General features: G+C 64.4%; 55 protein-coding genes and 1 pseudogene (1 of these 56 running past the window's edge). 32 read left to right on the top strand and 24 right to left on the bottom strand.

Translation table 11 applies throughout. The features are described 5' to 3' along the window. Together NTD88_RS23380 and pilM are read right to left on the bottom strand one after the other, a co-directional pair. Positions 1 to 469, bottom strand: partial view of a PilN domain-containing protein gene (locus NTD88_RS23380; protein WP_262156346.1) — the 5' portion only. Its footprint begins 80 nt before the window's first position; 469 of the gene's 549 nt are visible here — the first part of the coding sequence; it begins with the start codon at positions 467 to 469; the stop codon falls past the left edge of the window. After that, the gene (gene pilM, locus NTD88_RS23375; RefSeq protein WP_262156347.1) at positions 469 to 1,377 is read right to left on the bottom strand and encodes a type IV pilus biogenesis protein PilM; all 909 of its coding nucleotides are present in this window, start codon (positions 1,375 to 1,377) and stop codon (positions 469 to 471) included. The genes NTD88_RS23380 and pilM overlap by 1 nt, the downstream gene beginning before the upstream one ends. Before the next feature lie 185 nt (positions 1,378 to 1,562). Here pilM and NTD88_RS23370 point away from each other — a divergent pair, with 185 nt between their 5' ends. After that, entirely contained in the window at positions 1,563 to 3,992 is a 2,430-nt protein-coding gene (locus NTD88_RS23370) for a penicillin-binding protein 1A (RefSeq protein ID WP_371864293.1), read from the top strand. A gap of 156 nt (positions 3,993 to 4,148) precedes the next feature. On the opposite strand, the gene NTD88_RS23365 is transcribed toward NTD88_RS23370, so the two are convergent. The 3 genes and pseudogenes from NTD88_RS23365 to rpmE form a co-directional block, all read right to left on the bottom strand. Further along, on the bottom strand, positions 4,149 to 5,417 hold the full coding sequence (locus tag NTD88_RS23365; RefSeq protein WP_095156327.1) for a malic enzyme-like NAD(P)-binding protein: 1,269 nt from the start codon (positions 5,415 to 5,417) through the stop codon (positions 4,149 to 4,151). A gap of 179 nt (positions 5,418 to 5,596) precedes the next feature. Continuing rightward, positions 5,597 to 5,749, bottom strand: a pseudogene (locus NTD88_RS29340) (thermonuclease family protein); the annotation flags it as partial. 76 nt (positions 5,750 to 5,825) lie between these two features. Continuing rightward, the gene (gene rpmE, locus NTD88_RS23355; RefSeq protein ID WP_095156328.1) at positions 5,826 to 6,038 is read right to left on the bottom strand and encodes a 50S ribosomal protein L31; all 213 of its coding nucleotides are present in this window, start codon (positions 6,036 to 6,038) and stop codon (positions 5,826 to 5,828) included. Between the two features lie 169 nt (positions 6,039 to 6,207). Between rpmE and NTD88_RS23350 the strand changes: the two genes are divergently transcribed. The 3 genes from NTD88_RS23350 (at position 6,208) to NTD88_RS23340 (ending at position 10,958) form a co-directional block, all read left to right on the top strand. Continuing rightward, positions 6,208 to 8,427 (top strand): primosomal protein N', encoded by a 2,220-nt coding sequence (locus tag NTD88_RS23350; RefSeq protein WP_262156348.1) that lies wholly within the window; start codon positions 6,208 to 6,210, stop codon positions 8,425 to 8,427. Between the two features lie 103 nt (positions 8,428 to 8,530). After that, complete coding sequence (gene argS / locus NTD88_RS23345) at positions 8,531 to 10,267, top strand: arginine--tRNA ligase (RefSeq protein ID WP_095156330.1); 1,737 nt, start codon at positions 8,531 to 8,533, stop codon at positions 10,265 to 10,267. A gap of 1 nt (position 10,268) precedes the next feature. Beyond that, complete coding sequence (locus NTD88_RS23340) at positions 10,269 to 10,958, top strand: SPOR domain-containing protein (protein WP_095156331.1); 690 nt, start codon at positions 10,269 to 10,271, stop codon at positions 10,956 to 10,958. Positions 10,959 to 11,006: 48 nt separating this feature from the next. Here NTD88_RS23340 and NTD88_RS23335 read toward each other — a convergent pair whose 3' ends face one another. Beyond that, positions 11,007 to 11,426 (bottom strand): NINE protein, encoded by a 420-nt coding sequence (locus NTD88_RS23335; protein WP_262128862.1) that lies wholly within the window; start codon positions 11,424 to 11,426, stop codon positions 11,007 to 11,009. Between the two features lie 157 nt (positions 11,427 to 11,583). Between NTD88_RS23335 and NTD88_RS23330 the strand changes: the two genes are divergently transcribed. Next, complete coding sequence (locus tag NTD88_RS23330) at positions 11,584 to 12,210, top strand: C40 family peptidase (RefSeq protein ID WP_262156349.1); 627 nt, start codon at positions 11,584 to 11,586, stop codon at positions 12,208 to 12,210. Here NTD88_RS23330 and NTD88_RS23325 read toward each other — a convergent pair. Further along, positions 12,207 to 13,241 (bottom strand): type IV pilus twitching motility protein PilT, encoded by a 1,035-nt coding sequence (locus NTD88_RS23325; RefSeq protein ID WP_262128860.1) that lies wholly within the window; start codon positions 13,239 to 13,241, stop codon positions 12,207 to 12,209. The two genes, NTD88_RS23330 and NTD88_RS23325, sit on opposite strands and share 4 nt — an antisense overlap. 67 nt (positions 13,242 to 13,308) lie before the next feature. Between NTD88_RS23325 and NTD88_RS23320 the strand changes: the two genes are divergently transcribed. The 9 genes from NTD88_RS23320 to NTD88_RS23280 all read left to right on the top strand — a co-directional run bounded on the left by NTD88_RS23320 (position 13,309) and on the right by NTD88_RS23280 (position 19,968). After that, positions 13,309 to 13,995 carry a YggS family pyridoxal phosphate-dependent enzyme gene (locus tag NTD88_RS23320; RefSeq protein WP_262156350.1) on the top strand — a complete coding sequence of 229 codons (687 nt, stop codon included), beginning with the start codon at positions 13,309 to 13,311 and terminating at the stop codon, positions 13,993 to 13,995. 38 nt (positions 13,996 to 14,033) lie between these two features. Continuing rightward, positions 14,034 to 14,852, top strand: a complete 819-nt coding sequence (proC, locus tag NTD88_RS23315) for a pyrroline-5-carboxylate reductase (RefSeq protein ID WP_095156336.1) — start codon at positions 14,034 to 14,036, stop codon at positions 14,850 to 14,852. A gap of 10 nt (positions 14,853 to 14,862) precedes the next feature. Continuing rightward, complete coding sequence (locus NTD88_RS23310) at positions 14,863 to 15,453, top strand: YggT family protein (protein WP_095156337.1); 591 nt, start codon at positions 14,863 to 14,865, stop codon at positions 15,451 to 15,453. A 148-nt stretch (positions 15,454 to 15,601) separates the two neighbouring features. After that, the gene (locus tag NTD88_RS23305; protein WP_262156351.1) at positions 15,602 to 16,741 is read left to right on the top strand and encodes a homoserine O-acetyltransferase; all 1,140 of its coding nucleotides are present in this window, start codon (positions 15,602 to 15,604) and stop codon (positions 16,739 to 16,741) included. Positions 16,742 to 16,748: 7 nt separating this feature from the next. Continuing rightward, positions 16,749 to 17,369 carry a methionine biosynthesis protein MetW gene (metW, locus tag NTD88_RS23300; protein ID WP_095156339.1) on the top strand — a complete coding sequence of 207 codons (621 nt, stop codon included), beginning with the start codon at positions 16,749 to 16,751 and terminating at the stop codon, positions 17,367 to 17,369. A 24-nt stretch (positions 17,370 to 17,393) separates the two neighbouring features. Continuing rightward, a complete protein-coding gene (locus NTD88_RS23295; protein WP_262156352.1) occupies positions 17,394 to 17,828 on the top strand; it encodes a DUF4426 domain-containing protein in 435 nt (144 codons plus the stop codon). Next, entirely contained in the window at positions 17,825 to 18,421 is a 597-nt protein-coding gene (gene rdgB, locus NTD88_RS23290; protein ID WP_110970329.1) for an RdgB/HAM1 family non-canonical purine NTP pyrophosphatase, read from the top strand. The genes NTD88_RS23295 and rdgB overlap by 4 nt, the downstream gene beginning before the upstream one ends. Then, positions 18,418 to 19,632, top strand: coding sequence for a radical SAM family heme chaperone HemW (gene hemW, locus NTD88_RS23285; protein ID WP_262156353.1), 1,215 nt, complete (start codon positions 18,418 to 18,420; stop codon positions 19,630 to 19,632). The genes rdgB and hemW overlap by 4 nt, the downstream gene beginning before the upstream one ends. Before the next feature lie 9 nt (positions 19,633 to 19,641). Beyond that, entirely contained in the window at positions 19,642 to 19,968 is a 327-nt protein-coding gene (locus tag NTD88_RS23280) for a DUF3392 family protein (protein ID WP_095156343.1), read from the top strand. Positions 19,969 to 20,079: 111 nt separating this feature from the next. On the opposite strand, the gene trmB is transcribed toward NTD88_RS23280, so the two are convergent. The 4 genes from trmB to NTD88_RS23260 all read right to left on the bottom strand — a co-directional run bounded on the left by trmB (position 20,080) and on the right by NTD88_RS23260 (position 22,332). Next, positions 20,080 to 20,805, bottom strand: coding sequence for a tRNA (guanosine(46)-N7)-methyltransferase TrmB (gene trmB, locus NTD88_RS23275; RefSeq protein ID WP_262128855.1), 726 nt, complete (start codon positions 20,803 to 20,805; stop codon positions 20,080 to 20,082). 9 nt (positions 20,806 to 20,814) lie between these two features. Then, positions 20,815 to 21,609: a thiazole synthase gene (locus NTD88_RS23270; RefSeq protein WP_065758185.1), complete on the bottom strand. Its 795-nt coding sequence runs from the start codon at positions 21,607 to 21,609 to the stop codon at positions 20,815 to 20,817. Positions 21,610 to 21,657: 48 nt separating this feature from the next. Further along, complete coding sequence (thiS, locus tag NTD88_RS23265) at positions 21,658 to 21,858, bottom strand: sulfur carrier protein ThiS (RefSeq protein ID WP_095156493.1); 201 nt, start codon at positions 21,856 to 21,858, stop codon at positions 21,658 to 21,660. Between the two features lie 102 nt (positions 21,859 to 21,960). Then, a complete protein-coding gene (locus NTD88_RS23260; RefSeq protein WP_095156345.1) occupies positions 21,961 to 22,332 on the bottom strand; it encodes a DUF423 domain-containing protein in 372 nt (123 codons plus the stop codon). Between the two features lie 69 nt (positions 22,333 to 22,401). Here NTD88_RS23260 and mtgA point away from each other — a divergent pair, with 69 nt between their 5' ends. Further along, positions 22,402 to 23,103 (top strand): monofunctional biosynthetic peptidoglycan transglycosylase, encoded by a 702-nt coding sequence (mtgA, locus tag NTD88_RS23255; RefSeq protein WP_262156354.1) that lies wholly within the window; start codon positions 22,402 to 22,404, stop codon positions 23,101 to 23,103. 70 nt (positions 23,104 to 23,173) lie between these two features. Here mtgA and rpoH read toward each other — a convergent pair whose 3' ends face one another. The 4 genes from rpoH to ftsY form a co-directional block, all read right to left on the bottom strand. Beyond that, the gene (rpoH, locus tag NTD88_RS23250; RefSeq protein ID WP_095156347.1) at positions 23,174 to 24,028 is read right to left on the bottom strand and encodes an RNA polymerase sigma factor RpoH; all 855 of its coding nucleotides are present in this window, start codon (positions 24,026 to 24,028) and stop codon (positions 23,174 to 23,176) included. A 113-nt stretch (positions 24,029 to 24,141) separates the two neighbouring features. Next, a complete protein-coding gene (gene ftsX, locus NTD88_RS23245) occupies positions 24,142 to 25,170 on the bottom strand; it encodes a permease-like cell division protein FtsX (protein ID WP_262128852.1) in 1,029 nt (342 codons plus the stop codon). Next, a complete protein-coding gene (gene ftsE, locus NTD88_RS23240; protein ID WP_095156349.1) occupies positions 25,167 to 25,838 on the bottom strand; it encodes a cell division ATP-binding protein FtsE in 672 nt (223 codons plus the stop codon). The genes ftsX and ftsE overlap by 4 nt, the downstream gene beginning before the upstream one ends. Beyond that, positions 25,835 to 27,295, bottom strand: a complete 1,461-nt coding sequence (ftsY, locus tag NTD88_RS23235; RefSeq protein WP_262156355.1) for a signal recognition particle-docking protein FtsY — start codon at positions 27,293 to 27,295, stop codon at positions 25,835 to 25,837. The genes ftsE and ftsY overlap by 4 nt, the downstream gene beginning before the upstream one ends. A 234-nt stretch (positions 27,296 to 27,529) precedes the next feature. Here ftsY and NTD88_RS23230 point away from each other — a divergent pair, with 234 nt between their 5' ends. From NTD88_RS23230 to NTD88_RS23205, 6 genes are all read left to right on the top strand, one after another. Continuing rightward, positions 27,530 to 28,882 (top strand): M16 family metallopeptidase, encoded by a 1,353-nt coding sequence (locus NTD88_RS23230; RefSeq protein ID WP_262156356.1) that lies wholly within the window; start codon positions 27,530 to 27,532, stop codon positions 28,880 to 28,882. Next, positions 28,879 to 30,354 carry a M16 family metallopeptidase gene (locus NTD88_RS23225; RefSeq protein WP_262156357.1) on the top strand — a complete coding sequence of 492 codons (1,476 nt, stop codon included), beginning with the start codon at positions 28,879 to 28,881 and terminating at the stop codon, positions 30,352 to 30,354. The genes NTD88_RS23230 and NTD88_RS23225 overlap by 4 nt, the downstream gene beginning before the upstream one ends. Continuing rightward, positions 30,354 to 30,935 (top strand): 16S rRNA (guanine(966)-N(2))-methyltransferase RsmD, encoded by a 582-nt coding sequence (gene rsmD, locus NTD88_RS23220; RefSeq protein WP_110970319.1) that lies wholly within the window; start codon positions 30,354 to 30,356, stop codon positions 30,933 to 30,935. Before NTD88_RS23225 ends, rsmD begins: the two co-directional genes overlap by 1 nt. A gap of 93 nt (positions 30,936 to 31,028) precedes the next feature. After that, positions 31,029 to 32,387 (top strand): M16 family metallopeptidase, encoded by a 1,359-nt coding sequence (locus NTD88_RS23215; RefSeq protein ID WP_262156358.1) that lies wholly within the window; start codon positions 31,029 to 31,031, stop codon positions 32,385 to 32,387. Next, positions 32,380 to 33,828 carry a M16 family metallopeptidase gene (locus NTD88_RS23210; RefSeq protein ID WP_262156359.1) on the top strand — a complete coding sequence of 483 codons (1,449 nt, stop codon included), beginning with the start codon at positions 32,380 to 32,382 and terminating at the stop codon, positions 33,826 to 33,828. The genes NTD88_RS23215 and NTD88_RS23210 overlap by 8 nt, the downstream gene beginning before the upstream one ends. Before the next feature lie 39 nt (positions 33,829 to 33,867). Next, a complete protein-coding gene (locus NTD88_RS23205; protein ID WP_262156360.1) occupies positions 33,868 to 34,866 on the top strand; it encodes a hydrolase in 999 nt (332 codons plus the stop codon). On the opposite strand, the gene NTD88_RS23200 is transcribed toward NTD88_RS23205, so the two are convergent. Together NTD88_RS23200 and NTD88_RS23195 are read right to left on the bottom strand one after the other, a co-directional pair. Further along, positions 34,863 to 35,717 carry a sulfurtransferase gene (locus tag NTD88_RS23200; RefSeq protein ID WP_095156355.1) on the bottom strand — a complete coding sequence of 285 codons (855 nt, stop codon included), beginning with the start codon at positions 35,715 to 35,717 and terminating at the stop codon, positions 34,863 to 34,865. The two genes, NTD88_RS23205 and NTD88_RS23200, sit on opposite strands and share 4 nt — an antisense overlap. A gap of 29 nt (positions 35,718 to 35,746) precedes the next feature. Continuing rightward, positions 35,747 to 36,412 (bottom strand): TetR/AcrR family transcriptional regulator, encoded by a 666-nt coding sequence (locus tag NTD88_RS23195; protein WP_095156356.1) that lies wholly within the window; start codon positions 36,410 to 36,412, stop codon positions 35,747 to 35,749. 165 nt (positions 36,413 to 36,577) lie between these two features. On the opposite strand from NTD88_RS23195, the gene NTD88_RS23190 reads away from it, so the two are divergent. The 6 genes from NTD88_RS23190 to ggt all read left to right on the top strand — a co-directional run bounded on the left by NTD88_RS23190 (position 36,578) and on the right by ggt (position 42,794). After that, complete coding sequence (locus NTD88_RS23190) at positions 36,578 to 37,993, top strand: coniferyl aldehyde dehydrogenase (RefSeq protein ID WP_262156361.1); 1,416 nt, start codon at positions 36,578 to 36,580, stop codon at positions 37,991 to 37,993. A gap of 22 nt (positions 37,994 to 38,015) precedes the next feature. Further along, positions 38,016 to 38,537 (top strand): twin-arginine translocation pathway signal protein, encoded by a 522-nt coding sequence (locus NTD88_RS23185; protein ID WP_262156362.1) that lies wholly within the window; start codon positions 38,016 to 38,018, stop codon positions 38,535 to 38,537. A gap of 17 nt (positions 38,538 to 38,554) precedes the next feature. After that, a complete protein-coding gene (locus tag NTD88_RS23180; RefSeq protein ID WP_262156363.1) occupies positions 38,555 to 40,153 on the top strand; it encodes a GMC family oxidoreductase in 1,599 nt (532 codons plus the stop codon). Positions 40,154 to 40,266: 113 nt separating this feature from the next. After that, on the top strand, positions 40,267 to 40,746 hold the full coding sequence (gene coaD / locus NTD88_RS23175) for a pantetheine-phosphate adenylyltransferase (protein WP_095156360.1): 480 nt from the start codon (positions 40,267 to 40,269) through the stop codon (positions 40,744 to 40,746). A 111-nt stretch (positions 40,747 to 40,857) separates the two neighbouring features. Next, positions 40,858 to 41,109: a YfhL family 4Fe-4S dicluster ferredoxin gene (locus tag NTD88_RS23170; protein WP_095156361.1), complete on the top strand. Its 252-nt coding sequence runs from the start codon at positions 40,858 to 40,860 to the stop codon at positions 41,107 to 41,109. Beyond that, complete coding sequence (gene ggt / locus NTD88_RS23165) at positions 41,109 to 42,794, top strand: gamma-glutamyltransferase (protein WP_262156364.1); 1,686 nt, start codon at positions 41,109 to 41,111, stop codon at positions 42,792 to 42,794. Before NTD88_RS23170 ends, ggt begins: the two co-directional genes overlap by 1 nt. A gap of 51 nt (positions 42,795 to 42,845) precedes the next feature. Here the strand turns inward: ggt and mutM are convergent, their stop codons facing one another. Both mutM and NTD88_RS23155 read right to left on the bottom strand, forming a co-directional pair. Continuing rightward, positions 42,846 to 43,658, bottom strand: a complete 813-nt coding sequence (gene mutM, locus NTD88_RS23160) for a bifunctional DNA-formamidopyrimidine glycosylase/DNA-(apurinic or apyrimidinic site) lyase (protein ID WP_262156365.1) — start codon at positions 43,656 to 43,658, stop codon at positions 42,846 to 42,848. A 3-nt stretch (positions 43,659 to 43,661) separates the two neighbouring features. Further along, on the bottom strand, positions 43,662 to 44,528 hold the full coding sequence (locus NTD88_RS23155) for an HDOD domain-containing protein (protein WP_095156364.1): 867 nt from the start codon (positions 44,526 to 44,528) through the stop codon (positions 43,662 to 43,664). A gap of 155 nt (positions 44,529 to 44,683) precedes the next feature. On the opposite strand from NTD88_RS23155, the gene NTD88_RS23150 reads away from it, so the two are divergent. Then, complete coding sequence (locus tag NTD88_RS23150; RefSeq protein ID WP_262156366.1) at positions 44,684 to 45,880, top strand: class I SAM-dependent rRNA methyltransferase; 1,197 nt, start codon at positions 44,684 to 44,686, stop codon at positions 45,878 to 45,880. A gap of 44 nt (positions 45,881 to 45,924) precedes the next feature. Here the strand turns inward: NTD88_RS23150 and NTD88_RS23145 are convergent, their stop codons facing one another. From NTD88_RS23145 to NTD88_RS23135, 3 genes are all read right to left on the bottom strand, one after another. Then, positions 45,925 to 46,326 carry a type II toxin-antitoxin system HicB family antitoxin gene (locus NTD88_RS23145; protein ID WP_095156366.1) on the bottom strand — a complete coding sequence of 134 codons (402 nt, stop codon included), beginning with the start codon at positions 46,324 to 46,326 and terminating at the stop codon, positions 45,925 to 45,927. Between the two features lie 37 nt (positions 46,327 to 46,363). After that, a complete protein-coding gene (locus NTD88_RS23140) occupies positions 46,364 to 46,546 on the bottom strand; it encodes a type II toxin-antitoxin system HicA family toxin (protein WP_095156494.1) in 183 nt (60 codons plus the stop codon). Between the two features lie 114 nt (positions 46,547 to 46,660). Then, complete coding sequence (locus NTD88_RS23135; protein ID WP_262156367.1) at positions 46,661 to 47,143, bottom strand: DUF2867 domain-containing protein; 483 nt, start codon at positions 47,141 to 47,143, stop codon at positions 46,661 to 46,663. A gap of 338 nt (positions 47,144 to 47,481) precedes the next feature. Between NTD88_RS23135 and ilvD the strand changes: the two genes are divergently transcribed. Beyond that, complete coding sequence (gene ilvD, locus NTD88_RS23130) at positions 47,482 to 49,323, top strand: dihydroxy-acid dehydratase (protein WP_262128840.1); 1,842 nt, start codon at positions 47,482 to 47,484, stop codon at positions 49,321 to 49,323. A gap of 128 nt (positions 49,324 to 49,451) precedes the next feature. Here ilvD and NTD88_RS23125 read toward each other — a convergent pair whose 3' ends face one another. Continuing rightward, positions 49,452 to 50,507, bottom strand: coding sequence for a haloacid dehalogenase-like hydrolase (locus tag NTD88_RS23125; RefSeq protein ID WP_262156368.1), 1,056 nt, complete (start codon positions 50,505 to 50,507; stop codon positions 49,452 to 49,454). Positions 50,508 to 50,750: 243 nt separating this feature from the next. Between NTD88_RS23125 and NTD88_RS23120 the strand changes: the two genes are divergently transcribed. Next, positions 50,751 to 52,142 (top strand): L-cystine transporter, encoded by a 1,392-nt coding sequence (locus NTD88_RS23120; protein WP_262156369.1) that lies wholly within the window; start codon positions 50,751 to 50,753, stop codon positions 52,140 to 52,142. 66 nt (positions 52,143 to 52,208) lie between these two features. Here the strand turns inward: NTD88_RS23120 and NTD88_RS23115 are convergent, their stop codons facing one another. Continuing rightward, entirely contained in the window at positions 52,209 to 52,727 is a 519-nt protein-coding gene (locus NTD88_RS23115) for a dihydrofolate reductase (RefSeq protein ID WP_262128837.1), read from the bottom strand. Between the two features lie 77 nt (positions 52,728 to 52,804). Between NTD88_RS23115 and NTD88_RS23110 the strand changes: the two genes are divergently transcribed. Next, positions 52,805 to 54,184, top strand: a complete 1,380-nt coding sequence (locus NTD88_RS23110; RefSeq protein ID WP_262156370.1) for a DUF2868 domain-containing protein — start codon at positions 52,805 to 52,807, stop codon at positions 54,182 to 54,184. Further along, positions 54,177 to 55,121: GTPase/DUF3482 domain-containing protein (locus NTD88_RS23105; RefSeq protein ID WP_262191765.1), on the top strand; the 945-nt coding region annotated here is incomplete at its 3' end. The genes NTD88_RS23110 and NTD88_RS23105, both read left to right, overlap by 8 nt.

Raw genomic sequence — 55,121 nt, 5'->3', positions numbered from 1 at the left:
CCTGGAGGTCCGGAGCACTCAAGCCAGGTGATTGCCCCAGGTTGCGCAGCAGGTGCGCGACGTCAGTGCCCGAGTGGGCCAGCCCGGACAGCCTCAGTTCATCACCGGCCAGTTGCAGCCCATCGAGCCGGACCTGTGCCGGCACGATCCGCGTCAGGTGGTTCAGCAGTTCGGCCCCGGATTGGCCTTGGCGCCGCAACGCCTGTAGTTCGTTGCGCTGCTCAACAAGGGCGTCACGCCGGACTACCAAGCCTTCGACCTCAGCCACGGGGCCATCAAGCGCGGCAGTCCGTTCATCCAGGCGGCTGTTTTCCTTCAATTGCGCGCTCAGTCGCTGATCGAGCAGTCCGAAGACGACCACCATCAGCAGTCCGCCCAGCAGCGCCGCCGCCAGCAACCCGTATTGAAAGGTGCGGATCGCCCGCTGACGCCGCCATTCCCGCCAGGGCAACAAATTGACCGCGTGCATCAGGCGTATCCTCGCAGCGCCAGCCCGCAGGCCACACCCAGCATCGGCGCTGCCTGACGCAGATCGGCGGCCCCCTGCTGTGGCTCAAGCAACGTCGCCAGTGGGTCAAACGGTTGCGTCACCACACCGAGGCGCTGCCGCAATTGCCCGGCCAGCCCATCCCAGTCAGCACGCGCACCCGCGAGCCAGAGCTGGTCCGGCATCGCACCCGGCTCACGCAGCAGGCACAAGTCGACAAACTCGACCAACCTCTCCAGTTGCGGCTCAAGCGGCACATGGCGCTCGCTGAACGACGGCGTGCCTTCCTTGGTGAATGCCTGGAACACCCAGCCATCCGCCTCCAGTTGCAGCACCGCCGCCAGTCCCGTCGGCTGGCGGTTCAACACCCGCTGCCAGGCATGGCTGTCGATGTCGACGATCCGCGCCCGCAAGCCGGCCAGGTCCATGACCGCTTCCATGCCGTCCAGCCACTCCTGGCGACAAGCCGTGAAGGCCACGCTCAGGAAGCCCGGGGCACCGGCAGATACCTGGTAATCGAGCGCGGCCTCTTCCACCGCGAAGGGAATGAATTGCTCGGCCTCGTCACGCAGCCGTTCGTCGATTTCATCGTCATCGAGCTCCGACGGCATTGCCACAGCATGCTGGATCACCACCGAGGCCGGCACCGCCAGCGCAACTTCGCGACGACTCGCGCCGCTGCGCGCAAAGGCGCGCATCAAGGCCGCGGCGACCGCCTCATGATCAATCACCCGGCCGTCCACCACGGCACCGCGCGAAAGTGGCTCGACCGCCCAGCCTCGTACGCGAAGCCCCTCCTCCCGGCGTTCCAGTTGCAGCACCCTGACAGCGCAAGAGGCGATTTCCACCCCCAGCAGTGAACCGGCATCCCAGCCTGAGCGTCCAAACATCCTGTTTCCTCATTTCCATCGAAAAAGCGAGAGCGTCCAGGATCAGGAAGACGCCACTGGCACCCTCCTGACTCCCGGTGCAAATCACGCGGGGAAGTGAAAATTGCTTATAATGCCCAGCGTTTTTCTGGCCCGCCGGGCCCTGCGCTCAACCCAAAACTCCAACTGGACATCCCAAAGCCTTGATACGCCTGCTGAAGTTCTTCTGGTGGTCTTTCGTCGCAGTCATTTGCGCAGCCGTACTCGGTCTGAGTGGCGCGTTTCTGTATCTTAGTCCCAGCCTCCCTTCGGTCGAGGCGCTGCGAAGCATCCAGTTGCAGATACCCCTGAGGGTGTACAGCAGTGACGGAAAGCTGATCGCCGAGTTTGGCGAAATGCGCCGCTCTCCAATCCGTTTCGCGGATATTCCCCCACACTTCATTCAGGCGTTGCTGTCAGCCGAGGACGACAATTTCCTCAATCACTATGGTGTTGACCCCAGCAGCCTGATGCGTGCCGCCTCTCAGTTGGTCAAGTCCGGGCACATCCAGACCGGCGGCAGCACCATCACCATGCAGGTGGCGAAGAACTTCTTCCTGTCCAGCGAGCGCAGTTTCTCGCGCAAGACCAACGAAATTCTCCTGGCCCTGCAGATCGAGCGGGAGCTGACCAAGGACGAAATCCTCGAGCTGTACGTCAACAAGATTTACCTGGGCAACCGTGCCTACGGCATCGAAGCCGCGGCGCAGGTGTATTACGGCAAGTCGATCCGCGACATCAGCCTGGCGCAGATGGCAATGATCGCCGGCCTGCCCAAGGCGCCGTCGCGCTTCAACCCGCTGGCCAACCCGGCCCGGGCCAAGGAGCGCCGCGACTGGATCCTCGGACGCATGTACAAGCTGGGCAAGATCGACGAGTCCAGCTACCAGGCCGCCCTCGCCGAGCCGCTGAACGCCAGTTATCACGTGCCGACGCCAGAAGTGAACGCACCGTACATCGCCGAAATGGCCCGCGCCGAGATGGTCGGCCGCTACGGCAGCGACGCCTACACCGAAGGTTTCCGGGTCACCACCACGGTGCCGAGCGACCTGCAGGCCATCGCCAACAACGCCGTACTCGACGGGCTCACCGACTACGACAAGCGCCACGGCTACCGCGGCCCCGAGTCGCGTCTGCCGGGCAAGACCCGCGCCGCGTGGCTGCAGGAACTGGGCAAGCAGCGCAACATGGGCGGCCTGGAGCCGGCCATCGTGATCCAGGTCGACAAGACTGGCCTGCGCGTACTGACCAAGTCCGGCGACGAGGCCACCGTTGCCTGGGACACCATGAAATGGGCGCGCCCGTTCCTCAACACCAATAGCCAGGGCCGCAGCCCGCAGCAGGCGAGCGATGTTTCGCAGGTCGGCGACCTGATCCGGGTCCGCCGGATGGACGACGGCAGTCTGGCCTTCAGCCAGGTGCCCGGCGCACAGAGCGCGCTGGTCACCCTCGACCCGAACAACGGAGCAATCCGCGCACTGGTCGGCGGCTTCTCGTTCGAGCAGAGCAACTACAACCGCGCCATGCAGGCCAAGCGCCAGCCGGGCTCCAGCTTCAAGCCATTCGTCTATAGCGCGGCACTGGATAACGGCTACACCGCCGCCAGCCTGGTGAACGACGCACCGATCGTGTTCGTCGACGAGTACCTGGACAAAGTCTGGCGTCCGAAGAACGACACCAACACCTTCCTCGGCCCTATCCGCATGCGCGAGGCGCTGTACAAGTCGCGCAACCTGGTGTCGATCCGCCTGCTGCAAAGCATGGGCGTCGACAAGACCATCGACTACATCGCCAAATTCGGCTTCAACAAGCAGGACCTGCCGCGCAACCTGTCCCTGGCACTGGGCACCGCGACCTTGACGCCGATGGAAATCGCCACCGGTTGGAGTGCTTTCGCCAACGGCGGCTTCAAGATCAGTCCGTACCTGATCGATCGTATCGACAGCCGTAATGGCGAAACCCTGTTTACCGCCAATCCGGCGCGGGTTCCGTCGGGGCAGGAAGACCAGGCCGGTATTGCCGCGCCGCAAGTGCAGGCGATCACTACCGATGCCACGGCAGCGCCTTCCACGCAGCCACAGGTGCCGCTGACCGCAGAGCGGATCATCGACGGGCGTACCAGCTACATCCTCACCAGCATGCTGGAGGACGTCATCAAGCGCGGCACCGGGCGTCGCGCCATGGCACTGGGCCGTAACGACCTGGCGGGCAAGACCGGGACCACCAACGAGTCCAAGGACGCCTGGTTCTCCGGGTACAACGCCGACTACGTCACGACGGTCTGGACCGGCTTCGACCAGCCTGAAACCCTGGGCCGTCGCGAGTATGGCGGCACAGTGTCGCTGCCGATCTGGATGAGCTTCATGGGCCCCGCGCTCAAGGGCAAGCCCGAGCACCGGCTGCCAGAGCCGGAAGGCATCCTCAGCCTGCGGGTCGATCCGGTCAGTGGCCGCGCGGCAACGCCGGGGACGCCGAATGCCTACTTCGAACTGTTCAAGGCCGAGGACACTCCGCCTTCGGTCAACGAACTGGGCAATGGCAGCGCACCGGGCAGCCCGCTGCCAGCGGATGAAGCGGCGCCGATGGATCTGTTCTGATCCCTGCATCCTGAAACCGGCCGCTCACGATTCTGCGGGAGCGGCCCTTCGCGGCTAACGGTTGGTCCCACAGGTTCCGCGCCAAACCACCCTGTTTGCCCAACAAAAAAGCCCCGACTCTCACGAGCCGGGGCTTTCTTTTGTTACGTCAGCGGATCAACCGTTGAACACTTCATCCACGCTGGTCAGCGGGTAGTGTTTCGGGTACGGCAGGGTCGCTACGCCAGTCTCGATGGCGGCTTTGGCCACAGCATCGGAAACGACGGTCAGCAGACGCGAGTCCATCGGCTTCGGAATGATGTACTCACGGCCGAATTCCAGACCCGCAACACCGTACGCGTCGCAGACTTCTTTCGGAACTGGCAGCTTGGCCAGGTCTTTCAGGGCGTTGGCGGCGGCGATCTTCATTTCTTCGTTGATGCGCTTGGCGCGAACGTCCAGGGCACCGCGGAAGATGAACGGGAAGCCCAGAACGTTGTTGACCTGGTTCGGGTAGTCGGAACGACCGGTAGCCATGATCACGTCGTTACGAGTGGCGTGGGCCAGCTCTGGCGAGATTTCCGGATCCGGGTTGGAGCAGGCGAAGACGATCGGGTTTGGCGCCATCGACTTCAGGCCTTCAGCGCTCAGCAGGTTCGGACCGGACAGACCGACGAACACGTCGGCGCCGTCCAGAGCGTCGGCCAGGCTGCGCTTGTCGGTAGCGTGGGCGAATACTGCCTTGTACTGATTCAGGTCGTCGCGGCCAGCGTGGATCACGCCAGTACGGTCAACCATGAAGATGTTCTCGATGTTCGCGCCCATGCTCACCAGCAGTTTCATGCAGGAGATGGCCGCAGCACCGGCGCCCAGGCAGACGATCTTGGCGTCGGCCAGGGTTTTGCCAGCGATTTCCAGGGCGTTGATCATGCCGGCGGCGGTCACGATGGCGGTGCCGTGCTGGTCATCGTGGAAAACCGGGATGTCGCACTGTTCGATCAGGGCGCGCTCGATCTCGAAGCACTCAGGTGCCTTGATGTCTTCGAGGTTGATGCCACCGAAGGTGATGGAGATGCGCTTGACGGTGTCGATGAAGGCTTGCGGGCTTTCGGAGTCGACTTCGATGTCGAACACGTCGATACCGGCGAAACGCTTGAACAGAACACCCTTGCCTTCCATCACTGGCTTGGAAGCCAGTGGGCCGAGGTTACCCAGGCCAAGAATGGCGGTACCGTCGGAGATCACTGCTACCAGATTGCCCTTGCCGGTGTACTTGTAGGCCAGCTCGGGATCGCGACCGATTTCACGCACCGGCTCCGCGACGCCCGGGCTGTAGGCCAGCGCCAGGTCACGAGCGGTTGCGGTTGGTTTGGTAAGCTCTACGCTCAGTTTCCCCGGACGAGGCTGAGCATGATATTCAAGAGCGGCAGTTTTCAGGTCTGACATGGTGGGCATTCCGCTTGTTTACTGTTCTGACGGACCGCCGAGGATACGCAAAGAGCCAAGGGCCGACAAGACTGCCCGGTCACTTGTGTCAAGGCCTTTAAGCTACGACTTTCCGCCAAGAGCCGCGTAGTACGCGGCTTTCGATGTGTACAATCGAGCAAAAAAATGTCCACAATTTTTTATCTTCTGGCCCTTTCCAGCATGCTCGGGTCGGTCAATTGCAGCCACCAACGCTGCTGACCCGGTTTCAGCGCCCCTTTGCGGGAACGATCCAGCACCGCTTCGAAATGGTCGCCAGAGAGAACGCCAAAGCCGGCAACTGCCAAATCGCGCCCACAAAAAAAGCGCCCACAAGGGGCGCCTTTTTTTGCAACCAAGCCAGACCTATAGGGCCAGCCAAGCGCATTCTTACTTCTTGCCGAACGTACCGAAACGATCTGCGAAGCGCTGTACGCGGCCGCCGGTATCCAGAGTCTTCTGCTTACCGGTGTAGAACGGGTGGCACTCGTTGCACACGTCGATCGGCAGTGGTTTGCCGAAGGTCGAACGGGTTTCGAACTTGTTGCCGCAGCTGCAGGTGACCGCAACCGCTTCGTAAACTGGATGAATATCTGCTTTCATGGCCATTTCCTCGACTGCGTGCCGCCACCCAACACCATTGTTGAATACCGCACGTAATTAGGCGGCGAATAATACCAGAGCGAAGCCTCAGCGCAAGTTGTCGCTTGCACCGACTGTCGTCTGCTAGGCTCGCGGGCATCTGGAATTACCCTTACAGAGAAGCCTCCGCGTGTCCGACGTCATTCTTCGCCTTGCCCTGCCCTCGCCACTACGGCGGCTGTTCGACTACAGGGCCACGGCGAGCATGGCGCGCCAGACGCTCACACCGGGCATGCGCGTGCGGGTGCCGTTTGGCCGCCGGGAGATGATCGGCGTCCTGGTGGAGGTCGCGGAACACAGCGAAGTGCCCGCAGACAAGCTCAAGCCGGCGATCGCCCTGCTCGACCCGGTCTCGCCACTGCCGCCGGCGCTGTTCAAACTCTGCCTGTGGACCGCCCAGTATTATCAGCACAGCCTCGGCGATACCCTGAGCTGGGCGCTGCCGGTGCTGTTGCGCCAGGGCGAACCCGCCGAAGCGCGCCAGGAACGCTTCTGGCAAGTCGCACTCAACGCTCGCCAGGATGATCCGCGCATCGCCCGCGCGCCGCGCCAGCGTGAAGCCCTCGCCACCCTCGCCCAGCACCCTCACGGCGTTGCCCATGGCCTGCTGGGCAAGTTGGGGCTGAGCAAGGACAGCCTCGACCTGTTGCTGGCCAAGGAGATGGTGGAGGTCGAAGTGCGCCGCCATGCCCCGCAAGCCCGCCACGAACATTGGCTGGCGCAGCCAGAACTGCCGCTCAACGATGAACAGCGCGCCGCCTTCCACGCCGTGCGCGCCGGTTTCGACACCTTCCACGCCTTCCTGCTGGCCGGGGTGACCGGCAGCGGCAAGACCGAGGTGTACCTGCAACTGATCCGCGAAACCCTCGAAGCCGGCAAGCAGGCGCTGATCCTGATTCCCGAGATCAACCTCGGGCCGCAGACCCTGGCCCGCTTCGAGCAGCGCTTCAACGCGCGCATCGCCCTGCTGCACTCGGCGGTCAACGACCGCGAGCGCCTGGACGCCTGGCTTGCCGCGCGCGACGGCGAGGCCGATATCATCATCGGCACGCGCTCGGCGCTGTTCACGCCGATGAAGAACCCCGGGCTGATCATCATCGACGAGGAGCACGACGGCTCCTACAAACAGCAGGAAGGCCTGCGCTACCACGCCCGCGACCTGGCGCTGGTGCGCGCGCGGCAAGAAAACATCCCGATCCTGCTGGGTTCGGCGACGCCCTCGCTGGAAAGCCTGCACAACGCCCACTCCGGCCGCTACGGCCTGCTGCGCCTGAACCACCGCGCCGGCGGTGCGCAAGCCCCGCGTTTCCTGCGTCTGGATGTGAAAAGCCGACCACTGGACAGCGGCATCAGCGGCCCGATGCAGCAGGCCATCGCCCAGACCCTCGCCGCCGGCCAACAAGTCCTGGTGTTCCTCAATCGCCGCGGCTTTGCCCCGACCCTGCTCTGCCACGACTGCGGCTGGCTGTCCGAATGCCCGCGCTGCGATGCGCGCATGACCGTGCACCAGCGCTCCGGCGAACTGCGCTGCCACCATTGCGGGCATGAAGAACGCATTCCGCGCCAGTGCCCGCAGTGCAACCACGTCGATCTGCGGCCGGTGGGCGCCGGCACCGAGCGCGCCGAGGAGCGCCTGAGCATTCTGTTCCCCGATTTCCCGGTTCTACGGGTGGACCGCGACAGCACCTCGCGCAAGGACGCGATGAACCAGTTGTTCAACACCATCCAGCGCGGCCAGCCGTGCATTCTGGTCGGCACGCAGATGCTGGCCAAAGGGCACCACTTCCCGCGGGTCACCCTGGTGGCGATCCTCGATGCCGACGGCGGGCTGTTCTCCGGCGACTTCCGCGCCGCCGAGCGCATGGCCCAGTTGATCGTGCAGGTTGCCGGGCGCGCCGGGCGGGCCGAGGAGCCGGGCAAAGTGATCATCCAGACCCACCTCGCCGACCATCCTTTATTGGTGCAACTGACCGAACAGGGCTATTTCGCCTTTGCCGAGCAGGCCCTGAGCGAGCGCCGCGCCGCCGGCCTGCCGCCGTTCGCGCACCTCGCCCTGCTGCGCGCGGAGGCGCACAAGCCGGGCCAGGCCGAAGGTTTTCTCGACGAAGCCTGCTCCGCAGCCGAACGATTGCTGGCCGAGCAAGGTCTGCATGGGATCGAATTGCTGGGGCCGGTCCCCGCGCCGATGGAACGCCGCGCCGGTCGCTACCGCGCGCAACTGCTGCTGCAGGCCAATGCGCGGGCGCCGTTGCATCGACTGATCAGTGCCTGGTTGCTAGTGTTGGAACAGTTACCCGGCGGGCGCCAGGTGCGCTGGTCGCTGGATGTGGACCCGGTAGATCTGTACTAGCGCCGGCCCAAAGGTTGGCAACCTTGCACCAGCAACGGATAATGCCCAGTTTTTCCACCTGCGCATCGAAGCGCCGCCGCGCTTGCGGTCGAAAGAGAATCCCATGAAAGACACCATTCGCCAGCTCATCCAGCAAGCCCTGACCCAACTCACCCTCGACGGTGTGCTGCCTGAAGGGCTGACGCCGGCGATCCAGGTGGAGAACGCCCGGGACAAGACCCACGGCGATTTCGCCAGCAACATCGCCATGATGCTGGCCAAGCCGGCCGGCATGAAGCCCCGCGACCTGGCCGAGAAGCTCATCGCCGCGCTGCCTGCCGATCCGCAGATCAGCAAGGTCGAGATCGCCGGCCCCGGCTTCCTCAATTTCTTCCAGAACACCCAGGCCCTGGCTTCGCGCCTGGACGCCGCCCTGGCCGATGCCAAGCTGGGCGTGCACAAGGCCGGCCCGCAGCAGAAAGTGGTCATCGACCTGTCCGCGCCCAACCTGGCCAAGGAAATGCACGTAGGCCACCTGCGCTCGACCATCATCGGTGACGCCGTGGCCCGGGTTCTGGAGTTCCTCGGCGACGAGGTGATCCGGCAGAACCACGTCGGCGACTGGGGCACCCAGTTCGGCATGCTGCTGGCCTACCTGGAAGAGAACCCGATCACCAGCGACGAGCTGTCGGACCTGGAAAACTTCTACCGCGCCGCCAAGAAGCGTTTCGACGAATCCGAAGCCTTCGCCGACCGTGCCCGTGGCCTGGTGGTCAAGCTGCAGGCCGGCGACGCCGACTGCCTGACGCTATGGACCCGCTTCAAGGACATCTCGCTGTCGCACTGCCAGAAGACCTACGAACTGCTCAACGTCAAACTGACCCCGGCCGACGTGATGGGCGAAAGCGCCTATAACGACGACCTCGCCAACGTGGTCAGCGACCTCAAGGCCAAGGGCCTGCTGGTCGAAAGCAATGGCGCGCAGTGCGTGTTCCTCGAAGAATTCAAGACCGCCGACGGCGACCCGCTGCCCGTGATCGTGCAGAAGGCCGACGGCGGCTATCTCTACGCCACCACCGACCTCGCGGCCGTGCGCTACCGCAGCAATGTCCTACACGCGGACCGCGCGCTGTACTTCGTCGACCAGCGCCAGGCGCTGCACTTCCAGCAAGTGTTCGAAGTGGCCCGCCGCGCCGGCTTCATCAGCCACCCGATGCAGACCGAGCACATGGGCTTCGGCACCATGAACGGCGCGGACGGTCGTCCGTTCAAGACCCGCGACGGCGGCACCGTGAAGCTGATCGACCTGCTGACCGAAGCCAAGGAACGCGCCTACACCCTGGTGAAGGAAAAGAACCCGGAGCTGCCGGAAGACGACCTGCGCGCCATCGCCAAGGTGGTCGGTATCGGCGCCGTGAAATATGCCGACCTGTCCAAGCACCGCACCAGTGACTACAGCTTCAACTTCGACCTGATGCTGAACTTCGAAGGCAACACCGCACCTTACCTGCTGTACGCCTACACCCGCGTGGCCGGCGTATTCCGCAAGCTCGGCAAGGACTTCAGCGAAGTTGAAGGTCAGATCGTTCTGCAGGCCCAGCAGGAACAGGACCTGGCCGCACGTCTGGCGCAGTTCGCCGAGATCCTCAACAACGTCGCCGAGAAAGGCACCCCGCACGTGCTGTGCAGCTACCTGTACGACGTGGCCGGCCTGTTCTCCAGCTTCTACGAGAACTGCCCGATCCTCGGCGCCGAAACCCCGGAACAACAACAGAGCCGCTTGCGCCTGGCGGCCCTGACCGGTCGCACCCTGAAACAGGGCCTGGAGCTGCTGGGCCTGGAAACCCTGGAGCGTATGTAAGTTGGCAGCCAAGAAGAAACCCGCCCCGAAGCGCGGCGCCAGCCGCTACCAGGCACCAGCGAAAAAGCCGATTCCGGGCTGGTTGTGGATGGCGATCGGCCTGACGGTCGGTGCCTTCATCGTGTTCCTGATGAAGCTCGAACCGGGTCGGGATGAGGTCAAGCGGGAGAAACCCGAGCAGCAGAAGGCCGAGAAGGTCGCCGAGGCGAACAAGACACCGCCAAGTCCACAGCAGCCGGTGAAGCCGAAGTACGACTTCTATACCCTGCTGCCGGAGTCGGAAGTGATCGTGCCGCCGGAAGCCGTGCCTGAGAAAACCCCGCCCGTCCCGGCGCAGCCGCCGGTCACGCCCGCGGAAGCGGCGAAGATCGACACCGCCCGGGCCCAGGCCGCGCTCAACGGCGAGGTTCCGCCTCCGGCGCCGCCGGTGATCAAGCCGGCCGCCACCACGCAGTTCTATCTGCAGGCGGGCTCGTTCCGCAAACAGGCGGATGCCGACAAAGTGCGCGCGCAGATCATCCTGCTCGGCCAGTCGGTGCAGGTGGAGTCCGGCACGGTCAAGGAAGAGACCTGGTACCGGGTGCTGGTCGGCCCGTTCAGCAACCGCGAACAACTGACCGTGGCCCAGAAGCAACTGGCCGGCAGCGGCTTCAACAACCTGCTGTTGCAGCAGCGCCAGACCCGCCAGTAATCCCCCGCGCCAAATGAAAAGGCCCTGATGAGAATCAGGGCCTTTTTTTCAGTAGCGCTGTTGCGCGTTCTTCATCGAAACCTGCGTATTCAGTGTCCAGAAGTCATACAGCACACCGAACAGGAACAACCCGCCAGTGAACAGGTAGATCACGCCCGTGATCCATTTGCCCTGATACATGCGGTGTACGCCGAACACCCCGAGAAAGGTCAGCAGCAGCCACGCCACGGTGTAGTCCAACGGACCGGCGTGAAAGCGCAGGTCGGCTTCGCGGTCCATGGCCGGGATCAAGAACAGGTCGATCAGCCAGCCGATACCCAGCAGCCCGATGGTGCAAAACCAGATCGTCCCGGTGACCGGCTTGCCGTAGTAAAAACGGTGCGCGCCCAGAAAACCGAATATCCACAACAGGTAACCAATGACCTTGCTGTGGGTGTCAGGACGCCCTTCCTGTTGATAACCGTTCATTCATAGCCTCGCGCGGTTAGAGAAAAATTTTCTAAGTAAATATGTGACTTTTTCCGATCGAGCCGACGTATGACACTTTTGAGACGACCAGTGGATCAGAAAATGACCAAAAAGCTGTTATAAAGTTGCGCGCCTACACCAACAAGAGCCCTGCCTAATGCGTTCATTTTTCAAGACATGGCTGACCATTTGCCTATTATTGCCACTGGCCGCCCACGCCACCAACCGTGAGCAACGTCTTCCCACCGGCTTTTCCGGATCGACCGCCCATTCCACGGCCACCCGCTCTACCAAGAGCGTAGCCAGCAAGCCCCAGCACTCGCGCCGCAGCCACGGCGCCTCGCAAACCGTGGCGCAAATGCCGCCGAGCCAGAGCAGCGACGTGCTCAGCCGCGCCGTCAACCAGCTGGGTACGCCTTATCGCTGGGGCGGCAGCACCCCGGGCAAGGGCTTCGATTGCAGTGGCCTGGTCAAATACGCCTTCAACGACATCGACGCCGTCGACCTGCCGCGCACCTCGAACGCGATGGCCAGTGGCGACCACGGCGTGAAAGTCGATCGCAGCGACCTCAAGCCAGGTGACCTGCTGTTCTTCAACATCAAGAGCCGCCGGGTAAACCATGTTGCCATCTACCTCGGCAACGACCGCTTCATCCACGCCCCGCGTACCGGCAAGCGCGTCACCATCGACACGCTGAACAAGCCGTACTGGGACAAACGCTACGTGGTGGCCAAACGCGTACTGCCGCAACAGCAAGAACAGTTGCGCCTGGCCAAACGCTAGAAGGCCGAGGGCGAACGCATGTTCGCCCGGGCACACTCCCCACTGATGTCTCCACGCGCCAGCAACCCCTGAAGACAACTGTCCAGGGTTTGCATCCCCTGTCCCGCGCCGGTCTGCATCGCTGAATACAACTGCGCCTGTTTGCCTTCGCGAATCAGGTTGCGCACAGCGGGGGTCGCCACCAGGATCTCCTGCACGGCGACCCGCCCGCCTGCCGCTCGCGGCACCAACACCTGTGACACCACGGCCCGCAGCGACTCGGCCAGCAAACTGCGCACCATCGCCTTTTCCTCGCCGGCGAAGACATCGACGATACGGTCAATGCTTTTCACCGCCGACGCCGTGTGCAGCGTCGCCAGCACCAGATGCCCGGTTTCCGCAGCGGTCAGGGCCAGGCGGATGGTTTCCAGGTCGCGCAGTTCGCCGAGCATGATGACGTCCGGGTCCTGACGCAGCGCCGCCCGCAAAGCCTGGGCGAAACCAAGGCTGTGGCGGTGGATTTCACGCTGATTGACCTGGCTGCGCAGCGGCTCATGGATGAACTCGACAGGGTCTTCCAGCGTGAGAATGTGCAAGGCGCGCTGGCGATTCAGATGCTCCACCAGCGCGGCCAGGGTGGTGGACTTGCCCGACCCGGTGGGCCCGGTGACCAGCACCAGCCCGGAGTCGACGTCCACCAACCGCTTGAACGCCTCTCCCAGCCCCAGTTGTTCCAGGCTCGGCACCCGCTCCGGCAGCAAGCGCAAGACCGCCCCGGCGCCATGCAATTGTTCGAAGGCATTCACCCGGCAACGCGGTGTGTCCGGCAAGGCCACGGCGAAGTCCAGGTCGCGGCGCTCCTCGAACTCGCGCTGCTGCCGTTCAGTCATGATCTGCGCAAGCAGCGCCCGCATCGTCGCCGGTTCCAGAGGCGGCAGATCCAATGGACGCATCTGCCCATCCACACGGATATTCGGCACCCGGCCAGCCGCCAGGTGCAGATCGGAAGCGCTCTCCCTGAGCGCCAGGGCCAACAGCCCGGTCATTTCCATAAGACTCCCCAAAGACTGACAAGCGGGTAGAATGCCCCGGACCCAATGACCCGCTGGCATCGAATCCATGTCCACCATAGCAGACAACCTTTCCACGCTTGCCGGCCGCATCCAGGGCGCCGCCGCGGCTTGCGGACGTGACCCTGCGAGCATCCAGTTGCTGGCCGTGAGCAAGACCAAACCCGCCGAAGCCGTACGCGAAGCCTTCGCCGCCGGCGTGCGCGATGTCGGCGAGAACTACCTTCAAGAAGCACTCGGCAAACAGCAACAATTGACCGACCTGCCCTTGACCTGGCACTTCATCGGCCCCATTCAGTCGAACAAGACCCGCGCCATTGCCGAACATTTCGACTGGGTACACTCGGTGGATCGACTGAAAATCGCACAACGCCTCTCGGAACAACGCCCGGCCAACCTGGCGCCGCTGAACCTGTGCCTGCAGGTCAACGTCAGCGGCGAGGACAGCAAGTCCGGCTGCACGCCCGAAGACCTGCCGGCCCTGGCCGCCGCCGTCGCCGCGCTGCCAAACCTGCGCCTGCGCGGCCTGATGGCCATTCCCGAACCCACCGACGACCGCGCGGCGCAAGACGCCGCCTTCGCCCGCGTGCGGGACCTTCAAGACAGCCTCGGACTGGGCCTCGACACCCTGTCCATGGGCATGAGCCATGACCTGGAAAGCGCCATCGCCCAAGGCGCGACCTGGGTCCGCATCGGCACCGCGCTGTTCGGCGCCCGCGACTATGGCCAGGCCTGATCCATGCACCTTTCACCTTCTTCTATCAAGGACCTGACATGAGCAAGACTCGTATTGCCTTTATCGGCGCAGGCAACATGGCCGCCAGCCTGATCGGCGGCCTGCGCGCCCAGGGCCTGGAAGCCGCGCAGATCCGCGCCAGCGACCCGGGCGCCGAGCAACGGGCGAAAATCCACGCCGAACACGGCATCGAACTGTTCGCAGACAACGCCAGCGCCGTCGAAGGCGCCGACGTTGTCGTACTGGCGGTCAAGCCGCAGGCCATGAAAGCGGTCTGCGAAGCCTTGAAGCCAAGCCTGAAACCCGAGCAACTGGTGGTCTCCATCGCCGCCGGCATCACCTGCGCCAGCATGAACAACTGGCTCGGCGCGCAGCCGATCGTTCGCTGCATGCCCAACACCCCGGCACTGCTGCGCCAGGGCGTGAGCGGCCTGTACGCCACCGCCGAAGTCAGCGCACAGCAACGCGAGCAAGCCGAGCAATTGCTTTCGGCGGTTGGCATCGCCCTGTGGCTGGACAGCGAGCAACAACTGGACGCGGTCACCGCCGTGTCCGGCAGCGGCCCGGCGTACTTCTTCCTGCTGATCGAGGCCATGACCGCCGCCGGCGAAAAACTCGGCCTGCCGCGAGAAACCGCCTCCAGGCTGACCCTGCAAACCGCCTTGGGCGCCGCTCACATGGCAGTGTCCAGCGATGTCGACGCAGCCGAGCTGCGCCGCCGGGTCACCTCGCCCAACGGCACCACCGAAGCGGCAATCAAATCGTTCCAGGCTGATGGTTTCGAAGCACTGGTAGAGAAGGCGCTGGGCGCCGCGGCACATCGTTCAGCGGAAATGGCCGAACAACTGGGCAACTAAGGAGCGTGAAATGATCGGACTGAGTACCGCTGCAATTTTCATCCTGCAGACCATCGGCAGTCTTTATCTGCTGATCATCATGCTGCGCTTCATCCTGCAACTGGTCCGCGCGAACTTCTACAACCCGCTCAGCCAGTTCGCCGTGCGCGCCACCCAGCCGCTGCTGAAACCCATGCGCCGGATCATCCCGAGCCTGTTCGGCCTGGACATGTCTTCGCTGGTGCTGGCGATCATCGTACAGATGGCGCTGATGGGCGCGATCCTGATGCTGCTCTACGGCACCATCGGCAACCCTTTGCAGTTGCTGATCTGGTCGCTGATCGGGGTCACCGCGCTGTTCCTCAACATCTTCTTCTACGCCCTGATCATCAGCGTGATCCTTTCCTGGGTCGCGCCAGGCAGCCACAACCCGGGCGCCGAGCTGATCAACCAGATCTGCGACCCGTTCCTCGCTCCGTTCCGCCGCATCCTGCCGAACCTGGGCGGCCTGGACATCTCGCCGATCCTGGCGTTCATGGCGCTCAAGCTGCTCGACATGCTGGTCATCAACAACCTCGCGGCCATGACCCTCATGCCCGAAGTGTTGCGTCGGCTGGTCTGATCGTAGCGTCAGCGACACCCGCCAGGCCCGCGCCACGAACACCCGTGGCGCCGGGCCCGGTATCGATTCCCGCATCCCCCGGCACATTGCTTGCCGCCCACTCCGGTGGTCTTTAGACTTACGCCTCATTCAGATGTGAGCAGGGTCGATGTCCACTGTCTTTCCCGAAGATTCGGTCGGTCTGGTAACACCGCAACTGGCGCAGTTCGACGAGCCCCTGGCCCTGGCCTGCGGTCGCGCCCTGGCCTCCTACGAGCTGGTCTACGAAACCTACGGCACGCTCAACAGCAGTGCCAGCAACGCCGTGCTGATCTGCCACGCGCTGTCCGGTCACCATCACGCGGCCGGCTACCACAGCGTCGATGACCGCAAGCCCGGCTGGTGGGACAGTTGCATCGGCCCCGGCAAGCCCATCGATACCAACCGTTTCTTCGTGGTCAGCCTGAACAACCTCGGCGGCTGCAACGGCAGTACCGGCCCGAGCAGCGTCAATCCGGCGACCGGCAAGCCCTACGGCGCCGACTTCCCGGTGCTGACGGTGGAAGACTGGGTGCACAGCCAGGCGCGCCTGGCCGACCGACTGGGCATCCACCAGTGGGCGGCGGTGGTGGGCGGCAGCCTCGGCGGCATGCAAGCACTGCAATGGACCATCACCTACCCGGACCGCGTGCGCCACTGCCTGGACATCGCTTCGGCACCCAAGCTCTCGGCCCAGAACATCGCCTTCAACGAAGTGGCACGCCAGGCCATCCTCACCGACCCGGAATTCCACGGCGGTTCATTCCAGGACCAAGGCGTGATCCCCAAGCGCGGCCTGATGCTGGCCCGCATGGTGGGCCACATCACCTACCTGTCCGATGACTCCATGGGCGAGAAATTCGGCCGCGAGCTGAAGAGCGACAAGCTCAACTACGACTTCCACAGTGTCGAGTTCCAGGTCGAAAGCTACCTGCGCTACCAGGGCGAGGAATTCTCCGGCCGCTTCGACGCCAACACCTACCTGCTGATGACCAAGGCGCTGGACTACTTCGACCCGGCCGCCAGCCACGGTGGCGACCTGGCTGCGACCCTGGCCCATGTCACGGCGGACTACTGCGTGATGTCCTTCACCACCGACTGGCGCTTCTCGCCGGCCCGCTCGCGGGAAATCGTCGACGCGCTGATCGCCGCGCGGAAAAACGTCTGCTACCTGGATATCGACTCGCCTTACGGCCACGACGCCTTCCTGATCCCGACCCCGCGCTACATCCAGGGTTTCACCAACTACATGAACCGCATCGTCTGCTGAGGAATCCATGAGAGCCGATTTGGAAATCATCCAGGACTGGATCCCCGCCGGCAGCCGCGTGCTCGACCTCGGTTGCGGTAACGGTGAACTGCTGGCTTCGCTGCGCGACACCAAGCAGGTCGCGGGCTATGGCCTGGAAATCGACGCCGACAACATCGCCCAGTGCGTGGCCAAGGGCGTCAACGTCATCGAACAGGACCTCGACAAGGGCCTGGGCAACTTCGCCAGCAACAGCTTCGACGTGGTGGTCATGACGCAGGCCCTGCAGGCCGTGGAGTACCCGGACCGGATCCTCGACGAAATGCTGCGGGTGGGCCGCCAATGCATCATCACCTTCCCCAACTTCGGCCATTGGCGCTGCCGCTGGTACCTCGCGACCAAGGGTCGCATGCCGGTCTCGGACTTCATGCCGTATACCTGGTACAACACGCCGAACATCCATTTCTGCACCTTCGAAGACTTCGAGGCGCTGTGCAGCGAACGCCGTGCGCAAGTCCTCAACCGCCTGGCGGTGGACAATCGTCACCGCAACGGATGGGGCGGCCGGCTTTGGCCTAATCTTTTAGGGGAAATCGGCATTTATCGTGTAAGCAGCCCCGGCCTGCAGGAGCACAAGGTCGCGGTCTAATTCGCCCAATCAGAGGATACGATCATGCGTCGCCTAGCCATGTTTCTGTTCAGCCTGTGCCTGGCCCTGCCAGTGCTGGCTGCCGATGCCGCAAAACCGGAGCGCAAGGAAGTCTTCGGCGATGTCACCGTGCATTACAGCGTCTTCAACTCCGCCTTCCTGCAGCCGACCACGGCACAGGCCAGCGGGCTGGTACGCAGCAAGAACCAGGGCGTACTGAATATCACCGTGCTCAAGGGCGGCAAGCCGAGCACCGCGAGCGTCAGCGGCACCATCAGCGACCTGACCAGCCGCAAGAGCAACCTGAGCTTCAAGCAGGTCACCGACCAGGGCGCCGTCTATTACCTGGCCCAGTTCCCGGTGGAACAGCCCGAAACCCTGACCTTCTCGATCACGGTCGGCTCGGGCGACGCCAACAACACCTTCAGCTTCAACCAGGAAGTCTTCCCAGGCGAATGATGAACATCAAGCAACTCGTATTGGCCAGCCACAACGCCGGCAAACTCAAGGAACTGCAGGCCATGCTCGGTGACACCGTGCAACTGCGCTCCATCGGTGAATTCAGCAGCGTCGAGCCGGAAGAAACCGGCCTGTCGTTCGTCGAGAACGCCATCCTCAAAGCCCGCAATGCCGCGCGCATCTCCGGCCTGCCGGCACTGGCCGACGATTCGGGCCTGGCGGTGGACTTCCTCGGCGGCGCACCCGGCATCTATTCGGCGCGCTATGCCGACGGCAAGGGCGACGCGGCGAACAACGCCAAGCTGCTGGACGCTCTGAAAGATGTCCCGGAAGCCGAACGTGGCGCGCAGTTCGTCTGCGTCCTGGCGCTGGTCCGCCACGCCGATGATCCACTGCCGATCCTCTGCGAAGGGCTGTGGCACGGGCGCATCCTGACCGCCGCCAGCGGCGAGCACGGTTTCGGCTACGACCCGCTGTTCTGGGTCCCTGAGCGCAACTGCTCCAGCGCCGAACTGGCCCCTGTCGAGAAAAACCAACTGAGTCACCGCGCCCGCGCCATGAGCCTGCTGCGTCAACGTCTGGGCCTGGCATGACCGAAAAAACGCCGGCACAGCCACTGCATCTGGGCGAGGCTGGCTTCACGTCCCAAACGCCAAGGGCGGCCTTGCCGCATCTGCCGCCTTTGGCGCTGTACATCCATATTCCGTGGTGCGTGCGCAAATGCCCGTATTGCGACTTCAATTCCCACGCCGCCACACCCGAACTGCCTGAAGACGCTTACGTCGACGCGCTGCTGGCCGACCTCGACCAGGAATTGCACGCCGTATATGGCCGGCCGATCAGCTCGATCTTCTTCGGCGGCGGCACGCCCAGCCTGTTCAGCGCCAAGGCGCTGGGCCGCCTGCTGGTCGGGGTGGAGCAGCGCATTCCGTTTGCCAGCGATATCGAGATCACCCTGGAAGCCAATCCGGGGACCTTCGAGCAGGAGAAGTTCAAGGCCTACCGACAGTTGGGAATCAACCGACTGTCCATCGGCATCCAGAGCTTCCAGCAGGCCAAGCTCGAAGCGCTCGGCCGCATCCATAACGGCGACGAAGCGATCCGCGCCGCCGCCATGGCGCGCAATGCCGGCTTCGACAACTTCAACCTGGACCTGATGCACGGGCTGCCAGACCAATCGCTGGACGACGCCCTGGCCGACCTGCAACAAGCCATCGACCTCGGCCCGACGCACCTGTCCTGGTACCAGTTGACCCTGGAGCCGAACACCGTGTTCTGGAACCAGCCGCCGGTGCTGCCGGAAGACGACATCCTTTGGGATATCCAGGAAGCCGGTCAGGCCCTGCTCGCGAAAAACGGCTTCCACCAGTACGAAGTTTCCGCCTACGCCCAGGCCGGACGGGCGGCCCGGCACAACCTGAACTACTGGAGTTTTGGCGACTTCATCGGTATCGGCGCGGGGGCGCACGGCAAGCTCAGTCATCCGGACGGGCGCATTCTGCGCACCTGGAAAACCCGTCTGCCCAAGGACTACCTGAACCCGGCCAAGGCCTTCAAGGCCGGCGAAAAGCTGCTGCCGGTGGATGAACTGCCCTTCGAATTCTTGATGAACGCCCTGCGCCTGACCGACGGCGTCGACGCTACGCTGTTCAGCCAGCGAACCGGGCTGCCACTGGAACAACTCACCGCGGCGCGCCGGGAAGCAGAACAAAAAGGCCTTTTACAAGTCGAACCGACGCGACTGGTCGCCACCGCGCGCGGCCAGTTGTTCCTCAACGACCTGTTGCAGTACTTCTTGACCTAAGGAAAGCGCATGGACCTGGTACTCGACCTGCTCTCAACCATCTCCCGCTGGAGCCGTAGCAACCTGTCGGAAATCTCGCTGGCGCTGGTCGGCTGCCTGCTGGTGCTGTTCGGCACCGACATCAAAAGCTGGGTCGAAGGACGCCTCGGCGGCCTGGCCGGGGCTTTGCGGGTGCCGTTCATGGCCTTGCTGGTGCTGATCGGCAGCGGCGCTGCGCTGATCTATGCCACCCCGTGGGTGGTGAAGGGACTGGGCCAGTTCAACAACTACGCGCTGGCGCCGGTGTTGCTGGTGGTGCTGGTATTGATCGGCGTTGTGGCTGATCGGCGGGGATAAAGCAATCGCGACGGTTCGTCGCCTCGACAAGCTCGCGCCTAAAGGTCCGGTGTATTCGAGACCAGTAGGAGCGAGCTTGCTCGCGAAGGACCGCACAGCGGTCCCGTTACATCAGTCAGCCAGTTTCTCGTACTTCAAATCCCAAACCCCATGCCCCAGCCGCTCGCCGCGGCGTTCGAACTTGGTGATCGGGCGTTCTTCAGGACGCGGCACATAGGTGCCATCCGCCGCCTGGTTGCGATAACCCGGCGCGACGTTCATCACTTCCAGCATGTATTCGGCATACGGTTCCCAATCGGTCGCCATATGGAATACACCGCCCACCTTCAACTTGCGACGCACCAGCTCGGCGAACTCCGGCTGGACGATGCGGCGTTTGTGGTGACGGCTCTTGTGCCACGGATCAGGGAAGAACAGCATCAGGCGATCGAGGCTGCCGTCAGCGACGCACGTGTTCAGCACCTCGATGGCATCGCAGTCATACACCCGCAGGTTCTTCAGGCCCTGGGTCAGCACACCGTTAAGCAGCGCGCCGACACCCGGACGGTGCACTTCGACACCGATGAAGTCCTGATCCGGCGCGGCGGCGGCCATCTCCAGCAAGGAGTGCCCCATGCCGAAACCAATCTCCAGGGTGCGTGGCGCCGAACGGCCGAACACCTGGTCGTAATCGACCGGGCTGTCGGCCAGCTTCAGGATGAACAGCGGGCCGCCCTGGTCCAGGCCGCGTTGCTGGCCTTCGGTCATGCGGCCGGCGCGCATCACGAAACTCTTGATACGGCGGTGTTGGCGCTCTTCGCCTTCGGCGGCGATCGGCGATTCTTGCGATTCAGTCATCAGAGGCTCTTACTTGATCAGGCCATCCAGCGGCGACGAGGCGCTGGCATAGAGTTTTTTCGGCATGCGGCCGGCCAGGTAGGCGAGGCGGCCGGCGACGATGGCGTGTTTCATGGCTTCGGCCATCATGATCGGCTGCTGCGCGTGGGCAATCGCCGAGTTCATCAGCACCGCCTCGCAGCCCAGTTCCATGGCGATGGTGGCGTCGGAAGCGGTACCGACACCGGCGTCCACCAGCACGGGTACCTTGGCTTCCTCGAGGATGATCTGCAGGTTGTACGGGTTGCAGATCCCCAGGCCCGTGCCGATCAGACCGGCCAGCGGCATGACCGCGATGCAGCCGGCTTCGGCCAGTTGGCGGGCGATGATCGGGTCATCGCTGGTGTAGACCATCACGTCGAAACCATCCTTGACCAGCACTTCGGCGGCCTTGAGGGTTTCGATCACGTTGGGGAACAGGGTTTTCTGGTCGGCCAGGACTTCCAGCTTGACCAGGTTGTGGCCGTCGAGCAGTTCGCGGGCCAGGCGGCAGGTGCGCACGGCTTCGACCGCGTCGTAGCAACCGGCGGTGTTCGGCAGGATGGTGTAGCGGTCTGGCGGCAGTACGTCGAGCAGGTTCGGCTCGCCCGGGTTCTGGCCGATGTTGGTCCGGCGCACGGCGACGGTGACGATCTCGGCACCCGAGGCCTCGATGGCCAGGCGGGTTTCTTCCATGTCACGGTACTTGCCGGTGCCGACCAGCAGGCGCGACTGGAAAGTACGACCGGCCAGGGTGAAGGGCTTGTCGCTACGAACGTTGCTCATCGGTAATCCTCTTGAAGGTTGAGGGACTTGCAGGTGAAGCGCGGGGGCCTAGCCGCCGCCGATGGCGTGGACAACTTCCACCTGGTCGCCTTCGCTCAACGCGGTGCTGTCGTGCTGGCTACGCGGCACGATGTCCAGGTTCAGTTCGACCGCCACCCGACGCCCAACCAGGTCGAGCCGGCTCAGCAGGGCCGCGACGCTTTCGCCGTCGGGCAATTCGAAGGGTTCACCGTTCAGTTGAATGCGCATGCGCACGGCCGCCATTATTTTTAGGGGCCCGCATTCTAGCGCCGATCCGCGCCCGAACCCAAGGCCGGGCGACACCATTCGTCACGATTTTCGACCCGCGAGTCAGTTCATCCGCCAGGCCGCCAGACCCAGGCACAACCAGCCGGCGAGGAAGGCGGTTCCGCCCAATGGCGTGATGATGCCGAGCTTGCTGATACCGCTCAGGGTCAGCAGGTACAGACTGCCAGAGAACAGCAGGATGCCGAGGCCGAACAGACCGCCGGCCCAGTTCACCAGCCGTCCCGGCAGGTGCACGCTGAGCACCGCGACGCCGATCAGCGCCAGCGCGTGGACCAGTTGATAGGTGACGCCGGTGTGGAAGATCGCCAGGTATTCAGGGGTCAGCCGGCCCTTGAGTCCGTGGGCGGCGAAGGCACCGAGGGCCACGCCGGTAAAGCCGAAGAACGCCGCAAGCATCAGGAAGCTACGAAGCATGGAACAACTCCTTGGGGTGCACAGGGCCTGTATAATGGCCCGCTCATCCGCCGCGGCCAAGCCATCACCATGCTGTCATCCGTATTTCGACGACTCGCTCGTGCCCTGCTCTGGTTCGCCGGAGGCAGCGTATTGCTGGTGCTGATCTTTCGCTGGGTGCCGCCGCCGGGTACGGCGCTGATGGTCGAGCGCAAGATCGAATCCTGGTTCGACGGCCAGCCCATCGACTTGCAGCGCGACTGGGAGCCTTGGGAACGAATCTCCGATGTGCTGAAAGTGGCGGTCATCGCCGGCGAAGACCAGAAATTCGCCAGCCATTGGGGCTTCGACTTCACGGCCATCCAGGCGGCGCTGGCGCATAACGAGCGCGGCGGCAGTGTCCGCGGGGCCAGCACCCTCAGCCAGCAGGTGGCCAAGAACCAGTTTCTCTGGTCCGGCCGAAGCTGGGTGCGCAAGGGGCTGGAAGCCTGGTTTACCGCGCTGATCGAATTGCTCTGGTCGAAGGAGCGGATCCTCGAGGTCTACCTCAACAGTGCGGAATGGGACGACGGCGTGTTTGGCGCCCAGGCCGCGGCTCGCCATCACTTCGGCGTCGACGCCAGTCGGTTGTCGCGCCAGCAGGCCAGCCTGCTCGCCGCCGTACTGCCCAACCCGCGCAACTGGAGCGCCAGCCAGCCGAGCACTTATGTAGCGCGGCGGGCCGGGTGGATTCGGCAGCAAATGGGGCAGTTGGGTGGCGACAGTTATCTGGAGCAGTTGCAGGGGCGATGATTTCGGCCCTACAGCCAATAAAAAAGCCCGACCTTTCGAGTCGGGCTTTCTATTTCTGACACCTGGAAAATCAGGCTGCGATCAGGGCTTTCACCTTGTTCATCGCGTTCTTTTCCAGTTGGCGGATACGCTCCGCCGAAACACTGTACTTGGCCGCCAGGTCATGCAGCGTGGCCTTTTCCTCGGCCAGCCAGCGCTGATAGAGGATGTCGCGGCTACGGTCGTCCAGGCCCTGCAATGCTTCGTGCAGGTTGTTCGAGGAGCTATCGCTCCAGTCGGCATCTTCCAGTTGGCGAGCCGGATCGTAGCGGTGGTCTTCCAGGTAGTTGGCTGGCGACTGGAAGGCGCTGTCGTCATCGGCTTCGGCAGCCGGGTCGAAGGCCATGTCCTGGCCGGTCAGGCGACTTTCCATCTCGCGGACTTCCCGCGGCTCCACACCCAGGCTTTCGGCGACGCGATGCACTTCGTCGTTGTTCAGCCAGGCCAGACGTTTCTTCTGGCTGCGCAGGTTGAAGAACAGCTTGCGCTGCGCCTTGGTGGTCGCAACCTTGACGATCCGCCAGTTGCGCAGGATGAACTCGTGGATCTCGGCCTTGATCCAGTGCACCGCGAAGGACACCAGACGCACGCCCATTTCCGGGTTGAAGCGTTTGACTGCTTTCATCAGGCCGACGTTGCCTTCCTGGATCAGGTCGGCCTGGGCCAGCCCGTAGCCGGAATAGCTGCGGGCAATGTGTACAACGAAGCGCAGGTGCGCAAGCACCATTTGCCGAGCAGACTCAAGATTTTGCTCATAGTAGAGACTCTCGGCCAGTTCACGCTCCTGCTCGGCAGTCAGCAGTGGAATGCTGTTCACCGTATGTACGTAGGCCTCCAGGTTCGCACCCGGGACCAAGGCGTAGGCAGGTTGCAACGAAGTGGTCATACGAAAAAACCTCCGACTCACTAAACTCGTGCCCATGGGCACTGCCAACATTGACCGGAAACCGCTAAACAAGTTCCCTGAAAACCAAAAGAGTCAATACCAGCAAAAAGACACTATCGTGGTGCCAGCTCACTCAGATGCCGGGCCACCGCGATCCATGCACCGATATACCCTAACAGTACCGCACCAAGCAAGAGCGACAGACCATCGGCAGACGGCACGCCCGCCAGGGCGAAATCGCTGCCATACAGCCCTGACAGGTCGACCACCGCGTCATTCAGCCAGTTCAGCCCGAATGCCAGCACGCCCCACGACAGAATCCCCGCGCCCAGCCCGTACAACGCACCCATATAAAGAAAGGGGCGACGCACATAGCTGTCGGTTCCGCCGACCAGCTTGATGACTTCGATTTCCGTCCGGCGGTTCTCGATATGCAGGCGGATGGTGTTGCCGATCACCAGCAGCAGCGCGGACACCAGCAGAACGGTGAGGCCAAAGACGAAGCGATCACCCAACTTGAGGATCGCCGCCAGCCGCTCTACCCAGACCAGATCGAGCTGCGCCAGCTCAACACGCGGCAGCTCCGACAAACGCTGACGCAAAGCTTCGAGGGTGGCTTTATCGACTTCCGCCGGGGTCACCACCACCACACCGGGCAGCGGGTTGTCAGGCAGTTCACGCAGCGCTTCGCCCAGACCGGACTGCTGCTGGAACTCGTTGAGCGCCTGTTCGCGGCTGACGTACTCGGCATCGGCCACGCCCGGCAGGGTCTTGATCTGCTCGCGCAGGGCCTCGCCATCACGGGCGCTGGCGTCCAGCTTCAGGTACAGGGAGATCTGCGCGGCGCGCTGCCAGGAGCCGCCAAGCCGTTCGATATTGCTCAGGATCAGCGACAGGCCCATCGGCAGGCTGAGTGCCACCGCCATGACCAGGCAGGTGAAGAAGCTACCGATCGGCTGCTTGCCCAAGCGACGCAGGCTGTCCACCAGGCTGGCGCGGTGGCTTTCCAGCCAGGCATGCAGCAGGGTGCGGAAATCCGGGCCGTCGTCATCGTCATGGCCCTTCTTCTTTTTCTCCGGTTGCGCGTCGGCCGGCTTCGGCGCTACCCGTTCGGATACTTTTGGACTGCGTGTCGCACTCATTGCCCGGCCTCCCCATCGCCGATCAGGCGACCGCGCTGCAGCGTCAGCATGCGATGGCGCATACGCGCGATCAGCGCCAGGTCGTGGCTGGCGATCAGCACGCTGGTGCCCAGGCGGTTGATATCTTCGAAAACACCCATGATCTCCGCGGCAAGGCGCGGGTCGAGGTTACCGGTGGGTTCGTCCGCCAGCAGCAATGCCGGGCGGTGAACGATGGCGCGGGCGATGCCGACCCGCTGTTGCTGGCCGGTGGACAGGTCGCCGGGGAACAGCGCGGACTTGTCGGAAAGCGCCACCCGCTCCAGTGCCGAGTCGACGCGTTTGGCGATCTCGACCTTGGACAGGCCGAGAATCTGCAATGGCAGGGCGACGTTATTGAAGACGGTGCGGTCGAACAGCAACTGGTGATTCTGGAACACCACGCCGATCTGGCGGCGCAGGAACGGGATCTGCGCATTGGTGATCTGGCCCAGATCCTGGCCGGCCAGCAGCAACTTGCCGCTGGTCGGACGCTCCATGGCCAGCAGCAGGCGCAACAGGGTGCTCTTGCCGGCACCGGAGTGACCGGTCACGAACAGAAATTCGCCCCGCCGTACCCGAAAACTCAACTCATGCAGGCCAACGTGACCATTCGGGTAACGCTTGGCGACCTGTTCGAATCGAATCATGGGTGCTCCCGCTCGGCAAACAGTGCTTTAACGAAGGATTCTGCTTCGAACGCGCGCAGATCGTCGATGCCTTCACCTACGCCAATATAGCGAATGGGCAGACCGAACTGCTTGGCCAGGGCGAAAATCACCCCGCCCTTGGCGGTGCCGTCCAGCTTGGTCAGGGCCAGGCCAGTCAGTTCAACGCTCTGGTTGAAGTGCTTGGCCTGGTTGATGGCGTTCTGGCCAGTGCCGGCGTCGAGTACCAGCAGCACCTCGTGTGGCGCATCGGCGTCGAGCTTGCCAATCACCCGGCGAACCTTCTTCAGCTCTTCCATCAGGTTGTCTTTGGTGTGCAGGCGGCCGGCGGTGTCGGCGATCAGCACATCGACACCACGGGCCTTGGCGGCCTGCACGGCATCGAAGATTACCGAGGCCGAGTCGGCGCCGGTGTGCTGGGCGATGACCGGGATGTTGTTGCGCTCACCCCAGACCTGCAACTGCTCCACCGCCGCGGCACGGAAGGTGTCGCCGGCGGCCAGCATGACTTTCTTGCCTTCGAGCTGGAGCTTCTTGGCCAGCTTGCCGATGGTGGTGGTCTTGCCGGCGCCGTTGACGCCAACCACCAGGATGACGAACGGCTTGCCCTGCGACTGAATCCGCAGCGGTTGCTCCACCGGCTTGAGCAGCCCGGCCAATTCGTCCTGCAGCGATTTGTACAGTGCGTCGGCGTCCGCCAGTTGCTTGCGGGCGACCTTCTGGGTCAGGTTCTGCACGATCAGAGAGGTGGCCTCGACACCGACGTCGGCGGTCAGCAGACGGGTTTCGATTTCATCAAGCAGGTCGTCATCGATGGCCTTCTTGCCGAGGAACAGGCTGGCCATGCCCTCGCCGATGCTGGCGCTGGTCTTCGACAGGCCTTGCTTGAGGCGGGAGAAGAAGCCGCCTTTGGTTTCTTCGACAACAGCGGGAACTGGCGCCGGCTCGACCACCGGAGCGGGGACGGGGGCAGGGGCTGGAGCCGCAGCGACAACCACCGGAGCAGGCTCGACGACCGGCGCGACGGGCTCGGGAGCAGGCGCGACGTGAACAGGCTCGGGTTGCGGGATTGGCGCGGGTTGCGGCTCAGGTTCGACATGAACGACTTCAACCGCCCGCTCGGGAATAACTGGCGGCTGGTGAGGTTCGAGGTCAGGCACCAGCGCGACCGGCTCTTCCGGCACCGGCAGCACCAGGCTGGACGGCGCGGCGAGCGGCGCTTCAGGCGCAACCGGAGCCAGCACTTCAGGGGCGATGGCCGGCGCCGCGCTGACCTGAGGCTCCGGCACTACGGCGGGAGCGGGCTCGGGAGCGATCGGGGCGGGGCTTTCAGGCTGTTCGACAACAGGTTGCTGGGGCTTCTTGCGCAGCCAGCCGAACAGGCCTTTCTTTTCACCGGGCGCAGCCGGCGTTTTCTTGTCGTCGTTGGAACCAAACATGGAAGACGGCTATCTCAGGGTGGCGATGCGCCTGCTTGGCGCGTCAGAATTCTTTTAACGCAGAAGAGACTCTTTTAAATCCGGCTCGTTCGTGCGCGTCGTCTATTTTGTCGAGGGGCCTTTGCGGCGACATCCTCGACAGGCATGGTCGCCAGGCAACCGGATCAGTATCCTAGCACCTCCTAGCCCGCCGACGCTAAGGCCATGCGGGCAGCCCAACAGGTTGAACTACGAATGAATGCTCTAGCCCGCCGTGCCGCTGGCCTGCTGCTCAGCACGATTTGCCTGCCCCTGGCGGCCCTCGCCGCCGACCCGCAACCCACCCACGAATTCATCCTCGACAACGGCCTGAAAGTCGTCGTACGCGAAGACCATCGCGCCCCGGTGGTGGTTTCGCAGGTCTGGTACAAGGTCGGCTCCAGCTACGAGACCCCGGGCCAGACCGGCCTGTCCCACGCTCTTGAGCACATGATGTTCAAAGGCAGCGAGAAGGTTGGCCCCGGCGAGGGCTCGCGCATCCTGCGCGACCTCGGCGCCGAGGAAAACGCCTTCACCAGCGACGACTACACCGCTTATTACCAGGTCCTGGCCCGTGATCGCCTGAACGTCGCCCTGGAACTGGAAGCCGACCGCATGGCCAGCCTGCGCCTGCCGGCCGACGAGTTCAGCCGCGAAATCGAGGTCATCAAGGAGGAGCGCCGCCTGCGCACCGACGACAACCCTGGCTCCAAAGCATTCGAACTGTTCAAGGCGATGGCCTACCCGGCCAGCGGCTACCACACGCCGACCATCGGCTGGATGGCCGACCTGCAGCGCATGAAGGTCGAAGAGCTGCGTCACTGGTACGAATCCTGGTACGCGCCGAACAACGCCACGCTGGTAGTGGTCGGCGACGTCACGGTCGATGAAGTGCGCAAGCTGGCCGATCGCTGGTTCGCCGGCATCCCGAAACGCACCCTGCCGCCAACCAAGCTGCCGCTCGAACTGGCCGAGCCCGGCCAGCGCCAATTGACGGTGCACGTGCGCACACAACTGCCGAGCCTGATCTACGGCTTCAACGTGCCGGGCCTCGCCACCGCGAAGAATCCTCGTGAAGTGCATGCCCTGCGGCTGATTTCGGCCCTGCTCGACGGCGGCTACAGCGCCCGCATGGCCAGCCGTCTGGAGCGCGGCCAGGAGCTGGTAGCCGGTGCCTCGACCCGCTATGACCCGTTCACCCGCGGCGACAGCCTGTTCGTGCTCTCGGCAACCCCGAACACGCAGAAGAAAAAGACCCTCGCCCAAGTCGAAACCGGTATCTGGCAGTTGCTCGACGAACTGAAGACCACCCCGCCCAGCGCCGAAGAGCTGGAGCGCGTGCGCGCCCAGGTGATCGCCGGCCTGGTCTACGACCGCGACTCCATCAGCAGCCAGGCCACCACCATCGGCCAACTGGAGACGGTCGGCCTGTCCTGGAAGCTGATCGACAACGAGCTGGACGAGTTGAAAAGCGTGACCCCCGCGGACATCCAGAACGCCGCGCGCACCTACTTCACCCGCGAGCGCCTGAGCATCGCCCATGTACTGCCCGAGGAGCGCGCCCAATGAGCCAGCAGACCATGCCCCGCTTCAACCTCAAGGGCCTCGGCATTCTCGCGCTGGCCGTAGCCCTGGCCGCGCCCGCCTACGCCGACAGCACCCCGGCCTCCGCCGCCAAGCCGACCAACACCCTGCAGTCGCTGGCCGAGCTGGATGGCAAGGCACCGAGCCACCGCGCCCTGAACATCCAGACCTGGAACACCGCCGAAGGCGCGCGGGTGCTGTTTGTCGAAGCCCACGAATTGCCGATGTTCGACCTGCGCCTGACCTTCGCCGCCGGCAGCAGCCATGACGGCGCCACCCCCGGCATCGCCTCGCTGACCAACGCCATGCTCAATGAAGGCGTGGCCGGCAAGGACGTCAGCGCCATCGCCCAGGGCTTCGAAGGCCTGGGCGCCGACTTCGGCAACGGCGCCTACCGCGACATGGCGGTAGCCTCGCTGCGCAGCCTGAGCGCTGCCGACAAGCGCGAGCCGGCGTTGAAGCTGTTCGCCGAAGTAGTGGGCAAGCCGACCTTCCCGAAAGACGCCCTGACCCGGATCAAGAACCAGATCCTCGCCGGCTTCGAGTACCAGAAACAGAACCCCGGCAAGCTCGCCAGCCAGGAACTGTTCGCGCGTCTGTACGGCCAGCACCCCTACGGCCACCCGAGCGACGGCACCGCCAAGACCATTCCGCCGATCACCCTGGAACAACTGCGCGCCTTCCACGCCAAGGCCTACACCGCTGGCAACACGGTGATCGCCCTGGTCGGCGACCTCAGCCGCGCTGACGCCGAGGCCATTGCCTCGCAAGTCTCCGCCGCGCTGCCGGAAGGCCCGGCGCTAGCCAAGGTCGAAGCGCCCGCCGAGCCCAAAGCCGGCGCGACGCACATCGACTTCCCGTCCAAGCAGACGCACCTGCTGCTGGCGCAACTGGGCATCGACCGTAACGACCCGGACTACGCCGCCCTCTCGCTGGGCAACCAGATCCTCGGCGGTGGCTCGTTCGGCACCCGTCTGATGAGCGAAGTGCGCGAAAAACGCGGGCTGACCTACGGCGTCTACTCCACCTTCGTGCCGATGCAGGCGCAAGGGCCGTTCATGATCAACCTGCAGACCCGCGCGGAACTCAGCGAAGGCACGCTCAAGCTGGTGCAGGACCTTCTCAGCGATTACCTGAAGACCGGCCCGACCCAGCAGGAACTGGACGACGCCAAGCGTGAACTGGCCGGCAGCTTCCCGCTGTCCAATGCCAGCAACGCGAGCATCGTCGGCCAACTGGGCGCCATCGGCTTCTATAATCTGCCGCTGACCTACCTTGAAGACTACATGCGCCAGTCCCAGGAACTGACCGTGGAACAGGTTCGCGACGCGCTGAACCGCCACCTGTCGGCCGACAAACTGGTGATCGTCACCGCCGGCCCCAAGGTGCCGCAGCAGCCGCTGCCACCACCCCTCGATAAACCCGCCGAGCAGCCGCTCGGCGTACCGGAGCATTAATGGCCAGTCCATCCAAGCCGCAAACGGGCCCAGGCCAGTTGCGCATCATCGCCGGCGAATGGCGCAGCCGTCGCCTGAGCTTCCCCAGTGCCCCCGGCCTGCGCCCGACGCCGGACCGGGTGCGGGAAACCGTGTTCAACTGGCTTGCCGCGCACATCGAAGGCGCCAAGGTGCTGGATGCCTTCACCGGCAGCGGCGCCTTGTACCTGGAAGCCCTGTCCCGCGGGGCCGGCGATTCCGTGGCGCTGGACAGCAATTCCGCGGCCATCGCCAGCCTGCGGCAGAACCTCGAACTGCTGCGCTGCCCGCGCGGCCAGGTATTCCAGAGCGATGCCCAGCGTTACCTGCAAGGTGAGCCCAAGCTCGCCTTCGACGTGGTGTTCCTCGACCCGCCGTTCCACCAGGACCTGCTGCCGAGCACCTGCGCCCTGCTCGAAGAGCGCGGCTGGCTGGCCGATCGCGCCTGGATCTACACCGAGAGCGAGACCTCGCCTTCGTCGCTGAACCTGCCGGGCAACTGGCGCCTGCACCGCGAGAAAAAAGCCGGTCAGGTGTACTACGCGCTGTGGGAGCGCGGCTGATCTGAGCCAAAACCGCCTGCGAGACCTAAGTACCGCAGGCGGTTTTTCCGGTCACTGACACTACTCCGCCCATCACCCGCGGAGCTTCCCACCATGCGATCACACCGCCGTCGGCATTACCTTGCCGGTACCTTGCTGGCTGCCCTTTCTTCAGCGGCCGCCGCAGATACCCCGACACCGCCACTCCAGCAGTTCACCCTCGACAACGGCCTGCGGGTTTACCTGCGCGAGGACCACCGGGCGCCCCTGGCGGTCTCTCAGCTCTGGTACCACGTCGGCTCCAGCTATGAGCCACCCGGACAGTCCGGCCTTTCCCACGCCCTCGAACACCTGATGTTCGAAGGCAGCGGCAAGATCGCCCCCGGACAGTACTCCCGGATCCTGTCGCGCCTCGGGGCCGAAGAAAACGCCTTCACCCTCGATGACGCCACCGTGTTCCACCAGACCTTGCCCGTCAGCCGGCTGGAAGTTGCCCTGGAGGCCATGGCCGATGCCATGGGCAGTGCGCTGCTCGGTGAGACGGAGTTCGACCGTGAAATCGCCGTCGTCATGGCCGAGCGTCGCACCGACCATGACGACGACCCGTTCGTGCTGACCCGAGAACGCTCGCAGGCACTGGCGTACAGCCAAAGCAGCTATCGCACCCCGACGATCGGCTACCGGCATGACCTCGAACGCATGGCTGTGAACGACCTGCGCAATTGGCACCAAGCCTGGTTCCACCCGAACAACGCCACGCTGGTGATCGTCGGCGACATCACCTTGAGTCAGCTCCGGCCACTGGTCGAGCGGCAGTTCGCCGGCCTGCGCAAAGCCGAACTACCCGCCAGCAGGTTGCCCAGAGAACTTGATCCGCCGGGAGAACGACGGCTGGAAGTGGCGTTGCCGGGGCTCAACGAAGGCGTGAGCATGCGCTTCAATGCACCCAGCCTCGCGACCGCCGAATCTCCTGCCCATGCCTATGCCCTGAGCCTGCTCTCGCACCTGCTCACGGAAGGTGTCAGCTCGCGCCTGACGCGCAAACTGGCGCGCGAGGAAGAACTGCTGACGTATATCAGCTCCGATTATTCGGCCTATCAACGAGGCGACTCGCTGTTCTCCCTCCACGCCTTCCCCAACGCGCAGAAGCAGATCAGCCTGCGCCAGGCGGAAGAGGCGATCTGGATCCTGATCGAGGACCTCAAACAGTCCCCTCCCAGCGAGCAGGAACTGCAACGCGCCAAAGCCCGCCTCACCTCCAGCATGGTGTTCGTGCGCGATTCGATGGATAGACAGGCCGACGCCATCGGCATCTTTTCCGCCAGCGGCCTCGACCCGACCCTGCTCGACACGGAAATCCGCGAGGTTCAGAAGGTCTCGGCGCTACAGATACAGGACGCGGTTCGCGACTACCTGACCCGTGACCGCCTGACCGTGACCTACATGCACGACAAGGAGCGCACGCATGAATGACCTGAACAGAGCCCTGCGAATGGGCGCCGGCCTGCTGTGCGCCTGGGCGTACGCTGCCCTCGCCACCGCGCAACAGAATGATGGTTTTGGCGGACTGACCTCGGTGGCGGGGCTGGACAGGCAGCAAACCGACATGCGCATTCCCAAGGTGCAGTCCTGGAACACCGAGGCGGGCAGCCGCGTGCTGTTCGTGCCGGCCCGTGAACTGCCGATGATCGACATCGAGGTGCGTATCGCGGCGGGCAGCGCGGCCGACGCCGACAAGCCGGGGCTGGCGGCACTGACGCTGTACATGATCGATGAAGACACCCGCGACAGAAGCGCCTATGAACTGGCCGAACGGCTCGACAGCCTGGGCGTGAAGTTCTCGAAGTCGATCCATCGGGACTACGTGAAGTTGTCGTTGCGCAGCCTCAGCGCGTCCGAACAACAGGACGCGGCGGTTGATCTGTTGATCGAAATGCTCGCCCGCCCGGCCCTCAAGGATGCGCAACTGCAGCTCATGAAGTCGCAATGGCTGGCCATCGAGGAACGGCGGCGCAATGTGCCTGCCGCGATGCTGAAGAACGGGTTGTACCGTCACCTGTTCGCCGGACACCCCTACGCCGAGCCGTCCCATGGCCTACCGGAGACGGTCAAGGCGTTGACCGTCCAAGAGCTGGAAAACTTCCACGCCAGCCATTACGTTGCCCGCAACCTCAGCCTGTCCATCGTCGGCGATCTCAGCCAGGCCGATGCCCAGGCCATCGCGCAGAAGATCAGCCAGGCCCTGCCGGCAGGCACCGCTCAGCCTCGACTGCCGGTTCCGGCCCTGGCCGAGCCGGAAATCCTCCACCTCGAACGCCCAGGCTCGGCGACCACCGTGATGCTGGCCTTTGCGCTAACGGTGCACCGAAGCGACCCCGATTACCTTCCGCTGCTGCTCGCCAGCGAGATTCTGGGCGGCGGCATCAGTTCCCGCCTGATGCAAGAACTGCGTGTCGCGCGTGGCCTGAGCTATGGCATCAGGGCCAATCTGATCGCTCTGGACTCAGCCGGTATGCTGGGGATCGAGTGGGATGTTGCGGCCGGCCACAACGACGCCTCCCAGGACCTGGTGCTGGAAACCGTGAAAACACTGATCAGCCAGGGGCCGACCCAGGAGGAACTGGACGAGGCCCAGCAGCAACTGGCCGTGCACACGCTAAAACAGGTGTCACAGAACGGATCGCTCGCGGAACTGCTGACCCAGTTCAACGGTGACCGGGCAGCACTCGACCAGTATTTCGCCAACCTCCAACACGCACCGACCCTGACGCCCAATGACATCAAGGCGGCGCTCCAGCGTCACCTGGACCCGGAGCGGGCCGTGTTCATCAGCATCGGCCCGGACGAGAAACAAACCGACCTGCCGCCTCGCTATCCGTCCGAAGCCCCACTCGCCGCGGTACAGCGTTACTGATTTGTGGCAAGTTAGGCAGGACATCACTGGATAACCGACATGTCCTGCCTTCCCTCCGATTTTCGCCCGGCCCTCGGCCTCTCCAACCCTCACCTGCAAACCCTCTGGGGTCCGCTGTGGCGCAAGTCGATAGCACTGGATCACCAGCGCGAACGCGTGTGGCTGGCCGACGGCGATTTCCTCGACCTGGACTGGAGCGGCCCCCGCGACAACACTTCGCCCCTGGTGCTCGTGCTGCACGGGCTCACCGGCTCGTCCTCCTCGCATTACGTGGTCGGCCTGCAACACGCGCTGAACGCCCGCGGCTGGGCCAGCGTGGCGGTGAACTGGCGCGGTTGCTCGGGCGAGCCGAACCTGCTGCCGCGCAGCTACCACTCCGGTGCCAGCGGAGACCTGGCCGAAGTGATCGCCCACCTCCGCGCCCTGCGGCCGTCGGCGCCGCTGTACGCGGTGGGTTATTCATTGGGCGGGAATGTGCTGCTCAAATACCTGGGCGAGACCGGCTCGGCGAGCCAGTTGCAGGCCGCCGTGGCGGTGTCGGTGCCGTTTCGCCTGGACCAGTGCGCCGACCGCATCAGCCTGGGCTTCTCGCGGGTTTACCAGCGGCATTTCATCCGCGAAATGGTCACCTACGTGAAGAACAAGGAGCGGCACTTCCAGCACCAAGGCCACCACGAAGGGCTGGAGGCCCTGGCCCGGCTCGGGCCGCTGACCAACCTGCGCACGTTCTGGGACTTCGACGGACGCATCACCGCGCCGCTCAATGGTTTCGATGACGCCCACGACTACTACAAGCGCTCGTCCAGCCGCTACTACCTGGGCGAGAACCGCACGCCAACGCTGATCATCCAGTCCCGCGACGACCCGTTCGTCTTCAGCCACAGCCTTCCCGAAGCCTGTGAGTTGGCCAGCAGCACCCGCCTTGAGCTACACGCTCATGGCGGTCATGTCGGCTTCATCGAGGGCAGTCTGCGCCAGCCGGGGTATTACCTGGAACGGCGTATCCCCGAGTGGCTGGCGCAGCAGGCGGGCCGTTAATCGCCGGTCGCGATTTGGTGCTGCGGATTATTGATCCACTCGCTCCACGAGCCCGCGTACAGCGGCGCCAGCGGATAACCGGCCAGGCTCAGGGCGAACAGGTTGTGGCAGGCGGTAACCCCGGAACCGCAGTAGGCCACCAGCGACTCCGGCTTGCGCGCACCGATCAGTTTAGTGAAGCGGGCCTTTAGCTGGTCGGCGGGCAGGAAGTGGCCGTCGGCACCCAGGTTGTCGGTGAACGCCGCGCATTGCGCGCCGGGAATGTGCCCGGCCACCGGGTCGATCGGCTCCACTTCACCGCGAAAACGCGGCAGGGCGCGGGCATCGAGCAAGGTCAGGGCCGGGTCGCCCAGACGCTCGCGCAATTGCTCGGCACTGATCAGCAACGCCGAATCCGGCTCGCCGCTGAACGTGCCTTCGCGCTTGTCCGCCAGGTCCAGGCTCAGCGGCAGGCCCGCCGCATGCCAGGCCTTGAGGCCACCATCGAGCAGGTACACGCCGCTGCGCTTGCCCAGCCAGGCGAGCAACCACCAGGCCCGCGCGGCGAATGCACCGGGGCCGTCGTCATAGAGCACCACGTCGCTGTCGTTATCGATGCCCCATTGCTGCAGGCGCTCGATCAACCGCTCCGGTTGCGGCAGCGGATGGCGTCCGGTCACACCCTTGACCACTGGCGCGCTCAGGTCGCGTTCCAGATCGGCGAAATGCGCCCCGGCAATATGCCCCTCGGCATAGCTGCGCTGGCCGTAATCCGGATCTTCCAGGGCAAAACGACAATCGAGAATCACCAGCTTCGGCTCGCCGAGGCGTTCCGCCAGTTGCCGGGGTGCGATCAGTTGCGCGTGAGGCATGACAGTCTCCATATCGATTGAACGGGGCGTTACTGCTCCAGCGCCTGCTGCAGCGGTACGTAGAACTCTTCGCAGAGCGCGTCCACCGCCGGGCGCGCCGTGGCGGTGACGAAACCGAGCTCCAGCACCAGCACCTGATAAACGCCGCGCTTGATGGCTTCTTCACTCAAATGCGCGGCATTTTCCCGGGTGGTGCAGAGAAAGCGGACCCAGGACGTGAGGATGATCCAGGCGTTGAGGGTCAGCGACTCGATCTGCACCGTGTTCATTTCCAGGATGTCCGCCTCGACAAAGCCGGTGTAAATGGCCTGGCCCTGCAACAGGCAACGCTGGGAAAAGCGCCGATAGCGGGCGGCCAGTTCCTTGTCGCTGTCGAGCAGGTGTTCGAGGTCGCGGTGCAGGAAGCGGTAGTTCCACATCGCCGCGAGGATCGCCTTCAAGTAGAAGCGCTTGTCCTCGACCGTGGCCAGGCGGCCTTTGGGCGGGTGCAGGAAACTTTCCACCTGTTCCTCATACTGACTGAACAACTCGGCAATGATTTCCTGCTTGTTGGCGAAGTGGTAGTAGAGGTTGCCGGGCGAGATTTCCATATGCGCGGCGATGTGGTTGGTACTGACGCTGCGCTCGCCCTGCTGGTTGAACAGCTCCAGGCTGTTTTGCACGATGCGCTCGCGGGTCTTGATACGCGGGGCCATGACGCCAGCTCCAAAAGCGTGAGCTTGAAATGTTTGGTTAATCTTACGGCCTCAATGGGGTGCGTGCATCTGCTGAATGCAGGGGAATTCAGCGCTGCGATGAGGCCCGACAGAGCCACACAAAAAGACCAACTAGAGTATATGCTCTAGCCGAAACAATTAGTCATGGAGGTTCCGATGTCCCAACTGGACTGGCTCGACGCCCTGTTCGAACAACAGCGCGACGCCTTCAACCGCCTGCCCATGCCACCCCTGGCCCAGCGCCGGCAATGGCTCAAGGCCCTGCGCCAGGCGCTGATCGAGCGACAGGACGAGTTGGTCACCGCCATCGATCAGGACTTCAACGGGCGCAGCGCCGACGAAACCCGGCTGGCTGAACTGATGCCCAGCGTGCTGGGCCTGGCCCATGCGGAAAAACACCTCGGCCATTGGATGAAATCCCGGCGCCGCAGCGTCGGCCTGGCGTTCCAGCCGGCCAGTGCGCGCGTGCACTACCAACCGCTGGGCGTGGTCGGGGTGATCGTGCCGTGGAACTACCCGCTATTTCTTGCCATTGGCCCGCTCACCGGCGCCCTGGCCGCGGGCAACCGGGTGATGCTCAAGCTCAGCGAAACCACGCCGGCCACCGGGCTGGTGCTCAAGAACCTGCTGGAATCGGTGTTCCCCACGGACATGGTCAGCGTGGTGCTGGGCGAGGCCGACGTGGGCGAGGCATTCTCCCGCCTGCCGTTCGACCACCTGCTGTTCACCGGCGCCACCAGCATCGGGCGCCATGTGATGCGCGCTGCCGCCGACAACCTCACCCCGGTGACCCTGGAACTGGGCGGCAAATCGCCAGCCATCGTCTCCTCCCGCGTACCGCTGGCCGACGCCGCCGAGCGCATCGCCTTCGGCAAGACCCTCAACGCCGGGCAGACCTGCGTCGCGCCGGACTATGTGCTGGTGCCGGAAGGGCGGATCGCCGGCTTTATCGACGCCTACCGCGAGGCGGTAAAACGCTTTTACCCACAGGTGCAGGGCAACCCGGACTACACGGCGATCATCAGCGATCGCCACCTGGCCCGGCTCAACGGCTACCTTGATGACGCCCGCCTGCAAGGCGCCACGGTGACCAATCTGTACCCGGACGAACCGCTGCAAGGTCGCCGCCTGCCGCCCTATCTGCTGCAAGACGTCCACCAGCAGATGCAGGTGATGCAGGACGAAATTTTCGGCCCGTTGCTGCCCATCGTGCCTTACCGGCATATCGACGAAGCCATTGCCTACATCAACCAGCGACCGCGTCCGCTGGCGCTTTACTACTTCGGCTACGAGCGCGGCGAACAGAACCTGGTGCTGGAAAACACCCATTCCGGCGGCGCCTGTCTCAACGACACGTTGCTGCATGTCGCCCAGGATGACCTGCCGTTCGGCGGCGTCGGCCCTTCCGGCATGGGCCATTACCACGGCTACGAAGGCTTCCAGACCTTCAGTCAGGCCAAGGGTGTGCTGGCCAAGCAGCGCCTGAACCTGGCGCGGCTGATCTACCCGCCTTATGGCAAGCGCCTGCAACAACTGGTGTACCGTTTCTTCATCCGCTGATCGCTGCACAGGCCCGACAATAATGACAACATGCCTGCCCGACGCCGCCGCGCTCAACCGCCGCGGCCTGCTCAAGTTCAGTCTTGGCGCCACGCTGTTTCTCGGCGGCGCCAGCTTGCTCGGCTGCTCCGCCGAAGCGCCCGCCAGCGGCTTCGCTGTGCTGCGCAAGGCTGATCTGCCGCTGCTGCGCGCCATCACCCCGGTAATCCTCGCGGGCGCCGCGCCCGCCAGCGCCACGGAAGCGGTCCTCGCCCGTCTCGACGACACGCTCGCCAGCCTCTCGCCGGAAATGCTCGGGCTCACCCGGCAACTGTTCGACGTGCTCGCCCTGCCGCTGACCCGCGGCCCGCTCACCGGCATCTGGGGCGCCTGGGAACAGGCCAGCCGCGAAGACATCCGCGCCTTTCTGCTGCGCTGGCAGGACAGCGCGCTGAACCTGCTGCGCCAGGGTTATTGCTCGCTGCTGCAACTGCTGTTGATGGCCTGGTACAGCCTGCCCGAATCCTGGGGCGCCTGCGGTTATCCCGGCCCGCCGACATTCTGACCCACAAGAGCCCGCCCATGCCCGTACCCGACCTGTTCCGCGACGGCCTCGCCCGTGGCTGGAAAACCCGTGACGGCTCCGCCCTGAGCCAGGACCTGACCCTGGAAACCGACATCGCCATCATCGGCAGCGGGGCGGGCGGCGCCACCAGCGCAGAACGCCTCAGCGAAGCCGGCTACCGGGTGCTGCTGATCGAGGAAGGCCCGCTGCAGACCAGCAGCGACTTCAAAATGCTCGAGCACGAGGCCTACGCCCGCCTCTATCAGGAAGGCATCGGCCGCATGAGCAAGGACGGCGCCATCACCATCCTGCAGGGCCGCGCCGTGGGCGGCACCACGCTGATCAACTGGACGTCCAGCTTCCGCACCCCGGAACCGACCTTGCAGCACTGGGCCCGTGAACACGGCGTCAGCGGCCTCGGCGTGGATGACCTGGCGCCCTGGTTCGAGCGCATGGAGCAGCGCCTGAACATCGCCCCCTGGCAGGTGCCGCCCAACGCCAACAACGACGTGCTGCGCCGCGGCTGCGTGGCCCTCGACCTGGACTGGAAGGTGATTCCGCGCAACGTGCGCGGCTGCGGCAACCTCGGCTATTGCGGCATGGGCTGCCCGCTCAACGCCAAGCAATCGATGCTGGTCACCAGCATTCCGGCGACGCTGGAAAAAGGCGGCGAACTGCTCTACCTCGCCCGCGCCGAGCGCTTCGAACACGACGGCCAGCGCATCCGCGAATTGCACTGTGTGGCCATGGACCCGCGCTGCGTCGCGCCCACGGGCCGGCGCATCCGGGTACGGGCGCGGCACTACCTGCTGGCTGGCGGCGGCATCAACAGCCCGGCCCTGCTGCTGCGCTCCGGCGCCCCGGACCCGCATCAGCGTCTCGGCAAGCGAACCTTCCTGCACCTGGTCAACTTCAGCGCGGCGCGTTTCGCCGAACCGGTGAACCCGTTCTACGGCGCGCCGCAGTCGATCTACAGCGACCACTTCCAGTGGCGCGGCGGCGTCAGCGGCGCCATGGGCTACAAGCTGGAAGTACCGCCGCTGCACCCGGCCCTGGCCGCCACGCTGCTCGGCGGTTTTGGCGAGGACAACGCGCTGCGCATGGCCGACCTGCCCCACACCCACGTGATGCTGGCCCTGCTGCGCGACGGCTTCCACCCGGACAGCGTCGGCGGCAGCGTGCACCTGCGCGGCGACGGCTCGCCGGTGCTCGATTACCCGGTTTCGGCCTACGCCTGGGACGGCGTGCGCCGCGCTTTTCACAGCATGGCGCAGATTCAGTTCGCCGCCGGGGCCGAGAGCGTCCTGCCGCTGCACAGCCATGCTCGCCCCGCAAAAAACCTGGCCGAGGCCCGCGCGATGATCGACGACTTGTCGCTGGAACTGTTCCTCACCCGCCTCGGCAGCGCCCATGTGATGGGCGGCTGCGCCATGGGCGAAGACCCGCGCCAGAGCGTCTGCGACAGTCTCGGCCGGCATCATCAACTGGAAAACCTGTCGATCCACGACGGCTCGCTGTTCCCCACCAGCATCGGCGCCAACCCGCAACTGTCGGTCTACGCCATCAGCGCCCGGCTCAGCGACCAACTCGCCGAACGCCTGAAAATGCCCGCATGACAACAGCGGGCCGCGCTGTCTATAGTCCGTTGGGCCGGTGATGGCGACTTGGCCCGACCGTATCGGCTGCGCTACCATCCGACTCCCTAACGCCCTCCTGCCAGGACGACGCGATGAACCGAGTGTTGTACCCGGGTACTTTCGACCCGATTACCAAGGGCCATGGCGATCTGGTCGAACGCGCCTCACGCCTGTTCGATCATGTGATCATCGCGGTTGCCGCCAGCCCCAAGAAAAACCCGCTGTTCCCGCTGGAACAACGAGTAGAACTGGCGCGTGAGGTCACCCGGCACCTGCCCAACGTCGAAGTCCTTGGCTTCTCCACGTTGCTGGCGCACTTCGCCAAGGAGCAAGGCGCGAATGTCTTCCTGCGCGGCCTGCGCGCGGTGTCGGACTTCGAGTACGAGTTCCAGTTGGCCAACATGAACCGGCAACTGGCGCCCGACGTCGAAAGCCTGTTCCTCACCCCATCGGAGCGTTATTCGTTCATCTCCTCGACGCTGGTGCGCGAGATCGCGGCCCTGGGCGGCGATATCACCAAGTTCGTCCACCCGGTGGTGGCCGACGCACTCACCGAGCGATTCAAGAAGTAATCTCAACTCCGGCCTGAAACCCGCGCCCGCGTGCACTGCGGGCGCTAATACGGCACAATTGCGCCCATTGGTTTTCAATTGCCAGTGCGCGAGAGCCTGGCCGGAGTCCCCATGTCCCTGATCATCACCGACGATTGCATCAACTGCGACGTCTGCGAACCCGAGTGCCCGAACGCCGCCATCTCCCAGGGCGAAGAGATCTACGTGATCGACCCGAACCTGTGCACCCAGTGCGTCGGCCACTATGACGAACCGCAATGCCAGCAAGTCTGCCCGGTCGACTGCATCCCGCTGGATGAAGCCCACCCGGAAACCGAAGACGAGCTGATGACCAAATACCGCCGTATTACCGGCAAGGCCTGATGCGGGGCGTCGCCCCTCTCCGATCGTTGTTCCTCGGCGCCAGCCTGGCGCTGTGCAGCATTGCGGCCCTGGCCGACGGACCGGGGCGCGCGGCAATCGCCACGCCTCACCCTGAAGCCACCGCTGCGGCGCGTGAAATCCTCAGTCAGGGCGGCAACGCCTTCGACGCGGCCATTGCCGTGAGCGCCGCACTGGCCGTGGTCGAGCCCTATGGCTCGGGCCTGGGCGGTGGCGGCTTCTTCCTGCTGCGCCAGCCCGGCACGCCCACCGGCTACCGCTTTATCGACGCCCGCGAAAAAGCGCCCGGCAACGCCACGGCGGACATGTACCTGAAAGACGGCAAGGTCGAGCCCGGCCTGTCGATCAACGGTCCGCTGGCGGCGGCCATTCCCGGCTTGCCCGCAGCGCTGGACGAACTCGCCGCGCGCTACGGCAAGCTTCCTCTACGCAGTAGCCTGGCCCCGGCGATTCGCCTCGCCAACCAGGGTTTTGCCGTCGATCGCATCTACCGCGACCGCGCCACGATGCGCCTCAGCGCCCTGCGTGATGACGCGGAAAGCGCACGGCTGTTTCTTGATCGCAATGAAGTGCCGGCCCTCGGCCAAGCGATCCGCCAGCCGGAACTGGCCGCAACCCTGCAACGCTTGGCAGATCAGGGCCGCGACGGTTTTTACCGGGGTCCGGTGGCGCAAACGCTGGTGCGGGAAGTCAACGCCGCCGGCGGCATCTGGAGCCTGGACGACCTCGCCAACTACCGCACCGCCGAGCGCGAGCCGCTGCGCTATCGCCTTGCCGACCAGCGCGAACTGATCAGCGCCCCGCCGCCGTCCGCTGGCGGCGTGGCTATCGCCCAGAGCCTGGCGATGCTCCAGCGCCTGCCATGGCAAAGCGCCGACAAGGTGCAGCGCGCCCACTATGTGCTGGAAGTCTTGCGCCGGGCCTACCGTGACCGTGGCCTGCTTGGTGACCCGGACCATGTGGATAATCCCGTGCCGCGCCTGCTGTCGCGCTCGCACCTGGTTGAGCTGGCCGACAGCATCGACGTGCACGACGCCACACCGAGCAGCCGCCTGCCGCCGTCGCCCGCCTGGCGCGAAGGCGACCACACCACCCACTTCGCGGTGATCGACGCCGACGGCAATGCCGTGGCGGCGACCTTGTCCGTCAACCTGCCTTTCGGCGCAGCCTTCACCGCGCCCGGTACCGGCGTGGTGCTGAACAATGAAATGGACGACTTCGCCGCCGACCCGCACGGCAGCAACAGCTACGGCCTGAGCGGCAGCCAGGCCAACGCCGTGGCGGCCGGCAAGCGACCGCTGTCGAGCATGAGCCCGAGCTTCATCGAGAGCCCCGGAGAATTCGCCACCTTCGGCACGCCGGGCGGCAGCCGGATTCCGAGCATGGTGCTGCTGTCAATGCTGGAGTATCTGGACGGTCGGCCAGTGAGCACCTGGCCAGCGGTGCCGCGCTATCACCACCAGTATTTGCCGGATGTGGTGGAGCATGAGCCGGGCGCGTTCAGCGAGACGGAGCAGGAGGCGCTGCGGGCGCGCGGTTATGAGCTGAAGGATCTGGGGCGCAGCTACGGCAATCAGCAGGTGCTGTTCTGGGACAAGCGGGACGGGCGGCTGGAGGCGGCGAGTGATCCGCGTGGGGTGGGCAGTTCAGAGGTGGTGAAGCCCTGATGGCCTCATCGCTGGCAAGCCAGCGATGAGGCCAGCAAACTCAACAACGATCTACTTCTGACACCGCGGACAAAACACACTCGCCCGCTGCCCCAGCTTCACTTCCCGCAACACCGTGCCGCACACCTTGCACGGTTCTTCGCCCCGCCCATAAACAAACAGCTCCTGCTGGAAGTACCCCGGCTGACCATCCCCGCCGATAAAGTCCCGCAAGGTGGTGCCGCCTCGCTCGATCGCCGCCGCGAGGATGCGCTTGATCTCGATCGCCAGCCGCAGGTAACGCGCCCGGGAAATCCCGCCCGCCTCGCGGCGCGGATCGATACCCGCCGCGAACAGCGCTTCGGTCGCGTAGATATTGCCAACCCCGACCACCACAGCGTTATCCATGATGAACGGCTTCACCGCCATCGACCGCCCGCGGGACAGCTGGAACAAGCGCTCACCATCAAACAGGTCGGTCAGCGGCTCCGGGCCGAGCCGGATCAGCAGCTCATGCTCCAGCGGCGTCTGGCTCCAGAGCATCGCGCCGAAGCGCCGCGGGTCGGTGTAGCGCAGCGCCAGGCCGGACTCCAGCTCGATATCCACGTGCTCGTGCTTTTCTGCCGGCAAGCCGATTTCCACCAGCCGCAGGTTGCCAGACATACCCAGGTGGCTGATCAGCGTCCCCACCTCGGCATTCAACAACAGGTATTTCGCACGCCGCTCCACCGAGACGAAACGCTGCCCGGACAGGCGCACGTCGAGGTCTTCGGGGATCGGCCAGCGCAGGCGACGGTCGCGCACGATCACCCGGCTGACGCGCTGGCCTTCGAGGTAAGGGGCGATGCCCCGGCGAGTGGTTTCGACTTCAGGTAGTTCCGGCATGGATCAATGGCTGCCCAGTTCGCGGATGGTTTGCTTGAGGCTCTCGAAGTCGTATTCCGACAGGCCGATATAGTCCAGCACCAGGTGCCCGACGGTATTCCATTCGTGGTCCACGCTCTGGTTGCCCAGCACCCGGTGCGATGCGCAGATGTGCTCGGCCATCTTCAGGATCGCCAGCAGGTTTTTCAGCGGCGCGTTGCGCGGCGAGTCGTCGCTGAACACCGCCAGGGCGTTGTGGTGGTTGGCGATAGCGTTGCTGACATGCTCCGGCAGGCGCCAGGACTTGGCCGTGTAGTAGCCCACCACCGCATGGTTGGTGTTGAACACCTGGTTCTCGGTATCCACCACCCGCTGGTTGTCGCCGGCGCTGGCGTAGGCGTCTTCCAGCACCCTCATGTATTCGGGGAAACGCTTGAGCATCAGCGGCACGCCGCAATCGTGGAACAGACCCAACGCGTAAGCCTCGTCCACCGCCTGGGAGCCAAAGCGCTTGGCCAGGGTCAGGCTGGTCATCGCCACGTCCTGGGCCGTGTCCCAGAAACGGTTGAGGGTGACGATGGTTTCATCGCTCATCTCGCCCTTGATCGACTGGGCGTTGATGAGGTTGATGATCGAGCGGCTGCCCAGCAGGTTCACCGCGCGCTGGATCGAGGCGATCTTGTTGGTCAGGCCGTAATACGGCGAGTTGACGATCTTCAGCAACGCGCCAGACAGGCCAGGGTCCTGGGAAATCAGCTTGGCGATCACCTCGAGGTCGGGATCGGGCATGTACTGCTCCATCTGCAGGTCCACCATGATCTGCGGTTGGGGCGGGACGCTGATGCCTTGCAAGGCTTGCTGGATCTGTTCGGCGGTTAGTTCCGGGGTCATAAATTCACACTCGCGGCTGACGGCGAATTCTAACCTGATCAGTACAGTGGGGCGCCACGCAAAATACCGTCCGCTGGCCTGCAATTTGTCGCGCCGGCGCAGTGCTCGCCTGGTCGACAGGCTATACTCCCGCTCTTTTTTCCCGGAGCGACGTCATGTCCCTGCCCACCCTTCGCCTCAAAGCCAACGCCGACCGCCGCCTGCGCGCTGGCCACCTGTGGGTCTACAGCAACGAAATCGACGTCGCCGCCACCCCGCTGCACGGCTTCAAGGCCGGCGACCAGGCCGTTCTGGAAACCGCGGGCGGCAAGGGCCTGGGCATCGTCGCCCTGAGCCCGAACAACCTGATCTGCGCCCGCCTGCTGTCGCGCGACGTCAAGCTGGCGCTGGACAAATCGCTGCTGGTACACCGCCTGAACGTCGCCCTGTCGCTGCGCGAGCGCCTGTTCGACAAGCCGTTCTACCGCCTGGTCTACGGCGATTCCGACCTGCTGCCGGGCCTGGTGGTCGACCGTTTCGGCGACATCCTCGTGGTGCAACTGGCCTCGCCGGCCATGGAGCGTCAGCGCGATGACGTCCTCGCCGCGCTGATCCAGGTGCTCAAGCCGAGCGGCGTGCTGTTCAAGAACGACTCGTCCGCCCGCGATGCCGAAGGTCTGGAGCGTTATGTCGAAACCGTCTACGGCGAAGTGCCGGAGTGGGTTGCGCTGGAAGAGAACGGTGTGAAGTTCGAAGCGCCGGTGATGGAAGGCCAGAAGACCGGCTGGTTCTACGACCACCGCATGAACCGCGCGCGCCTGGCGCCGTACGTCAAGGGCAAGCGCGTGCTTGACCTGTTCAGCTACATCGGCGGCTGGGGCGTGCAGGCTGCGGCCTTCGGCGCCAGCGAAGTGTTCTGCGTCGACGCTTCCGCCTTCGCCCTCGATGGCGTGGAACGCAACGCCGCGCTGAACGGCTTCGCCGAGAAAATGACCTGCATCGAAGGCGACGTGTTCGCCGCCCTGCGCGAACTGAAGGCCTCGGAAGAACGCTTCGACGTGATCGTCGCCGACCCGCCCGCCTTCATCAAACGCAAGAAAGACCTGAAAAACGGCGAAGGCGCCTACCGCCGCCTGAACGAACAGGCCATGCGCCTGCTGAGCAAGGACGGCATCCTGGTCAGCGCATCGTGCTCGATGCACCTGCCGGAAGACGACCTGCAGAACATCCTGCTCACCAGCGCCCGTCACCTGGACCGCAACATCCAGCTCCTCGAGCGCGGCGGCCAGGGCCCGGACCATCCGGTACACCCGGCAATCCCGGAAACCCGCTATATCAAGAGCATCACCTGCCGCCTGCTGCCTAATAGCTGAGTGCGTCAGTGAAATGAAAAATCCCGGCCTGGTGCCGGGATTTTTTATCGCCCCAGTTTCTCCAGCGCGGCATCGGCGAGGAAGGAAGAGCGGCTTTTCACGTTGTGGTCGCGAACATAGCGGTCGATACGCTGAATGACAAAACCTGGCAGGGTGACATTCACTTTCTCGGTCTTGCCCAAGTATGGCGTGACGTCGATTTCGAGCATTCCCCACCCCATGCCCGCGAAATCGGGATTGCTGCGATGAGTAGCCGCGCTGGTGGGCATAGGAATGGACTGACCGCTCCCGACAATCTCTTCCAGCATGATGTGCGCAACCTCGACTGCGGCGGCATAGGCATCCTCGAAGGTATCGCCTGCGGTGACCGCACCAGGGATATCCGGAATCTGGATGCCCGTGGCGGTCTTTTCATCGCCCCATTCGATGCAGATCGGGTATTGCATGTTTGACTCCTGCGAAGTTGCAAAAGGCGAGCCCGGGTTATTTCAGCCCAGCCCGTTCCCTGATGCTTTTTACAGTGCCCAGCGGCAGGTCCTTTTTGGGATGGGGCACGGGGATTGAGTTTGGATTGCGGGGGTGCTTGAAAATGTGATGGCTTCCCGTGACACGCTTCAAAAACCAACCAGCAGCTTCAAGCTCCTTGATCAACAGTCTGCTTTGCACCTCCATCTCTCCCTGATGAGCGAAGGAGCAAACATAAGCGCTGAGCCATCAAAGCACCCTGAAAAAGATGTGTCCAGAGTTATCTTTTAATGGCCTGCTGCCGGGCGCTACTGACTAGATCCTGCCCAACATCGACCTCACCACCCGCCGATGAAACGGCGCGATCAGGCGCATGTAGAAGCGGCCCAGTGCATTGTGCGGTTCGACGATGGAGGTCAGGCTGAGCTGGTTGTTCGGGTCCAGGTGCACGGAAATCAGGACATCCAGGTGGCTGTCCTTGAGCGACAGCACCAGTTCCTTGTCCGTCACGGCGGCGATCTGGAAGAAATCGAGGTTGTCGCCCACCCGCGGGGTCTTCTGCTCGCGCAAGTTGAAGCCGGCGACCGGCTTGAGGCCGAAGGGCCGGACCATCATGTCGCGCAGGCGGATCGCCTGGTTGACCCAATCCGGCACCGCGCGGCTCATCCGCTGGTAGGCATCCAGCGCGGTCAGGCCCTGTTCGGGCGTCACCCGGCGGGCGAAGCAGTCGAAGAACCAGGCCGTGGTGGACAGCATCCGCAGGACGCTGCTGGCGGGAACATCGGCAGGGTGGACCATAAACTCCTCCATGGAAGTCCAAAGCGAGAAGTCGATCACGGTAGCGCTCCGCCGCCCGGAAAGCGACCCCGACCAAAAAAGGGCTTGTCTGCGCCACAAAGCGCCGGGCCGCGCGCGCCAACTGTCTATTGCGCCATTCCCTAAGCCCGCCAGCGGTGTAGAATCGGCCTATTCATCGCCAGTCATCCCCCGGCGGGTTTATGAGCTCTGGCCGAGCGCACGGCGATCCCGCGGCGTCTTCGGCTTCATCCGTACCAGCGGCCACCTGCCTTGCGGTACCAAGGACAAGAGAAGCTCACTCCCCTCATTGATACCTGATTAGCCGCCAGGAGTGCTTCATGCCTGATTACCGTTCCAAAACGTCCACCCACGGCCGCAACATGGCCGGTGCCCGCGCGCTGTGGCGCGCCACCGGTATGAAGGACGAGGACTTCAAGAAGCCGATCATCGCGATCGCCAACTCGTTCACCCAGTTCGTCCCGGGCCACGTGCACCTGAAGGACCTGGGCCAACTGGTCGCCCGCGAAGTGGAACGCGCAGGCGGCGTGGCGAAGGAATTCAACACCATCGCGGTGGATGACGGCATCGCCATGGGCCACGACGGCATGCTCTATTCGCTGCCAAGCCGCGAGATCATCGCCGACTCCGTCGAGTACATGGTCAACGCCCACTGCGCCGACGCCATCGTCTGCATCTCGAACTGCGACAAGATCACCCCCGGCATGCTGATGGCCGCCCTGCGCCTGAACATCCCGGTGATCTTCGTTTCCGGCGGCCCGATGGAAGCCGGCAAGACCAAGCTGGCCAGCCACGGCCTGGACCTGGTCGACGCCATGGTCATCGCCGCCGACTCCACCGCCAGCGACGAGAAAGTCGCCGAGTACGAGCGCAGCGCCTGCCCGACCTGCGGTTCGTGCTCCGGCATGTTCACCGCCAACTCGATGAACTGCCTGACCGAAGCCCTGGGCCTGGCCCTGCCGGGCAACGGTTCGACCCTCGCCACCCACAGTGACCGCGAGCAACTGTTCCTCAAGGCTGGCCGCACCATCGTCGAGCTGTGCAAGCGCTACTACGGCGACAACGACGACAGCGTGCTGCCGCGCAACGTCGCCAACTTCAAGGCGTTCGAGAACGCCATGATGCTCGACATCGCCATGGGCGGCTCGACCAACACCATCCTGCACCTGCTGGCCGCGGCCCAGGAAGCCGAGATCCCGTTCGACCTGCGCGACATCGATCGCCTGTCGCGCAAAGTGCCGCAACTGTGCAAGGTCGCGCCGAACATCCAGAAGTACCACATGGAGGACGTCCACCGCGCCGGCGGCATCTTCAGCATCCTCGGCTCACTGGCCCGTGGCGGCCTGCTGCACACCGACCTGCCGACGGTGCACAGCCCGAGCATGGAAGAAGCCATCGCCAAGTGGGACATCACCCAGACCGACGACGAAGCCGTGCACACCTTCTTCAAGGCAGGCCCGGCCGGCATCCCGACGCAAACCGCGTTCAGCCAGTCGACCCGCTGGGAAACCCTGGACGACGACCGTGAACACGGCTGCATCCGCAGCGTCGAGCACGCCTACTCGCAAGAAGGCGGCCTGGCCGTGCTGTACGGCAACATCGCGCTGGACGGCTGCGTAGTGAAAACCGCGGGCGTCGATGAGTCGATCCACGTGTTCGAAGGCAACGCGAAGATCTTCGAAAGCCAGGACAGCGCGGTGCGCGGCATCCTCGCTGACGAAGTGAAGGAAGGCGACATCGTCATCATTCGCTACGAAGGTCCGAAAGGCGGCCCGGGCATGCAGGAAATGCTGTACCCGACGTCGTACCTGAAGTCCAAGGGCCTGGGCAAAGCCTGCGCCCTGCTGACCGACGGCCGTTTCTCCGGCGGCACCTCGGGCCTGTCCATCGGCCACGCCTCGCCGGAAGCCGCTGCGGGCGGCGCCATCGGCCTGGTGCAGGACGGCGACAAAGTGCTGATCGACATTCCGAACCGCTCGATCAACCTGCTGGTCAGCGATGAAGAACTGGCGGCACGTCGCATCGTCCAGGACCAGAAAGGCTGGAAGCCGGTCGAACAGCGTCCGCGCAAGGTGACCACCGCGCTGAAAGCCTACGCCCTGCTGGCCACCAGCGCCGACAAAGGCGCGGTGCGCAACAAGGCCCTGCTCGACGGGCTGTGAGTTGTAGATCGAAATGAAAAAACCGGCGCCCTTGGGTGCCGGTTTTTTTATGGGGATCCTGCCGTGGGCTCAGGGGCCTTATCGCTGCGGTTGGGGGGCGCCGAGCCGCAGCGATGAGGCCGTGCGAACTATTGAATGTCTTCGGGCGTCACCACCACCCAATTCTTGTCCGCCGTCACCGGCAACCCTTCCCTGGCCTGGGCAGCCGCGTGCTTGGCCATCATTGCGTTGATCTGGTCCATGTATTTGGCCTTGCGGTTGATCCACAGATGAACCCCGCCCTTGGCCACATCGACACTGTGGAACAGCATGTAGCCGTCGCTGCTCGGGGTGTCGCCGCCCACCAGCACCGGTTTCTTCCACTCATCGATGTAGGTGAGGATCGCCGCCTGCTTGCCCGCCATCCAGGTCGCCGGGGTCCACAGGTACGGGGTCAGTTCCAGGCCGAGGTTGGCGGCGGGGTCGTACTGGCCGGCGCTGATCTGCTTGCGCGCGGTAGTCAGGGCGCCGCTGGCGCGGTCCTTGAGCAACAGGCTGACGCCGATGACGTTCTGCGGCTTCACGTTGTAGCCGTACTTCGGATCGGCAGCGACCATTCGCACCAGTTCTTCGGAAGCCGCCGTCATCACGTAGACCTCGATGCCGTTCTCCATCAGCTTGTTGAACAGCTCGGTCTGCCCGGTGAACACCTTGGGCGGCTGCACCTCGATGGCCTTGACCTGATCGCCCTCGAAATAGGTGCTCGGCACCGGCTTGCCCGACGCCATCAGCTCATCGACGTAGCCTTTGAGTTCCTTGAGGGTGAAGCCGGAAAATACCTGCGCGACCCACGGGTAGCAGACCATGTCGTCGATTTCGCAGAGGCGGTAGTAGTAACTGAACAGGCTTTCCTTGTGCTCGGCGGTGTCCTTGAACGGGATCAGCTTGAGCGAGGGGTCGAGCTTGTCGCGGGTCAGCAGGCCTTTGTTTTCCATGAACGGCAGCAGCGACTCTTCGAGGTCGAAGCGGTAGCTGGTGTTGTCCATGTCGAACACCGCGTAGTTACCTTTGTGGGCATTGGCGGCGATCATCGCGTCGAGCTGCTTCGCGGCCGGGGCCGGCCAGTGTTTCAACTCCACCGCCAGGGTCTGCCCGGCGAACAGCAGGGCCAGGCCGGCGGCGAGGATTTTCGGAGCGAACGTCATGTGCGGGTCTCCTGCAAAAGGGTGCGCTCCACCCTAAGCAGTCCACCGTCACCGCCCAACTCTGACAACGACGTCGACAACGGCCTCAACGGCAGCCACTTGTCCAAAAACGACCTTCTGTTATTCCAGAAACGACACTCGTCATTCCATATCGATATAAAGTCCTTTGTTTTCAGACTGTTAGCATTTTCGTTTCAGCTATCGCCCACAGCGGCGATGCGCGTCGTTTTTTCTGGAGCTTCAATGAACCTGCCGCTGTTTCTCAATCTGCTGGTGTTCCTGGCGTTGCTGCTGGGCCTGGCTCAAACCCGTCACCGCAACTGGAGCCTGGCCAGGAAGGTGCTGATCGGCCTGGTGCTGGGCGTGTTGTTCGGCGCCGCGCTGCATGCGATCTACGGCGCCGGTAACCCAGTGCTCAAAGCCACCATCGGCTGGCTCGACCTGGTCGGCAACGGTTATGTGCAACTGCTGCAAATGATCGTCATGCCGCTGATCTTCGTCTCGATCCTCGGCGCCGTGGCGCGGCTGCACAATGCTTCGTCGCTGGGCCGCATCAGCGTGCTGACTATCGGCACGCTGCTGTTCACCACCGCGATCGCCGCGCTGATCGGTATCGTCCTGACCAACCTGTTCGGCCTGAGCGCCGAAGGACTGGTGGCCGGCACGCAGGAAACCGCGCGCCTGCAAGTGATCCAGAGCGATTACGCGGGCAAGGTCGCCGACCTGAACATCCCGCAACTGCTGCTCTCGTTCATCCCGAGCAACCCGGTGGGCGACCTGGCCCGGGCCCGGCCGACCTCGATCATCGGCGTGGTGATCTTCGCCGCCTTCCTCGGCGTGGCCGCGCTGCAACTGCTCAAGGACGAACCGGAGAAAGGCAACCGCGCCCTCGCCGCCATCGAAACCCTGCAAGCCTGGGTGATGCGCCTGGTGCGCCTGGTGATGAAACTGACCCCGTATGGCGTGCTGGCGCTGATGACCAAAGTGGTCGCCAGTTCGAACCTGGACGACATCCTCAAGCTGGGCAGTTTCGTGGTGGTGTCCTACATCGGCCTGGCGCTGATGTTCGTGGTGCATGGCGTGTTGCTGAGCCTTTCCGGGGTCAACCCGCTGCGCTTCCTGCGCAAGGTCTGGCCGGTGCTGACCTTCGCCTTCACCAGCCGCTCCAGCGCCGCCAGCATCCCGCTGAGCATTGAAGCGCAAACCCGTCGCCTGGGCGTGCCGCAGGCCATCGCCAGCTTCGCCGCGTCGTTCGGCGCTACCATCGGCCAGAACGGTTGCGCCGGGCTGTATCCGGCAATGCTGGCGGTGATGGTCGCGCCGGCAGTCGGCATCGACCCGCTGAATCCGCTCTGGATCGCGACGCTGGTGGCAGTGGTGACCTTGAGTTCGGCCGGGGTGGCCGGGGTGGGTGGCGGGGCGACCTTCGCCGCGCTGATCGTGCTACCGGCGATGGGCTTGCCGGTGGAGCTGGTGGCGCTGCTGATCTCGGTCGAACCGCTGATCGACATGGGCCGCACGGCGCTGAATGTCAGCGGCGCGATGACGGCGGGGACTATCACCAGCCAGATCATGGGGCAGACCGACAAGGCGCTGCTGGCGGCGGATGAGCAGGTGCAGTTGAGTCACTCGTAGGACTCTGATCGCTGCGGTTCGGCGCACCGAACCGCAGCGAAAGGACCGTAAAGCGGTCCCAAAACCTCAGCCCCGCTCCCAAACCTCAAAGTGATACACCGGCTTCCCTTCCTCCGCCGGCGCCTGCTCGCTGGACACCTTGGTCCAGACCCGCTCATCCACCGCGGGAAACCAGGCATCGCCTTCCGGGCTCAATTCCACCCGGGTCAGGTACAAGCGATCCGCCAGTCCCGTCTCCAGCGCCTGCCCGTAAAGCTGCGCGCCACCGATCAGCATCAGCTCATCCACACCCTGCTCCGCCGCCCACTGGTCGGCGCGGACGATAGCGTCTTCCAGCGAGGCGAACACTTCGGCGCCTTGCAGTTGCAGGCCGGTCTGGCGGCTGACCACCAGGTTCAGCCGGCCCGGCAAAGGGCGGCCCAGCGAATCCCAGGTCTTGCGACCCATGATGATCGGCTTGCCCAGGGTGGTGGCCTTGAAGTACTTGAAGTCCCCCGGCAAATGCCAGGGCATGCGATTGTCGATGCCGATGACGCGGTTCTCGGCGAGGGCCGCGATCAGGCTGAGAGGGCGTGATGTTTTCATGGCGGCGAGGATAGCAAAGCCCGTTCGCGGATGCCTGGGTTATGCTTCCAGACTGACTCGCTCAACGGAAGCTGTACGTGACTGGACTGACCGACCTGGACAAGCGCTGGCTGACCGAAGCGGTGCGCCTGCGCGAAGAACACACGGGGCCCCTGGAAGACCAGGAAGCCAATCGCCGCGCCCGCCAACAGGGCGGCGACCTCGCCCGGCGCATCGAACACCGCGCCCTGTTCCTGGCCGAACGCGACGGCCTGGGCCAGGCGCTGGAACACTACAAACGCGGCGCCCGCCTGGCCTTGCTGGCACTGCTGGTTGTGGCGCTGGTCAGCGGAGCCGGGCTGGCCTTTGCCGCCCTTGGCGACGGGCAACGTCCGGTGAATGTGTTCTGGGCCCTGGGCAGCCTGCTCGGGCTCAATCTCCTTTTACTGCTGGGCTGGGCCACCGGCCTTTCCATGGCCGGCGATCAGGGCGCGAGCCTCGGCCGGCTGTGGCTCTGGCTCAGCGAAAAACTCGCCCGCGACGCCAAAGCCGCGCACCTCGCTCCAGCCCTGTTGGTGCTGTTGCAACGCCAGCGCCTGACCCGCTGGCTACTCGGCACGCTGGTCCACGGCCTCTGGCTGCTGGCCCTGCTCGCCGCGCTGGTGTTGCTGTTGATGCTGCTCTCGACCCGGCGCTACGGCTTCGTTTGGGAAACCACCCTGCTCCAACCCGATACCTTCGTCAGCCTCACCCAGACCCTCGGCGCCCTGCCGTCCCTGCTCGGATTCAGCACCCCGGACGCGGCGATGATCCGCGCCAGCGGCGACAGCCAGCCGGCGTTGGAACTGAGTCGTCAGGCCTGGGCCGGCTGGCTGCTCGGTGTGCTGGTGGTCTACGGCATCCTGCCGCGCCTGCTGCTGGCGGTGCTCTGCCTGTGGCGCTGGCGTCAGGGCCGCGCGCGCCTTGCCCTCGACCTCAAGCTCCCCGGCTACAGCGCCCTGCGCGAAGCGTTGATGCCCAGCAGCGAACGCCTCGGCGTGAACGACGCCGCGCCCGATCAGTTGCCGCAAATCGAACGCGGCCAGGACGACGTGCAACACGACGGCGCGCTGCTGGTGGGCCTGGAGCTGGACGATCAACGCCCGTGGCCGCCCGCCCTGCCGGCCTCGGTGACCAACGCCGGCGTGCTGGACAGCCGCGAATCACGCAAGCGCCTGCTGGAACAGCTCAGCCACTTTCCTCCGGCGCGCCTGGCGATTGCCTGCGACCCACGGCGCTCGCCGGATCGCGGCAGCCTCGCGCTGCTCGCCGAGCTGGCGCGCAGCGCGGCGGCCACGCGCATCTGGCTGATGCAGCCGCCACCCGGCCAGGCGCTGGACGCGGAGCGTCTGGGCGACTGGCATCAGGCCCTGGACCAACTGGCCTTGCCCCACGCCGACACGGCACCGTTGAACTGGCTGGAGCACGGTCATGACTAAAGCGCTGAAGCTGGCCGTGGTCGGCCACACCAATGTCGGCAAGACCTCGCTGCTGCGGACCCTGACCCGCGATGTCGGCTTCGGCGAAGTGTCCCATCGCCCCAGCACCACCCGGCATGTCGAAGGTGCGCGGCTGTCGGTGGACGGCCAGCCGCTGCTGGAGCTGTACGACACGCCCGGCCTGGAAGACGCCATCGCCCTGCTCGATTATCTGGAACGACTGGAACGCCCCGGTGAGCGCCTCGACGGCCCGGCCCGGCTCGAACGCTTCCTGCAGAGCAGCGAGGCGCGCCAGCGCTTCGAACAGGAGGCCAAGGTGTTGCGCCAGTTGCAGGCCAGCGACGCCGGGCTCTATGTGATCGACGCCCGCGAACCGGTGCTGGCCAAGTACCGCGACGAACTGGAAGTGCTGGCCGGCTGCGGCAAGCCGCTGCTGCCGGTGCTCAACTTTGTCGCCAGCAGCGACCACCGCGAACCCGACTGGCGTGAGGCCCTGGCCCGGTTGGGGCTGCACGCGCTGGTGCGTTTCGACAGCGTTGCGCCACCCGAAGACGGCGAACGACGGCTGTACGAAAGCCTCGCCCTGATGCTGGAAAACGCCCGCCCGGCCCTGCAACGGCTGATCGACGACCAGCAGGCGCAACGGCAGCTTCGCCAGCACAGCGGCAAACGCCTGATCGCCGAACTGCTGGTGGATTGCGCAGCGTGCCGGCGCAGCGTGGTGGCCAAGCCGGACGAAGAAGCCGCCGCCGTGCGCGAACTGCGCGAAACCATTCGCCAACGTGAGCAACGCTGCGTCGAAGCGCTGCTCAAGCTGTATGCCTTCCGCCGCGAAGACGCCAACGCCAGCGACCTGCCGCTGCTGGACGGGCGCTGGGGCGATGACCTGTTCAATCCGGAAACCCTCAAGCAACTGGGCATTCGCCTGGGCGGCGGT

Origin of the sequence: Pseudomonas sp. 20P_3.2_Bac5 (genome assembly GCF_025466035.1) — a bacterium.
GTDB lineage: Bacteria > Pseudomonadota > Gammaproteobacteria > Pseudomonadales > Pseudomonadaceae > Aquipseudomonas.
Note: the sequence above shows the minus strand (reverse complement) of the source record. Positions and strands in the feature narration are given on the sequence as shown.

What these genes read in the sequence shown, in the direction of transcription:
- mtgA (WP_262156354.1), top strand. Translation starts at nt 22,402, where the DNA reads ATGCTGTCATCCGTATTTCGACGACTCGCTCGTGCCCTGCTCTGGTTC.
- NTD88_RS23230 (WP_262156356.1), top strand. Translation starts at nt 27,530, where the DNA reads ATGAATGCTCTAGCCCGCCGTGCCGCTGGCCTGCTGCTCAGCACGATT.
- ftsY (WP_262156355.1), bottom strand. Translation starts at nt 27,295, where the DNA reads ATGTTTGGTTCCAACGACGACAAGAAAACGCCGGCTGCGCCCGGTGAA.
- NTD88_RS23260 (WP_095156345.1), bottom strand. Translation starts at nt 22,332, where the DNA reads ATGCTTCGTAGCTTCCTGATGCTTGCGGCGTTCTTCGGCTTTACCGGC.
- NTD88_RS23210 (WP_262156359.1), top strand. Translation starts at nt 32,380, where the DNA reads ATGAATGACCTGAACAGAGCCCTGCGAATGGGCGCCGGCCTGCTGTGC.
- NTD88_RS23195 (WP_095156356.1), bottom strand. Translation starts at nt 36,412, where the DNA reads ATGGCCCCGCGTATCAAGACCCGCGAGCGCATCGTGCAAAACAGCCTG.
- NTD88_RS23155 (WP_095156364.1), bottom strand. Translation starts at nt 44,528, where the DNA reads ATGACCCCGGAACTAACCGCCGAACAGATCCAGCAAGCCTTGCAAGGC.
- rpmE (WP_095156328.1), bottom strand. Translation starts at nt 6,038, where the DNA reads ATGAAAGCAGATATTCATCCAGTTTACGAAGCGGTTGCGGTCACCTGC.
- NTD88_RS23135 (WP_262156367.1), bottom strand. Translation starts at nt 47,143, where the DNA reads ATGGTCCACCCTGCCGATGTTCCCGCCAGCAGCGTCCTGCGGATGCTG.
- NTD88_RS23365 (WP_095156327.1), bottom strand. Translation starts at nt 5,417, where the DNA reads ATGTCAGACCTGAAAACTGCCGCTCTTGAATATCATGCTCAGCCTCGT.
- NTD88_RS23205 (WP_262156360.1), top strand. Translation starts at nt 33,868, where the DNA reads ATGTCCTGCCTTCCCTCCGATTTTCGCCCGGCCCTCGGCCTCTCCAAC.
- mutM (WP_262156365.1), bottom strand. Translation starts at nt 43,658, where the DNA reads ATGCCGGAACTACCTGAAGTCGAAACCACTCGCCGGGGCATCGCCCCT.
- NTD88_RS23190 (WP_262156361.1), top strand. Translation starts at nt 36,578, where the DNA reads ATGGAGGTTCCGATGTCCCAACTGGACTGGCTCGACGCCCTGTTCGAA.
- thiS (WP_095156493.1), bottom strand. Translation starts at nt 21,858, where the DNA reads ATGCGCATTCAACTGAACGGTGAACCCTTCGAATTGCCCGACGGCGAA.
- pilM (WP_262156347.1), bottom strand. Translation starts at nt 1,377, where the DNA reads ATGTTTGGACGCTCAGGCTGGGATGCCGGTTCACTGCTGGGGGTGGAA.
- NTD88_RS23145 (WP_095156366.1), bottom strand. Translation starts at nt 46,326, where the DNA reads ATGCAATACCCGATCTGCATCGAATGGGGCGATGAAAAGACCGCCACG.
- metW (WP_095156339.1), top strand. Translation starts at nt 16,749, where the DNA reads ATGAGAGCCGATTTGGAAATCATCCAGGACTGGATCCCCGCCGGCAGC.
- NTD88_RS23270 (WP_065758185.1), bottom strand. Translation starts at nt 21,609, where the DNA reads ATGAGCAACGTTCGTAGCGACAAGCCCTTCACCCTGGCCGGTCGTACT.
- argS (WP_095156330.1), top strand. Translation starts at nt 8,531, where the DNA reads ATGAAAGACACCATTCGCCAGCTCATCCAGCAAGCCCTGACCCAACTC.
- rpoH (WP_095156347.1), bottom strand. Translation starts at nt 24,028, where the DNA reads ATGACCACTTCGTTGCAACCTGCCTACGCCTTGGTCCCGGGTGCGAAC.
- trmB (WP_262128855.1), bottom strand. Translation starts at nt 20,805, where the DNA reads ATGACTGAATCGCAAGAATCGCCGATCGCCGCCGAAGGCGAAGAGCGC.
- coaD (WP_095156360.1), top strand. Translation starts at nt 40,267, where the DNA reads ATGAACCGAGTGTTGTACCCGGGTACTTTCGACCCGATTACCAAGGGC.
- NTD88_RS23330 (WP_262156349.1), top strand. Translation starts at nt 11,584, where the DNA reads ATGCGTTCATTTTTCAAGACATGGCTGACCATTTGCCTATTATTGCCA.
- proC (WP_095156336.1), top strand. Translation starts at nt 14,034, where the DNA reads ATGAGCAAGACTCGTATTGCCTTTATCGGCGCAGGCAACATGGCCGCC.
- NTD88_RS23125 (WP_262156368.1), bottom strand. Translation starts at nt 50,507, where the DNA reads ATGACGTTCGCTCCGAAAATCCTCGCCGCCGGCCTGGCCCTGCTGTTC.
- NTD88_RS23185 (WP_262156362.1), top strand. Translation starts at nt 38,016, where the DNA reads ATGACAACATGCCTGCCCGACGCCGCCGCGCTCAACCGCCGCGGCCTG.
- ftsE (WP_095156349.1), bottom strand. Translation starts at nt 25,838, where the DNA reads ATGATTCGATTCGAACAGGTCGCCAAGCGTTACCCGAATGGTCACGTT.
- NTD88_RS23200 (WP_095156355.1), bottom strand. Translation starts at nt 35,717, where the DNA reads ATGCCTCACGCGCAACTGATCGCACCCCGGCAACTGGCGGAACGCCTC.
- NTD88_RS23310 (WP_095156337.1), top strand. Translation starts at nt 14,863, where the DNA reads ATGATCGGACTGAGTACCGCTGCAATTTTCATCCTGCAGACCATCGGC.
- NTD88_RS23295 (WP_262156352.1), top strand. Translation starts at nt 17,394, where the DNA reads ATGCGTCGCCTAGCCATGTTTCTGTTCAGCCTGTGCCTGGCCCTGCCA.
- NTD88_RS23170 (WP_095156361.1), top strand. Translation starts at nt 40,858, where the DNA reads ATGTCCCTGATCATCACCGACGATTGCATCAACTGCGACGTCTGCGAA.
- ggt (WP_262156364.1), top strand. Translation starts at nt 41,109, where the DNA reads ATGCGGGGCGTCGCCCCTCTCCGATCGTTGTTCCTCGGCGCCAGCCTG.
- rsmD (WP_110970319.1), top strand. Translation starts at nt 30,354, where the DNA reads ATGGCCAGTCCATCCAAGCCGCAAACGGGCCCAGGCCAGTTGCGCATC.
- ftsX (WP_262128852.1), bottom strand. Translation starts at nt 25,170, where the DNA reads ATGAGTGCGACACGCAGTCCAAAAGTATCCGAACGGGTAGCGCCGAAG.
- NTD88_RS23215 (WP_262156358.1), top strand. Translation starts at nt 31,029, where the DNA reads ATGCGATCACACCGCCGTCGGCATTACCTTGCCGGTACCTTGCTGGCT.
- NTD88_RS23150 (WP_262156366.1), top strand. Translation starts at nt 44,684, where the DNA reads ATGTCCCTGCCCACCCTTCGCCTCAAAGCCAACGCCGACCGCCGCCTG.
- ilvD (WP_262128840.1), top strand. Translation starts at nt 47,482, where the DNA reads ATGCCTGATTACCGTTCCAAAACGTCCACCCACGGCCGCAACATGGCC.
- NTD88_RS23280 (WP_095156343.1), top strand. Translation starts at nt 19,642, where the DNA reads ATGGACCTGGTACTCGACCTGCTCTCAACCATCTCCCGCTGGAGCCGT.
- hemW (WP_262156353.1), top strand. Translation starts at nt 18,418, where the DNA reads ATGACCGAAAAAACGCCGGCACAGCCACTGCATCTGGGCGAGGCTGGC.
- NTD88_RS23320 (WP_262156350.1), top strand. Translation starts at nt 13,309, where the DNA reads ATGTCCACCATAGCAGACAACCTTTCCACGCTTGCCGGCCGCATCCAG.
- NTD88_RS23180 (WP_262156363.1), top strand. Translation starts at nt 38,555, where the DNA reads ATGCCCGTACCCGACCTGTTCCGCGACGGCCTCGCCCGTGGCTGGAAA.
- rdgB (WP_110970329.1), top strand. Translation starts at nt 17,825, where the DNA reads ATGATGAACATCAAGCAACTCGTATTGGCCAGCCACAACGCCGGCAAA.
- NTD88_RS23305 (WP_262156351.1), top strand. Translation starts at nt 15,602, where the DNA reads ATGTCCACTGTCTTTCCCGAAGATTCGGTCGGTCTGGTAACACCGCAA.
- NTD88_RS23115 (WP_262128837.1), bottom strand. Translation starts at nt 52,727, where the DNA reads ATGAAAACATCACGCCCTCTCAGCCTGATCGCGGCCCTCGCCGAGAAC.
- NTD88_RS23225 (WP_262156357.1), top strand. Translation starts at nt 28,879, where the DNA reads ATGAGCCAGCAGACCATGCCCCGCTTCAACCTCAAGGGCCTCGGCATT.
- NTD88_RS23335 (WP_262128862.1), bottom strand. Translation starts at nt 11,426, where the DNA reads ATGAACGGTTATCAACAGGAAGGGCGTCCTGACACCCACAGCAAGGTC.
- NTD88_RS23325 (WP_262128860.1), bottom strand. Translation starts at nt 13,241, where the DNA reads ATGGAAATGACCGGGCTGTTGGCCCTGGCGCTCAGGGAGAGCGCTTCC.
- NTD88_RS23120 (WP_262156369.1), top strand. Translation starts at nt 50,751, where the DNA reads ATGAACCTGCCGCTGTTTCTCAATCTGCTGGTGTTCCTGGCGTTGCTG.